The sequence below is a fragment of the Micromonospora sp. DSM 43699 genome (assembly GCF_055517075.1).
In genome coordinates this window covers 1-54,829 of the sequence record NZ_JBTMMT010000049.1, presented here as the reverse complement: position 1 = coordinate 54,829, position 54,829 = coordinate 1, and the positions used below count along the sequence as shown (strand labels likewise).

At 73.1% G+C, this 54,829-nt stretch carries 30 protein-coding genes and 2 pseudogenes; 9 read left to right on the top strand and 23 right to left on the bottom strand.

Annotated features, from left to right (window positions below; translation table 11 throughout):
- Positions 1–16: 16 nt before the first annotated feature.
- On the bottom strand, positions 17–847 hold the full coding sequence (locus tag AC0AIB_RS21950) for an ABC transporter ATP-binding protein (RefSeq protein WP_328339370.1): 831 nt from the start codon (positions 845–847) through the stop codon (positions 17–19).
- Between the two features lie 130 nt (positions 848–977).
- On the opposite strand from AC0AIB_RS21950, the gene AC0AIB_RS21945 reads away from it, so the two are divergent.
- Together AC0AIB_RS21945 and AC0AIB_RS21940 are read left to right on the top strand one after the other, a co-directional pair.
- Positions 978–2,009, top strand: a complete 1,032-nt coding sequence (locus tag AC0AIB_RS21945; RefSeq protein WP_465097385.1) for an ABC transporter ATP-binding protein — start codon at positions 978–980, stop codon at positions 2,007–2,009.
- Positions 2,006–3,019 carry an ABC transporter permease subunit gene (locus AC0AIB_RS21940; protein ID WP_465097384.1) on the top strand — a complete coding sequence of 338 codons (1,014 nt, stop codon included), beginning with the start codon at positions 2,006–2,008 and terminating at the stop codon, positions 3,017–3,019. The genes AC0AIB_RS21945 and AC0AIB_RS21940 overlap by 4 nt, the downstream gene beginning before the upstream one ends.
- Before the next feature lie 120 nt (positions 3,020–3,139).
- Here AC0AIB_RS21940 and AC0AIB_RS21935 read toward each other — a convergent pair whose 3' ends face one another.
- Complete coding sequence (locus AC0AIB_RS21935; RefSeq protein ID WP_328339376.1) at positions 3,140–4,315, bottom strand: ROK family transcriptional regulator; 1,176 nt, start codon at positions 4,313–4,315, stop codon at positions 3,140–3,142.
- A gap of 149 nt (positions 4,316–4,464) precedes the next feature.
- Here AC0AIB_RS21935 and AC0AIB_RS21930 point away from each other — a divergent pair, with 149 nt between their 5' ends.
- On the top strand, positions 4,465–5,973 hold the full coding sequence (locus AC0AIB_RS21930) for a glycoside hydrolase family 3 N-terminal domain-containing protein (protein ID WP_328339378.1): 1,509 nt from the start codon (positions 4,465–4,467) through the stop codon (positions 5,971–5,973).
- 4 nt (positions 5,974–5,977) lie between these two features.
- Here AC0AIB_RS21930 and AC0AIB_RS21925 read toward each other — a convergent pair whose 3' ends face one another.
- Together AC0AIB_RS21925 and AC0AIB_RS21920 are read right to left on the bottom strand one after the other, a co-directional pair.
- Positions 5,978–6,319, bottom strand: coding sequence for an STAS domain-containing protein (locus tag AC0AIB_RS21925; protein ID WP_328339380.1), 342 nt, complete (start codon positions 6,317–6,319; stop codon positions 5,978–5,980).
- Positions 6,320–6,749: 430 nt separating this feature from the next.
- A complete protein-coding gene (locus AC0AIB_RS21920; protein WP_328339381.1) occupies positions 6,750–7,412 on the bottom strand; it encodes a GNAT family N-acetyltransferase in 663 nt (220 codons plus the stop codon).
- A gap of 197 nt (positions 7,413–7,609) precedes the next feature.
- Between AC0AIB_RS21920 and AC0AIB_RS21915 the strand changes: the two genes are divergently transcribed.
- Positions 7,610–7,807: a DNA repair protein gene (locus tag AC0AIB_RS21915; RefSeq protein ID WP_328339383.1), complete on the top strand. Its 198-nt coding sequence runs from the start codon at positions 7,610–7,612 to the stop codon at positions 7,805–7,807.
- A 97-nt stretch (positions 7,808–7,904) separates the two neighbouring features.
- Positions 7,905–8,423 (top strand): hypothetical protein, encoded by a 519-nt coding sequence (locus AC0AIB_RS21910; protein WP_328339385.1) that lies wholly within the window; start codon positions 7,905–7,907, stop codon positions 8,421–8,423.
- Between the two features lie 154 nt (positions 8,424–8,577).
- Here AC0AIB_RS21910 and AC0AIB_RS21905 read toward each other — a convergent pair whose 3' ends face one another.
- The gene (locus AC0AIB_RS21905) at positions 8,578–9,306 is read right to left on the bottom strand and encodes a Clp protease N-terminal domain-containing protein (protein WP_328339387.1); all 729 of its coding nucleotides are present in this window, start codon (positions 9,304–9,306) and stop codon (positions 8,578–8,580) included.
- Positions 9,307–9,582: 276 nt separating this feature from the next.
- Between AC0AIB_RS21905 and AC0AIB_RS21900 the strand changes: the two genes are divergently transcribed.
- Both AC0AIB_RS21900 and AC0AIB_RS21895 read left to right on the top strand, forming a co-directional pair.
- Positions 9,583–10,410 (top strand): DUF72 domain-containing protein, encoded by an 828-nt coding sequence (locus AC0AIB_RS21900; protein WP_465097387.1) that lies wholly within the window; start codon positions 9,583–9,585, stop codon positions 10,408–10,410.
- Positions 10,411–11,205: 795 nt separating this feature from the next.
- A complete protein-coding gene (locus AC0AIB_RS21895; protein ID WP_328339391.1) occupies positions 11,206–12,243 on the top strand; it encodes a glycoside hydrolase family 11 protein in 1,038 nt (345 codons plus the stop codon).
- 83 nt (positions 12,244–12,326) lie between these two features.
- Here AC0AIB_RS21895 and AC0AIB_RS21890 read toward each other — a convergent pair whose 3' ends face one another.
- The 4 genes from AC0AIB_RS21890 to AC0AIB_RS21875 form a co-directional block, all read right to left on the bottom strand.
- Positions 12,327–14,765, bottom strand: a complete 2,439-nt coding sequence (locus AC0AIB_RS21890; RefSeq protein ID WP_465097383.1) for a ricin-type beta-trefoil lectin domain protein — start codon at positions 14,763–14,765, stop codon at positions 12,327–12,329.
- 304 nt (positions 14,766–15,069) lie between these two features.
- Positions 15,070–16,305 carry an RCC1 domain-containing protein gene (locus tag AC0AIB_RS21885; RefSeq protein WP_465097382.1) on the bottom strand — a complete coding sequence of 412 codons (1,236 nt, stop codon included), beginning with the start codon at positions 16,303–16,305 and terminating at the stop codon, positions 15,070–15,072.
- Positions 16,306–16,481: 176 nt separating this feature from the next.
- Complete coding sequence (locus tag AC0AIB_RS21880) at positions 16,482–17,852, bottom strand: ricin-type beta-trefoil lectin domain protein (RefSeq protein ID WP_465097381.1); 1,371 nt, start codon at positions 17,850–17,852, stop codon at positions 16,482–16,484.
- Between the two features lie 572 nt (positions 17,853–18,424).
- Entirely contained in the window at positions 18,425–21,127 is a 2,703-nt protein-coding gene (locus AC0AIB_RS21875; protein WP_328339399.1) for an RICIN domain-containing protein, read from the bottom strand.
- A 528-nt stretch (positions 21,128–21,655) separates the two neighbouring features.
- Between AC0AIB_RS21875 and AC0AIB_RS21870 the strand changes: the two genes are divergently transcribed.
- On the top strand, positions 21,656–21,883 hold the full coding sequence (locus AC0AIB_RS21870; protein ID WP_328339401.1) for a hypothetical protein: 228 nt from the start codon (positions 21,656–21,658) through the stop codon (positions 21,881–21,883).
- A gap of 544 nt (positions 21,884–22,427) precedes the next feature.
- Here the strand turns inward: AC0AIB_RS21870 and erm are convergent.
- From erm to hflX, 4 genes are all read right to left on the bottom strand, one after another.
- Positions 22,428–23,261, bottom strand: a complete 834-nt coding sequence (erm, locus tag AC0AIB_RS21865) for a 23S ribosomal RNA methyltransferase Erm (RefSeq protein WP_465097380.1) — start codon at positions 23,259–23,261, stop codon at positions 22,428–22,430.
- A 240-nt stretch (positions 23,262–23,501) separates the two neighbouring features.
- A complete protein-coding gene (gene desII / locus AC0AIB_RS21860; RefSeq protein ID WP_465097379.1) occupies positions 23,502–24,956 on the bottom strand; it encodes a dTDP-4-amino-4,6-dideoxy-D-glucose ammonia-lyase in 1,455 nt (484 codons plus the stop codon).
- A 34-nt stretch (positions 24,957–24,990) separates the two neighbouring features.
- Positions 24,991–26,217 (bottom strand): dTDP-4-dehydro-6-deoxyglucose aminotransferase, encoded by a 1,227-nt coding sequence (locus AC0AIB_RS21855; RefSeq protein WP_465097378.1) that lies wholly within the window; start codon positions 26,215–26,217, stop codon positions 24,991–24,993.
- 63 nt (positions 26,218–26,280) lie between these two features.
- Positions 26,281–27,657, bottom strand: coding sequence for a GTPase HflX (gene hflX, locus AC0AIB_RS21850; RefSeq protein ID WP_328348903.1), 1,377 nt, complete (start codon positions 27,655–27,657; stop codon positions 26,281–26,283).
- A gap of 476 nt (positions 27,658–28,133) precedes the next feature.
- Between hflX and AC0AIB_RS21845 the strand changes: the two genes are divergently transcribed.
- On the top strand, positions 28,134–29,342 hold the full coding sequence (locus AC0AIB_RS21845) for an IS701 family transposase (RefSeq protein WP_442930841.1): 1,209 nt from the start codon (positions 28,134–28,136) through the stop codon (positions 29,340–29,342).
- On the opposite strand, the gene AC0AIB_RS21840 is transcribed toward AC0AIB_RS21845, so the two are convergent.
- From AC0AIB_RS21840 to AC0AIB_RS21795, 10 genes and pseudogenes are all read right to left on the bottom strand, one after another.
- Positions 29,287–31,293 (bottom strand): helix-turn-helix domain-containing protein, encoded by a 2,007-nt coding sequence (locus tag AC0AIB_RS21840; protein ID WP_465097377.1) that lies wholly within the window; start codon positions 31,291–31,293, stop codon positions 29,287–29,289. The two genes, AC0AIB_RS21845 and AC0AIB_RS21840, sit on opposite strands and share 56 nt — an antisense overlap.
- A gap of 183 nt (positions 31,294–31,476) precedes the next feature.
- Entirely contained in the window at positions 31,477–32,835 is a 1,359-nt protein-coding gene (gene ccrA, locus AC0AIB_RS21835) for a crotonyl-CoA carboxylase/reductase (protein ID WP_328339412.1), read from the bottom strand.
- A 54-nt stretch (positions 32,836–32,889) separates the two neighbouring features.
- Positions 32,890–33,606: a class I SAM-dependent methyltransferase gene (locus AC0AIB_RS21830; RefSeq protein WP_328339413.1), complete on the bottom strand. Its 717-nt coding sequence runs from the start codon at positions 33,604–33,606 to the stop codon at positions 32,890–32,892.
- 5 nt (positions 33,607–33,611) lie between these two features.
- Positions 33,612–34,922 (bottom strand): activator-dependent family glycosyltransferase, encoded by a 1,311-nt coding sequence (locus tag AC0AIB_RS21825; RefSeq protein ID WP_328339415.1) that lies wholly within the window; start codon positions 34,920–34,922, stop codon positions 33,612–33,614.
- Positions 34,910–36,244, bottom strand: coding sequence for a cytochrome P450 family protein (locus tag AC0AIB_RS21820; RefSeq protein ID WP_328339417.1), 1,335 nt, complete (start codon positions 36,242–36,244; stop codon positions 34,910–34,912). Before AC0AIB_RS21820 ends, AC0AIB_RS21825 begins: the two co-directional genes overlap by 13 nt.
- Positions 36,245–36,299: 55 nt before the next feature.
- A complete protein-coding gene (locus AC0AIB_RS21815; protein ID WP_465097376.1) occupies positions 36,300–41,687 on the bottom strand; it encodes an SDR family NAD(P)-dependent oxidoreductase in 5,388 nt (1,795 codons plus the stop codon).
- A 31-nt stretch (positions 41,688–41,718) separates the two neighbouring features.
- Positions 41,719–42,408 carry an acyl carrier protein gene (locus tag AC0AIB_RS21810; protein WP_465097386.1) on the bottom strand — a complete coding sequence of 230 codons (690 nt, stop codon included), beginning with the start codon at positions 42,406–42,408 and terminating at the stop codon, positions 41,719–41,721.
- 72 nt (positions 42,409–42,480) lie between these two features.
- Positions 42,481–42,990 (bottom strand): annotated as a pseudogene (locus AC0AIB_RS21805) (SDR family NAD(P)-dependent oxidoreductase); the annotation flags it as partial.
- A gap of 840 nt (positions 42,991–43,830) precedes the next feature.
- Positions 43,831–46,494: pseudogene (locus AC0AIB_RS21800) on the bottom strand (type I polyketide synthase); the annotation flags it as partial.
- A gap of 5 nt (positions 46,495–46,499) precedes the next feature.
- Positions 46,500–54,800, bottom strand: a complete 8,301-nt coding sequence (locus tag AC0AIB_RS21795; RefSeq protein ID WP_465097375.1) for an SDR family NAD(P)-dependent oxidoreductase — start codon at positions 54,798–54,800, stop codon at positions 46,500–46,502.
- Between the last annotated feature and the right edge of the window lie 29 nt (positions 54,801–54,829).

Sequence of the window (54,829 nt, the reverse complement as noted above, 5' to 3'; positions counted from 1 at the left end):
GGTGGGGGGTGGGGGGTTAGGCGGCGCGGGCGGTCCAGCGGTGGGCGCGGCGTTCGACCGTGAGGGGTAGGCCGAAGGTCTTGCTGAGGTTGTCCCCGGTCAGGGTGTCGGCGAGCAGGCCCTGGGCGACCACCGCGCCGTCGCGCAGCAGCAGCGCGTGGGTGAAGCCGGGCGGGATCTCCTCGACATGGTGGGTGACGAGCACCAGGGCCGGGGCGTCCGGGTCGTACGCCAGCTCGGCGAGCCGGCCGACCAGGTCCTCGCGCCCACCCAGGTCGAGCCCCGCGGCCGGTTCGTCGAGCAGCAGCAGCTCCGGATCGGTCATCAGCGCGCGGGCGATCTGCACCCGCTTGCGTTCCCCCTCGGAGAGGGTGCCGTAGGTCCGGTCCGCCAGGTGGCCGACGCCGAACTGGCCGAGCAGGGCACGGGCGCGGGCCTCGTCGGCCGGGTCGTAGCTCTCCCGCCAGCGGCCGACCACCGACCAGGCGGCGGTGACCACCACGTCGCTGACCCGTTCCTCGGCGGGAACCCGCTCGGCCACCGCCGCGGTGGTCAGGCCGATCCGGGTCCGCAGCTCGGTGATGTCGGTGCGGCCGATCCGCTCGCCGAGCACGTGCGCGACGCCGGTGCTCGGGTGCAGCCGACCGGAGGCGAGGCTGAGCAGGGTGGTCTTGCCGGCGCCGTTGGGGCCGAGCACCACCCACCGTTCGTCCAGCTCGACCTGCCAGTCGACGTCGTGCAGCAGGGCGGTGCCGGAGCGCCGGACGGCGACGCCGGCCAGGCTGACCACCAGATCCGCGTCCACGGTAGAGGGGGCGGCTGCGGCGGGGATCGGGTCACCAGTCACCGCTCCATCCAACCACGCAGCCGGGGCGGCCCCCCAAGGACGGTGGCGCGGCCATAGGGTGGGGCGCCGTGTCGTTGGTCACCACACCGGGAGGACGCCCCATGCCTGTACGAGACGAGAGGCGGTGCGGATGAGCGGGGTCATCGAGATCGCCGGCCTCCGCAAGACGTTCCGTACCCTGCGGCGCGGTAGCCGGGTGGCGGTGGACGGCTTCGACATGATCGTCGAGGCGGGCCAGGTGCACGGTTTCCTCGGCCCGAACGGCTCCGGCAAGACCACCACGCTGCGCGCCCTGCTGGGGCTGGTCAACGCCGACGCCGGGGAGCTGCGGGTGCTCGGCGCACCGGCTCCGGAGCAGTTGGCCCGGGTCGCCGGTCGGGTCGGCGCGATCGTGGAGAGCCCGCAGTTCTTCGGCAACTTCACCGGGCACCGCACGTTGCGGTTGCTGGCGGTGGCCGGTGGCGTGCCGACGTCGAGGGTGGACGAGGTGCTGGACCAGGTCGGCCTCCGGGAGCGGGGCCAGGACCGGGTGAAGGGTTATTCGCTGGGCATGAAGCAGCGGCTGGCGGTCGCGTCGGCGCTGTTGAAGAGCCCGGAGTTGCTGATCCTGGACGAGCCGGCGAACGGGCTGGACCCGGCCGGCATCCGGGAGATGCGGGACCTGATGCGCACGCTCGCCGAGTCCGGGGTGACCGTGCTGGTGTCCAGCCACATCCTGGCCGAGATCCAGCTGATCTGCGACCACGTCACGATCATCTCGCAGGGTCGTCGGGTGGCCGCCGGCCGGGTGGACGACGTGCTGGCCGGACACGACCCGCACGAGTGGCGGGTCCGGGTGGCCGAGCCGGAGCGGGGCGCGGAGCTGTTGCGGGCGGCCGGGCTGACGGTCACCGCGCACTCCGACGGCTCGCTGGTGGTCGGTGCCGCGCCGGAGCCGGAGCTGATCAGCAGCACCCTCGGCGGGCAGGAGTTGTGGGTACGCGAGCTGACCCCGATCCGGCCGGACCTGGAGAGTGTCTTCCTCGAACTCACCGGTGGGGCGGCCCCGCCCCGGCAGACGGACGGCACCGCACCGGACGATGTCCCCCCGGACGGCGTCGGCAGCGCAGGTGAACCGCTTATCGAACTGGACCGGACCGACGGTCGGAGGGTGGACGCGTGAACCTGGTCCGTGCCGAGGTGGAGCGGTTGGCCGCCCGACGCTTCGTCCAGCTGATGGTGCTGCTGCTCGCGGTGGCCTTCGCGGTGACCACCGCGACCACCCTGATCGGTTCGCACCAGCCGACGGCCCGTGAGCTGTCGGTCGCGCAGGAGCAGGCCGCGCAGGCGGTGGCCTCGATGGAGGCGGAACACACCCGCTGCCTGCGGATCAAGGCGGGCGAGATCCCGGTCACCGAGGACTCCGGTTACGTGCCGGCCGACTGCAGCGAGCTGGACCCGGCGCGCATGGAGCAGTTGCCGGTGGCCGCCGACTATCTCTCGTCGGTCTTCGTCTTCTCCCAGCAGGCCCAGGGGTTGCTCTACTTCCTGATCGCGTTCCTGGTGCTGTTCGGCTTCCTGGTGGGCGCGTCGTACATCGGCGCCGACCTGAACTCCGGCGGGGTGGTCAACCTGCTGCTCTGGCGTCCGGGTCGGCTCACCGTGCTCGGCACGAAGCTGGCCACCCTGGTCGGGGTGGTGGCCGTGCTCTCGGTGCTGGCCACGGTGTTCTACCTGGGCACCTTCTGGACGATCGGGCAGACGGCCGGTCTGCCGGGCTCGTTGGACGGGGAGTTCTGGGGCCGGTTGGGGGCCATCTACGGGCGCGGCCTGGTGCTGGTGCTGCTGACCACGGTGGTGGGCTTCGGAATCGCCACGCTGGGTCGGCACACCTCGGCGGCGCTCGGCGCGGTAGCCGCGTACGCGGTGGTCTGGGAACTGGGCTGCCGGGTGGTGTTGGAGATCCTCGACGTGGCCCGGCCGGACCAGTTGATGCTCTCCACCTACCTGGGTGCCTGGTTGACCGGCAAGGTGGAGCTCTGGGACGACAATGGTTGCCCGCCGGGTGGCGGTGCCTGTGACGGCGGCCTCTACACGATCACCTGGGCTCCGGCGCTGCTGGTGCTGCTGGCGCTGACCGGGGCGGTCGCCGGGTCCGCGTTCGCCGCGTTCCGCCGCCGCGACCTGCTCTAGTACGCCCTCGGACTGCTCTGGTACGCCCTCGGGCCGGCGTGCCGCTCACGGCAACATCTTGCCGTGAGCGGCACGCTGGTGAAGTATTCCTTCATGGCGACGGATCGGCGGGGCGGTCGGTCAACCGACCGTCGACCCGAACACCTCGTCCCGGACGGCGTTCAGCGCGGTCCGCAGGGCCCCCCGCAGGATCGGCTCCTCGGGCAGCCCCGTGGGCACCACCCGCGGCCGGACCAGGGTGATCGCGGCCACCTCGTGCTGCACCCGCTCGGCCAGCGCCACGCCGCCGGCCTGCCCCACCTCACCGGCGAGCACCACAAGCGGCGGGTCCAGCACCACGCAGGTGCTGGCCACCCCGAGGGCGAGCCGGCGGGCCAGCTCGTCGAGCAGCGGACCACCCGTGGTGCCCGCGGCGACGGCAGCGCGCACCGCATCGGCCGCGTCGGGCGCGTCGATGCCGTGCTCACGGGCCACCGCCTGGACCGCGTCCGCCCCGGCGAGCTGCTGGAAGGCCGGCTTGGCCCGGCGCGAGACGTCCCGGGGGATCGGCACCCCCGGCACCGGCAGGTAGCCGATCTCACCGGCCGCGCCGCTGCTGCCGTGGTGCAACCGGCCACCCAGCATGATCGCCAGACCGACGCCGGCACCCACCCAGACCAGGACGAAGTCCGCCAGCCCCTGGGCCGCCCCGGACTGCGCCTCGGCGACCGCGGCCAGGTTGACGTCGTTCTCGAATACCACCGGGGTGTGCAGGTCCTCGCGCAGCGCGGCGAGCAGTCCCCGGTGCCAGCGGGGCAGGTTGAAGGCGAAGGTGATGTCCCCGGTGGCCGGGTCCACCAGGCCCGGGGTGCCCAGCACCACCCGCCGTACGCTGTCGAGCTGCGCGCCGGCCCGGCTGGCCGCCTGGACCACCGCCGTGTGCACCACGCCGACCGGGTCGTCGGTGTCCCGGGTGGACTGCTCGACCCGGCTGACCACCGCGCCGGTGATGTCCGCGCAGGCGGCCACCACCCGTTCCGCGCCGACGTCCACTCCGACCACGTACGCGCTGCCCGGCCGCACGGCGTAGAGCTGCGCGTTCGGCCCCCGCCCACCTGCCTGCTCGCCGACCCGGGCGACCAGCCCCCGCTCCTCCAACCGCTCGACCAGCTGTGAGGCGGTGACCTTGGACAGGCCGGTCAGCTCGCCGAGCCGGGCGCGGGTGAGCGGGCCGCGTTCGAGCAGGAGCTCCAGCGCCGCACGGTCGTTGAGCGCCCGCAACAGTCGGGGGGTGCCGGGCAGCCGGGTCGCACTCATGCCACGTCCTCTGGTTTTCGTAAACTCTGCTGACCACATCGCTGGTCAGGGCTGTCCGTAGCGTATCGGCCACCCCGTGCCGGGGAACTCGGACGACCCGGCCGCCCGCGCCGACACTCGTGCCGTCCGACCGCGAAGGGAGAATTCACGTGGGGCGGGATCCCGGACTGCGCCGGTTGGTGCTTGGCACGTTGCTGGCCGCGTACCCGGGGCCGGTGCCGCCGGACTGGGCGGTCGAGTTGGTCGCCGAAGGGCTGGCCGGGCACACCCTCTTCGGCACCAACGTGCGCGACCCGGCCCAGTTGGCGGCGAGCACCGCCGCGCTGCGCGCCGCCCGGCCCGACGTGCTGGTCGCCATCGACGAGGAGGGCGGCGACGTCACCCGGCTGGCGCACGCCACCGGCAGCCCGTACCCGGGCAACGCGGCGCTCGGTGCGGTCGACGACACCGCGTTGACCCGCCGGATCTACGCGGCCATCGGTGCCGAACTGGCCGCCGTCGGGGTAACCGTCGACCTGGCTCCCACGGTCGACGTCAACACCGCCGACGAGAATCCGGTGATCGGCACCCGTGCGTTCGGCGCCGACCCGGCCCGGGTGGCCGCGCACTCGGCCGCCGCCGTGACCGGTCTCCAGTCGGTCGGCGTGGCGGCCTGCGCCAAGCACTTTCCCGGCCACGGCGCCACCGTCGCCGACTCGCACCACGAACTGCCCACCGTGGACGCCGGTCGGGCCCTGCTGCGGGAGCGTGACCTGCCGCCGTTCGCGGCGGTAGTCGACGCGGGCGTGCAGGCGATCATGACTGCGCACATCCGGGTACCGGCGCTGACCGGGGACGGGCCGGCCACCTTCAGCCGGACCGTCCTGGTCGACCTGCTGCGCGGTGAGTACGGCTTCACCGGCACCGTGATCACCGACGCGTTGGAGATGAAGGGTGCGGCCGTCGCCGCCGGCGGGATCGGCCCGGCCGCCGTACGCGCTCTGGCCGCCGGGGCGGACCTGCTCTGCGTGGGCGCGAAGGTCGACGCCGCGCTGGTCGAGCGGGTGGTGGCCGAGATCGTCGGGGCGATCGGGGACGGCCGGTTGGACCGGGCCCGGGTGGAACAGGCCGCCGGCCGGGCCGCCGTGCTCGCCGCCCGGACCCGACCCGCCGCACCGACCGGCCCCGTCCCACCCGGCTCTCTCCCGTCCGGTCCCGGCCCGCTCGGCTCCGACCCACCCGGTGCCGGACCGCTCGGATACGAGGCGGCGCGGCGGGCCGTCCGGGTGGAGGGCGACCTGACCGGGTTCGACCGCCCCCTGGTGGTGCAGGTGCACGCCGCCCACACCGTCGCCGAGGGCCGGGTGCCCTGGGGGCTGGGTCCGCACCTGACCGCCGTCGAGCAGGTCCGGGTGGTCGACACCGGCACCGATCCGGCGGCGGTGCGGGAGCTCGCGGCGGACAGGCCGGTCGTGCTGGTCGGGCGGCACCTCCATCGGCTGCCAGGCGGTCCCGCCCTGGTCGAGGCGCTGGCCGCGACGCACCGCGTGGCGGTGGTGGAGATGGGCTGGCCCGGTCGGTGGCGGCCAGCCGGGGTGCGGGCTTTCGTCATCACCTACGGCGCGAGCCACGCCAACGGCCGGGCGGCAGCCGAGGCACTCGGCCTGACCGGGCCGTGAGGGGTCAACGACGCCAGGGTGCCGGGTCGCCGTGATCGTCGGGGAGGCCGAGTAGCGGACCGACCGCAGTGATCCGCAGCACCCGCGCCACCACCGGTTGCGGCTCGGTCAGCCGCAGGGCGGCACCCCGACCGACCGCCTCCGCCGCTCCGCGCAGCAGCGCGGCCACCGCCGTGGAGTCGAGAAAGGTGACGGCGGCGAGGTCGACGACGATCTCCAACAGGCCGGGCCGGCCGAGTGCCTCGTCGAGAGCGCGTTCCAGCCCGGCGACGGTGGCGGTGTCCAGGTCACCCACCGGCGCCAGCACCACTCGGCCGTGCCCGTCGCTCGGCGTCGGCAGCTGCATGACCCGTCCACTCCTGGTAAGCGGCCAGCGACCGCTCGCGTCGACCCTCGCCGCGACGCCCGACCCTACCGGTGGGTTCTGACAGCGATCCACCAGCACCGCCGCCGGGGCATTCGACCACCCGAAACACATACCGTGAGTCACCAAGCTTCAAGGCCGGATTTCCCTGTCCTTGCAGCTCAAGTCCACTACCAGACAGACATGGCGCGCCGAGGACCCCTTGCCGAGAGGCGCAGAAAGTACGTAGCGTCACCATTGCCGAGAGTCCACCGGCAGCGCCCGGCCAGGGCGGTGCCCGGGGCAGGCTGCGGACCGTGGATCCGGCCCGGGATCCACGGTCCGCGCCCCACTGCGGACCGCGTCGCACCGGACCGACCCGCCCAGGACAACCTCGCTGCGGACCGACCTCCCGACCGCCGGTCACGCCAGGTCAGGGCGGGTACACGCCGTACGACGACCAGCCCCGGTCCGGGAAGCCGGCCGCCTCGGCCACCCGGGCGGAGCCGATGTTCCCGGGGTCGTGCCGGTAGGTCGGGACGGCCCCCTCGTCGAGCACCCGCCGGGCGGCCTGCGCGACGAGCCGTCGGGCCAACCCTCGGCCGCGCGCCGCGGGCACCGTACCGACGGCCAGTTCGTGCCCGTACGCGTCGTGTCGCTTGATGCCGACGCCGGCCAGGTAACCGCCGTCGGCGTCGCGGACCACGAGCACCTCGGTGTCGAACAGGTGCAGCCAGGGCGGGAAAGCCGGATCCGTGGGGGCGGTCCACCCGCCGACGTCGGGCAGCGCCGCCGGTGCGAGGCACCACCGGAACACGTCGTCGTGGACCACCCAGCCAGGTTGTCCGACCGCCGCCGGCAGTGCCTCGTACAGCGCGGACCGTGGTCCCCCGGCCAGCGCCCGGACGGCCTCGACCCGCCGCGTCGGCACGGAGAGCACGGTGCTGCCGGCGACCCGGACCGCGACGGCCGGACGGGGGCGACCGTCCCAGGCCGGGCGCGCCCGGCGCCGGGAGCCGACCACGTGCAGACCGGGCCCGGCCGGCCACTGCCCGAGCCAGGTCACCAGGTGCAGGTACAGCCGCCGGTCCAGCACCGTCCGCCCCTCTCACCCGATGGACACCTCCATGATCCACCGTACGCCGACCCGGCCCGGCCGACGCCCGGTTGCCGAGGGTGGTGCGTGGGTAGAGGAGAACCGGATCGTGAGCTGCCTCACCGGAACCCGGTCCATCGACCGTGCGTCATATCTATTTCCATACATGTACACCTTTCTTTGGGACGGTAATGGTCATGCCCATGCAACCAAATGACCGGCACCAGCAGGACGCACGAATCTGGCGTACGGCGGAAGCCGCCGGCCGCTTCCCGGCCCAACCGCGATACCGGGAGGCCCGGTGCGGTCGCGGCGTCGACACCCGGCTCTCCTGGAACGAGCTGAACGTCCTCCCCGCCGGGTCCTCCTCCCGGCGCGGCCTCACCGCCCACTGACGGATGCCCCCGCCGGGGTGTCCGGCCGGGGCGTTCGCACACCTGTCGGGTAGCGTCCTGTGGTCGATTCCGGCCAGCGACAGGAGAAGCGCAGCGCATGGGCAAGAAGACGATTCACGTCTCCGACTTCAGCGGCACCGTGCTGCGTCCCGACGACGAGGTGGTCAGGGTCGTCGTACTGGAGCATCCCGATCTGGTGGCCGGGCCCGTGCAGCTGGACGCCACGGTGACCGAGGTGGAGAACATCGACGACGCCGCGCTCGACGTGGCGGTGGTGGAGATCCACGACGGGCACGCCGGCGGGGAACCGCGCCGGGTGGTGGTGACCGCCAGCGAGTTCGACGCGATGGCCACCGACACGCCGATGGCCCAGTTGCTGAGGACGGCCGAGCGGGTCCGCCCGCCGAAGGCCCGCAAGAGTGCCGAGAAGATCGACTACGGCACCCTCGACCACGCCGGGAGGCCGCACCGGGGCCGGGTCACCGAGGAGGAGGCCCGACTGGTGCGCGAGCAGCTCGACGAGGTCAACAAGCGCCTCGCCGACGCCGGCATCCGGCAGATCGATCCGGCCGATCCGGAGCATGCGTTGCGCTACGGCTTCCCCGACGCCGACTGAACCGGCCCGGCGTCGGCCGGACGCGCCACGCTGTCGCGCCCGGCCGACGCCGCAGGTGTCGCCCTACCCACAGGCCGGCGTGCACGGTGGACACCCTGTGATGTGCCAGGTGGGGCCGTGCGTCCAGGTGCCGGTGCACCGCCGGCCGGGTGGGTCACTTCCCGCCGGCAGACCCGGCGAGCGCGGTGGCGACCTGGGCCTCGACCCGGTCCTTGGTCAGGCCCAGCCCGGACAGCACGCCCCTGCCGTCCTCCAACTCCAACAGCGCCAGCAGGAGATGTTCGGTGCCGACGTAGTTGTGTCCGAGCCGCAGCGCCTCCCGGAAGGTGAGTTCGAGGGCCTTCTTGCCCTGCGCGTCGTAAGGGATCAGGTCGGGGACCTGGTCGGCCGGCGCGGGCAGCGCCGCCGTGACCGCCTCCCGGACGGCTTCCGGGCTCAACCCCTCGGCGACCAGGGCCTTCGCGGCGAGGCCGTCGGGCTCGACGAGCAGGCCGAGCACCAGGTGTTCCGGCCGGATCTCCGGGTTGCCGGCAGTGCGGGCCTCCTCCTGCGACGCGATCACCACGTTGCGGGCCCGGGGGGTGAAGCGGCTGAAACCGGCGTTGGGGTCCAGGGCCGCCGCGGCGTCGGCCTTCGTGGCGGAGCGCTTCTGGGCGGCCTGCTTGCTCACCCCCATGCTGCTGCCGATCTCCGTCCAGGAGGCGCCGGAGCGCCGGGCCTGGTCGACGAAGTGACCGATCAGGTGGTCGGCGAGGTCGCCGAGGTGGTCGGCGACGAGCACCGCGTCGCTGAGTTGGTCGAGCGCATCGGGACGGGCCTTCTTGATCGCCTGGATCAGCTCGTCGAGACGTACGGGGTGCGGGAGCTTGCCGGGTTCCGTCATGCGTCAACCATAGGTTGACGAGCCTCCATCGTCAACCCAAGGTTGACGTTATGACTCCGCAGTGAGCAGATCCCGAAACTCTCGGTGAACCACCGGACCTCTGCCGCATCACCGGTACGACCGCCGACGGATGCCGGGCGAACGGTGTAGGCCCGCTGCCGCGCCGGACCGCCCGACGCGGACCGACGCCGCTCCGATACCGTGCGGCGGACGGCCGGGCCGGTCGGACGGCGCTGCGGGAGGATCGGGATCATGCGGTTGCACGTGGGCTGCGCGATGTGGACCCACCGGGCGTGGCAGGGTCGGCTGCTGCCGCATCCGCTGCCGGCGCACGAACGGCTTCGGCAATATGCCGGCTGGTGCGACGCGGTCGAGGGGAACACCACGTTCTACGCCACCCCGACCCGGGAGACCGTGACGTCCTGGTCCCGGCAGACCGACCCCGACTTCCGGTTCGTCCTCAAACTGCCGAAGGTCGTCACCCACGAACGCCGGCTCGTCGACGCCGACGAGCCGCTGCGGGTCTACTTCGACGCGATCGAGCCGCTCGGCAGCCGCGCCCACGCCCTGTGGATCCAGGTGCCGGGCTCGTTCGCCCCGGCGGACGTCCCCGTGCTCGCCGACTTCCTGCGCCGGCTGCCCACCACCCACCGGTACGCGGTCGAGGTCCGCCACCCCGCCTTCTTCACCGACCCGCGCGCGACCCGACTGCTGGAAGGGGTGCTCGCCGACGCATCGGCCGAGTGGGTTCCGTTCGACACCACCGCCTTCTTCGCCAACCCGCCGACCAGTGACGCGGAACGGGAGGCGTGGACGAGGAAGCCCCGCCTGCCGTTGCGGACGGCCGCGCTGACCGACCGGCCGATCGTCCGTTACCTCGGCCGCGACGCCGAGCCGGAGACCGTCGAGGGCTGGCAGCGCTGGGTCGAGATCACCGCCGGCTGGCTGCGGGAGGGTCGCTCACCCACCATGTTCGTGCACACCCCGGACAACGCCGACGCGCCACTGCTCGCCCGCCGATTCCACGACGAGGTACGGGCGCAGGTGCCCTCCCTGCCCCCATTGCCGGAACCCATCCCCACCACCCCCCCAACCCTGTTCTGACCCCCTCCCCGGAGCCCTTCAGATCTCATCGGTGATCAAGAGATTTCTGTCAGGCCGGGCTGATCCCCTGACGTAAACCTCTTGATCAACTCAGTGGGGGGTGGGGGGTGGGGGTGGGGGTTCGCCTCGCCGTGCCGGTCATCGGTCGGGCCCAGCAGCGTCAGCGCCTGTGTGCAGTGGTCGAGCGCCGGTCGGTACTGGCCGAGCGGGGCGTGCGCCCAACCGACTGCGTTGCGGGCGCCGGCCTCTCCGACCAGGTGACCGGCGGCCCGGTACAACGCCAGGGCCCGCTGCCCGTGGTGCAGCGCCTCGGCCCCGACCCCGGTGACCCGCCGGCGACCGGGCCGCCCTCGGCCGCCTACTGCGCCCGGTCGCCCACCGACACCCCGTCGCCGGGTAGTAGGCCCGGTCACGGCTCGGTCTCGGAAGTTTCGAACATCGCCCCCCAGCGACCGCCACCCCGGGGGCACGGTGGCAGCCGACCAGCATCGGCAGGTGTCAACGACACCGGCGTCAGCCAGCGGTAACCCGCCGCCAGAAGGATCATTGTTACGATAGAGTTTCGGGAATCTTTCCGAAAGTTGTTGACAGGTCACGGATCGACGCCCTACCGTCGCCATCGACAGCACTCGATGCTGTCGCCACCACCCCACCGCGACCCGTCCCCGGTTCTCTGGACGACTCCGCGTGGTGACACACACCGAACGACCGGCTGCCGTACCTGGCCACCGACAGTCCACCAGGTCGGCACCGCGTCGCTGGCTCCGGCCAGCTGTCACGAGGAGGAACACGTACATGAAGGACACCTCGACCAGGCCGCGAAGGAGCAGCCGGCTCCGGCTGTTCCTCAGCGCCGCGTGCGCCGCGGCGCTCGCCGTCACCGGCACGTTCATCGCCTCGCCGAACGCGTACGCCGAGGCCGACCGGACCCTCACCTCGAACCTCACCGGTACCCACAACGGCTACTTCTTCTCGTTCTGGAAGGACAGCGGCAACGCCAGCATGACGCTGCGCGCCGACGGCCGCTACAGCAGCAGTTGGGACCGGAGCACCAACAACTGGGTAGGCGGCAAGGGCTGGGCCACCGGCACCCGCCGGACGGTGAGCTACTCGGGCAGCTACAACCCGGGTAACAACAACACCTACCTCGCCCTGTACGGCTGGACCCGCAACCCGCTCATCGAGTACTACGTGGTGGAGAACTTCGGCAGCTACAACCCGAGCAGCGGCGCCACCCGGCTGGGCACGGTCACCACCGACGGCGGCACCTACGACATCCTGCGCAGCCTGCGGACCAACGCCCCGTCGATCGACGGCATCCAGACGTTCTACCAGTACTGGAGCGTCCGGCAGCAGAAGCGCAGCAGCGGCACCATCACCACCGCCAACCACTTCGACGCGTGGGCCCGCGCCGGCCTGAACCTCGGCACCAACCACAGCTACCAGATCATGGCCACCGAGGGCTACCAGAGCCAGGGCAGCTCCGACATCACCGTCCGTGAGGGCGGTGGGAGCAACCCCACCCCCACCAGCGGGCCGACCGGCAACCCGACCACCCCGCCCGCCGGCGGCAACTGCACCGCGGTGCTGTCGGCCGCCGAGCAGTGGGGCGACCGGTTCAACCTGAACGTCGCGGTCAGCGGCACCAGCAACTGGGTGGTCAGCCTCGGGCTCAACGGCGGCCAGAGCATCCAGAACAGCTGGAACGCCTCGGTCAGCGGCACGAGCGGCACCGTCACCGCCAGGCCGAACGGCAACGGCAACAACTTCGGCATCACGATCATGGCGAACGGCAACTGGACCTGGCCGACGGTCAGTTGTCGAACGGCCTGATCCCGACCGGTTCCTGACAGCACGGCAGCGGCGGGCGGCCCCGGTGAGACCGGGACCGCCCGCCGTACCGTCGTCGCTGAAGATCAGCCGCGTACCCACTGCTGGTTGCTGCCGCCGTTGCAGGTCCAGAGCTGGACGGCGGAGCCGTTGGCGGTGGACCCGCCGTTGATGTCCAGGCAGAGCCCCGACCCGACCCCGACGATCGTGCCGTCGGCGTTGAGCCGCCACTGCTGGTTGCTGCCACCGGTGCAGCTCCAGATCCGGGCCCGGGTGCCCGACGCGGCGCTCGGCACGTCGAGGCACTTGTTGCCGTAGACGGTGAGCTGGTTGGACGAGTTGAGCGACCACTGCTGGTTGACGCCACCGTTGCAGTCCCAGATCTGCACGGTCGCACCGTCGCTCTGGCTGGCCCCGTTGACGTCCAGGCACCGGTTCGAACCCGCGCCGCGGATCTCACCCGTCGGGGTGCCGGGGTTGCCGACCGCGGTCACCGAGAGGTTGTCGAACTGGGCGGTGACGCCCTGGCCGGTGCCGTAGCCGATCTGGCCGGCGACCCAGGTGGAGTCGGACGCCGTGCCGACGGTGGTGCCGTCGATGGCGGCGGTGAGGGTGCTGCCGTTGAGCGTCAACGCCAGGGTGTGCCACCGCCCGGTGCCCAGGGCCGAGGTGTTACCGCTGGCCAGGGTGCGCCAGTTGCCGCTTGTGTTGTTGCTCCGGATGGACCAGGCGCCACCGTCGGTGACCCGGAAGTAGTACCCGTTGAGGTTCTGCGGACCCTGGTGGTTGTAGGTGTTACCGCGCCCGATGAGCTGCGCGTAGCCGGACTTCTCCAGCAGCACGTCCGAGGAGACCGTGTAGTTGCGCCAGGTCAGATCGCCCAGCAGGGTGAACGGATCGGCGTGGCCGGAGGTCCAGTAGATCGGCGCCTGCTCCGACATCTGCCGTACGCACTGCCCGGTGCGACCACCGGTGCAGCCGGCGATCTCGAACGAGCCCTGCTGGTCCATCAGGTACCGGGCCTCGCGGCCGGTGGCGTAGCTGTCGAAGTCGTCGCCGTACGGCAGCTTGAGGTTGCCCTGCGCCGGGCTGGCCGCCGTGCCCTTGCCCTGCCCGCTGGTGGTGGTGATGCTGTAGACGTAGCCGGGCTGGACGGTGAGCGAGAACCGCCCGCCGTTCGGGGTGATGTCGCTGCCCCGGACGAAGTGGTCGGCGGTGTTGTTCGACCGCACGTTCGTCGACCAGACCCGCACCGTGCCGGTGGACAGCCCACCGGTGACGGTGAAGTCGAGGGTCTGTGCCGCACCGGCGTCCATCGTCTCGACGATGGTGCTGTAGTCGCTGTTGTTCGTGGACTTCAGCGAGACGTAGCTGCCGTTGTTGCGGTTGCCGCCGAGGTAGCCGCTCGACGCGTCGAGGTAGCGCCAACCCGGCGCGGTGAACTGGGTGGTCTGCGCCATCACCCAGGCGTTCTTGCCGATGGAGTACGCCCCGGACCACGGCTGCTGGGCCACCGCGACGCCGGTGGTCGCCCACGGGATGTTGGGGGTGATGGCGGCGATGACGGGCCAGTTGATGTAGCCGGTCATCTTGCCGTCGATGTACCCCCGGTTGATGCCCCGGGCGAGCGCCTGCGCGCCGGCGTTGTAGTCGTCGGAGCCGTTCTCGCTGGCCCACAGCGACTTACCTGTGGACACCGCGTTGTTGGAGCTGGGGCAGCTGGTCTGGGCGCTGCGGTAGCCGCAGACGTAGTGGCTGCCGAAGACCTGCACGGCGTTGGCGAACGCCGGATCCCGCAGCGAGTCGTCGGCGGCGCCCCAGCCGAAGTCGTCCGAGGCGACGATCTTGACGTTGCTGTAGCCGCGGGAGTTGAGGGTCGAGCGCAGGTTCTTGTACCAGGTGGTGTTGTAGCCCTTCTCGTTCCACCCACCGAGGTAGTTGATCGTCAACCCGTGGGTGCCCGCGCAGTCCAGCCAGGCCACCAGGTAGTCGATCGAGTCGTTGGACCAGAAGTTGCCGTTGCCGATCCAGCCGGGCGCTCCCCAGGCCAGACCCGCCAGGGCGATGTTGGGGTTGCGCATGCGGGCCTGCTCCATCAGCCACCACTCGTAGCCCCGGTTGCAGTCGATGCTGCCCCGGGTGTGTTCGTGACTGGGCTCCGCGCCGGAGGTGGAGTTGGTGTCCCCGCCGATCTCCACCTTCATCAGCTGCATCGCCGCGCCGTAGCCCGGCTTGAACAGGTAGTTCAGGATGTCGCTGCGCTGCGGTTCCGGGTAGTCGATCAGCAGCCTGCTGTTGCCGCCGCCGCCACTGACCGCGCCGATCCCGTCCAGCGCCCGCCCACCGGACCCGCCGTTGATCGTGATGGCGGTCGCCGCCTGGGCGGGTGCGGGGAACGCGGTCAGCACGGCCGCCGCCGCGACCACCGCCCCCAGCACCGATGCCGTCAACCGGCGCGGACGCCACCGACTGCGTGCCCCACCGGCGTCGCCGGCGCTGCGCCGATGACTGTCTGCTCTGAACATCTGGCTCGCCTCCCCAGCCGGTCTCCGGCTCGAGGCGGTACGGCACAGGTCGGGCTGCCGTACCCCACGCAGCATGGAAATCGGCGACCATCAATGATAAGACATCACATGTCTAGCACCGCACTGCTCGCCGGTCAACGTCTTACGAAACGCCTTAGCTGCTGCTGATGGTGACCGCCACAGAAAGACGGCCACCGAATCCTGAAAAGATCAGACGAATACGCCGGCAGGCCGCCGGCCCGCGCCGCCACCGACATGGCAACGGCGCGGGCCGACGGCCCCCGGGGACACCTCCCGGTGTGGATCAGCCCGGCAGGACCACCTGGGCCGGGGTGGAGCGGTGGGTGGTGGTGCCGTCACCCAACTGCCCGGACATGTTGTTGCCCCAGCACCACAGGCCACCGTCGGTGCGTACGCCGCAGCTGTGGTAGCTGATGGCCAGGTTGGCCGTCCAGGTGGTCGCGGTGCCGACCCGGACCGGGGCGGACCGGTGGGTGGTGGTGCCGTCACCCAACTGCCCGAACCCGTTGTTGCCCCAGCACCACAGGCTGCCGTCGGTGCGCAGCGCGCACGACGAGTCGACGCTCGCGTCGACCCGGGTCCAGGTGGTGCCGGTGCCGACCTGGAGCGGGTTGGTCTGCACACCGGTGCCGCCGCCCACCTGGCCGTACCCGTTCTCGCCCCAGCACCACAGCGTGCCGTCGGTGCGGACCGCGCAGGTGTGCGCGTGCCCGGCCGTCACCCCGGCCCACGTGGTCGCGGTGCCCACCTGGGCCGGCGTCGCCCGGTAGCCCAGGATGCCGACACCGAGCTGCCCGTCCGTGCTGTCACCCCAGCACCACAGCGTGCCGTTGGTCTGGACAGCGCAGCTGTGCGCGTAACCGGTGGTGATGCTCGCCCAGGTGGTCCCCGTACCCACCTGCACCGGGCTGGTGGCCTTGGAGGGCGAGGTGCCGACGCCCAACTGCGCGTTGCGGTTCAGGCCCCAGCACCACAGCGTGCCGTTGGTCTGGACGGCGCAGGTGTGGTTGGCCCCGGCGCTGACGCCGGCCCAGGTGGTGGCGGTGCCGACCTGCACCGGGGTGCTCCGGCTCGTGGTGGTCCCGTCACCGAGTTGCCCGCTGTAGTTGCCGCCCCAGCACCACAGCGTGCCGTCGGTGCGGATCGCGCAGTTGTGGCTGGTGCCCGCGTCGACCCGGGACCAGGTGGTGGCCGTGCCGACCTGCACCGGGCTGGTCCGGTTGGTGGTGGTCCCGTCGCCGAGCTTGCCGCCGTAGTTGTCCCCCCAGCACCAGAGTGTGCCGTCGGTACGGATCGCACAGGTGTGCAGGTCACCCGCGGCGACCCGGGAGACCGGCGCGGCGGCGAACGCGGCGCTGGACGCACCCCGCTCCGCGGTGCCGACGCCCGCGACGGCCGCACCCGCCGAGAATCCCACGGCGAGCGCGGCGACCCCGAGGGACACCGCCGCCGTGGCGACGGCGGTGCGGGCTGTCCGTCGCCATCGGGCCCACAGCCGGCTGTTCTGCTGTTCGTTCATGTTCTGTTCTCCCCAGACAAACGTCGTTTTTCTGCACGGTGGAGCGGCGTCGCCCCGGCGGGTCGTCGTCGACCCACCGCGTACAGCAGTGACCCTATGCATTGAATTAAATCAATGCGAGATCTCGCCGGGACGCCGCCGCGCCTAGCGCTGTCCTCCGCTGACGTCCGCCGGGTTCAGCTCCGGCTCCATCGCTGGCTGGCCGCGCCGTTGCAGTCCCGGATCTGGGTACGCGTGCCGTTGGCCGTACCGTTGTTGACCACGTCCAGGCACCGGCCCGAGCCGACCCCGGTGATCGTGCCGTCGGCGTTGATGCGCCACTGCTGGTTGGACTGGCCGTTGCAGTCCCAGATGATCACCGAGCTGCCGTTGGCGGTGCTGGCGCCGTTGACGTCCAGGCACTTGTTACCGAAGACCCGCAGTTCCTGGGCGGCCGTCGAGGTCCAGTTCTGGTTGCTCTGACCGTGGCAGTCCCAGATGATCGCCGCCGAGCCGTTGGTCTGCGTACCACCGTTGACGTCCAGGCACCGCCCGGCGGACGTGTTGCGGACGGCGCCCGTGCCGGACGGCGGCGGGGTGGTCGGGTTGCCGGTCGGCGAGGCCGTCGGCGTCGGAGTCGGGTCGGTGCTGCCGAACTGGGTGAAGAACCGCCACACCTCGCCCTTGGTCCAGGTGCGGACGCCGCTGTCGCCGCCCCCGTCCACCGGGCCGGGGGTGTGCCCGCCGTCGAACGCGGCCCACACCACCGGGTAGCCGGAGCGGCAGCCGGAGTAGGTGGTGGTGATGTGGGTCAGGCTGCCGGCCCGCGGCTCGGGCGGGCTCTGCGCCGTACACCCGTTGTTGCGCACGAACGTGTCCCGCAGGGACCGTCCGGCGGAGACGTTGAGCACCGGGTCCCCGATGCCGTGGATGCCCATGTAGGCGATCGGCTGGCCACCGCCGCTGCACCCGCTGAGCTGCCCACCGGAGTAGACCGCGACGGCGCGGAAGACGTTCGCCCGGGAACAGGCGAGCGAGTAGCTCATGCCGCCGCCGTAGCTGAAGCCGAGGGCGAACAGCTGCGTGGTGTCGACACACAGGTCCGCCTCGATCAGCCGGACCATGTCGTCGACGAAGGTGACGTCCTGGCCGCCGGGGTTGGCCCAGCCGTTGCCGTTGCCCTGCGGGGCGACGAAGATCGTGCTGTTGTTCGCCTGCTGGCGCAGCCCGTAGTAGGACCAGGCCGCCCCGTCCGACCCACCCCCGTCGACGTCGTTGGCGGTGCCGCCGTTCCAGTGGAAGCCGAAGATCAACCGGTACTGGTGGTTCCGGTCGTAGTTGTCGGGGATCCGGAGGATGAAGCTGCGGTTCTGCCCGCTGCTCTGGATGGACCGCTGACCGCTGGTCAGCGTGGGTGCCTTGCCGCACCCGGCGGTCGCCGCGGCCGCCGAGACGTCGGCGGCCGCCGCCGTGCTTGTCGGGCCACCGGCCAGGGCCGTCGCGCCCACGGTGACGACGAGGACCGCCGCCGCCGCGAGAGAACCAAGGATGGGTCTACGCCTTGTCATGATGATGGGGGCTCCTGCCACTCGGCATGGACTGAGGTGAGGTACGGGGTGCCACGGCGATCCCGACGCGGGCCCGGCTGCTCCCGTTGACCGCACCCGCCAAGGACGGACACCGGGAACTGCGCGATGCGCCCACGACGCCGGCCGGCTCGTCGCCGCAGATGCCAGCCGCTGGTCTCGCTGCCCAGGCGGGACCGGCTGGTCGTCGAATCGATCGGTGGTCCCACACCCGCATGCGCCCGAACGCCACCAGGTCGACCGCTGGTGCCGGGGCACCGGGCTCGACGTCGAATCGATTCGGCAAGACCCTAGGTCGGAAAGTGAAACATGTCAATGCTGTGTCCGACGGGTTGCGGTCCGGGTACGCCTGCGGCGGATCCGACGGATCGCAGGTCAGGACGCCGACGGACGTCGGCTCCTCCGCAGCGGCCGGGCCCGCGACGCACCCACAAGGGCGGCGACGCACCCGCAAGGGCGGGGACGCACCGGAAGGGGCGACGCCCGCCGACCGCGCCGCCGTTCCCCTGCGGTGGTCCCCGGGGCCGGTCAGCGACGGCCCCGAGGACACCCGATCAGTTGCGCAGACTCCACTGCTGGTTGGTGCCGCCGTTGCACGACCAGAGGATGATCTTCGTGCCGTTGGCGGTGGCCGCGCCGTTGGCATCGATGCAGAGCCCGGACTGGGCGTTGGTCACGGTGCCGTTGGCGTTGAGGTTCCACTGCTGGTTGGTGCCGCCGTGGCAGTCCCAGATGATGACCGTGGTGCCGTTGGTAGTGCCCGCGCCGTTGGCGTCCAGGCACTTGCCCCCGGGCCCGGTCAACTGCTTGCCGGCGGTGTAGCTCCACTGCTGGCCGGTGCCGCCCGAGCAGTCCCACAACTGCACCTGGGTGCCGTTGGTGGTGCTGGCGTTGGGCACCTCGACGCAGCGGCCGGACTGGGCACCCACCAGGCGTCCGCCCTGCGGGCCGCTGCCGGTGCCGCCCTGCTGCCTGACGATCGAGACCGACTCGGCGGACCGGTTGCCCTGCGCGTCCACCACGAAGAGCCGGTACTCACCCTGCGTCGACGGCACCGCGATGGAGGTGGCGGTGCCGGCGGCCCTGGTCATCGTCGGGCCGGCGGTGAAGGTGGTGGTGCCGGCCGGGGCCAACCAGACCGTCCTGGCCGCGTCACCGGTGCTCCGGATCGGGATCGACGCCGTCGCGCTGGTGACGAAGGTGCTGGCCGGCAGGACGTAGTTCGGCAGGGAGAGGTTGCCCGCCGGGATGATGTCCCGGTACGCGTCCTCCAGGCCGGAGTTGGCCGCGATGCCGTACGCCGCCGCCGGCCAGACGTAGTCGGAGGAGACGAGGATGTCCTGGACCGTGCTGTTGGGCAGGTTCTTGTTTGAGACCTTGTTGATCGGGCCGTAGCTCTGCGTGATGCTCAGGTCGTGCTTGCGGCCGAAGTCGTCGGAATTGATCAGCCAGGTGATGTTCTTGTCCACACTCAGGACGTTGTCCCGGAAGGTGATGTAGGCCGAGCCCTCGTCCGGGTGCAGGCCGTACTTGTGACCGGACGGCACACCCTGGAGGTAGTTGTTGGTGATCGTCGTGCCCGGCTGGCTGCCAAGCGTGTAGATGGGTGCGGTGTCACTGAGCCGCTGCACCGTGTCGATGAAGTGGTTGTAGCTGATGGTGTTGTTCCGCGCGGTCGTGGTGGGCCGGTTCGGCGCGATCGAGCCCGACGACCCGTCGAAGTTCCACCAACCCCAGCCGAGCGTGATGCCCGACCACGGTGACTTCTCGATCCGGTTGCGCTGCACCGTCAGGGTGTCCACGAAGTACGCCGAGATGGGGCTGTGCCCGTTGAACAGCACCGCACTGTCGTAGAGGTAGTTGTTCTTGATGTCGATGTTCTTCGGCAGCCCCTCGACCTGCGGCAACCACTTCTCCCGGTTGGTCGATGTCCCGTCGCCGATGTAGACGTGCTGGGGGTGACCGACGGTGATCGCGGAGCCGGCGACGTCGTTGGTGAAGTTGCCTGTCAACTGGGTGCTCTGCACGTCGTTGACCATGTTGACGCCGTCCGCGCCGGTGTGCTGGATCCGGTTGCGCTCCAGCCGGATTCCGTCGGCGTTCTCCACCTGGACCATGCCGGGGGTGACGTCGACATTGCGGTAGTAGTAGTCGTGGAAGTTCTTCTTCGCGTACGCCTGCGCCCCGAGGTTGCCCTGCTGCGCCTGCTTGTAAGACGAGCCGGCGACGTTGAACAGGTTCCAGTCGGAGTGCTGCACGGTGAGCCCGGCGAACGTGAGGTTGCGGGCGTGGTTGCTCGTCGAGGTGCCGGCGATCCGCAGCAGGGTGGTCACGTTGTTCGGCGCGACCACCGACGCGGTCGCCATGTTCTCGGCGCTGGACTTGTAGTAGTAGACCGTCTTGCTGCCCTTGTCGAAGAAGAACTCGCCCGGCGCGTCCAGGAACTCGTAGGCGTTCATCAGTTTGTGGCTGCCGCCCGTCTGGGCGTTGCCGTTGAACGCGCCCTGGGCGATGGCGGCACCCGGCTGCTGGAACAGCGCCACCCGGTTCGCGCCGTCGGAACTCGTGGTCACCTGGCGGACCCCCACGATCGCGGTGGTCCAGGTGGTGGCCGTCTCGATCTCGATGTCGTCGGCGTTGCGGGGGACGGCGGGGAAATCGTTCAGGTTGTACTTCGCGCCGTCACACTGCGACCCCGACTCCCAGGCCCACGCGGCCTGCCCGGCGGTGATGTTGTACGTCCCGTAGCAGCCAGCCGAGCCGATCGTCTTCGACGCCATGAACGCCCGCTTGTCGTTGACATAGAGCGCCCGCAGTTTGTTGGCGCGGTCGAGCGGCGCCTTCCAGATGTTCCCGCTGTGCTGGGTCCACCCGGTGACCGGCACGCCACCGTCGAGCACCGGCGTCTCGTTGGGGTAGGCGGAATACATGACCCGGTAACCGTTGCTACCGGAGTCACCCGCCCCGAATTCGATCGTGCTGGTCACCGGATAACGACCACCACGCAGGTAGACCTGAATGTCACCGGTCATGTTCGCATTGACCGTGCGAACCACGTCCCGCGCGCGTTGCAGCGTCCTGAACGGCGATTGGACCGTGCCCGGGTTGGTGTCGTTGCCGTCCGGCGCGACATAGTAGGTTTCCTGGATTGCGGCCGAGGCCGGCAGTTGACTCCCGAGTACGGCCGGCAGCGCGGCCGCGACGAGCAGCGCGCTGGCCAGCAGCGACCTTCGCGCGGTGGAGAGGGCTGACTTCACGTGCGATTCCTTTCGCATGACGCCGACAGACATGTCCGCTGGACAGTCGTCCTGGCGATGCGACAACGAACCGCCATGCGAACATGGGCCGAGGCGCCGGGAGGCAGGGCGCGATCCCGGCGGGTTCGACAGTTGGCGGGTTCTTTGACGAGAAGCCGTGACAACACAGGCAAGGTCCACGTCGAGCGACAGGCACCGGCCGGCGGCAGTTCCCTGCCACCGGGAACTCCAGCCGTCCGCTCAACCGCTCTTGCCGGTAGTCACAGAATGCTGCCCTGAAGCGTAGGCGTCAGGGCAGCCGGGCGCAACTACCAATTGTCAACCACCTATTCGTAATCGTGACCGTACCGGGTGGTGCGCCCGGACCGACCACGGGCGGCCCGCCTCACCTCCGCCGGACGGGTGGGCGGGACGTGCCGCGCGGGCGGCAGCCCGACGCCTCTGCGGACCCGCCACCGCCGGCACGGCAGCGCCACGGCAGGTCGAATTCGGTCGCGTACGCCGCCGCCCCGGGGGGACGATACGGTGGTGTCCGGAGCACCCGAGGGATTCAGCTATCGCCTCCGTAAGAACGGCGACGTGGAGGTGCTGCACCACGGCCGCCCTGCCGCCGTGCTGCGTGGTGCGGCCGCAACCCGGTTCCTGACCGATGTGGACGACGACGATCCGCAGGAGTTGATGGCCCGCCTCACCGGCAACTACCGGCACGGCAACGAGCGGACGGCCAAACAGCACCCCCGCAACCGACGCCGGTGACGCGGCGGCGCCGCGGCCCGGCCCGTCACGTCCCCGGGCCCGGTGCCCTGGGACCGCACGGGCAGCCTGCGGTGGTGGGCGGCTTGCACGAACGGAGGACGCCGACATCGCCGACGGTTGCGTCGGCCGCGTCGCCCCCTCCGGCGTCGTACGACAGCACCACTTCGCCGACGCCGGATGCCGTCCGCACGCGGTCGCGGCCGACACCGACGGGGGCTGTTGGTCACCCTGTGGGCCTCGGGCCGGCGTCCGTCGAGGAGCTTGACGATACCCACGCTGGCCCGGTCCAGGTCGTCCCGGGGATCACCGTCCGGGCGGTGCGGGAAACCGGGCAGGGCGAACAGGAACACGAACGCGCTGTCCACCCCCTCGGTCTCGACCAGCTCCGCGCGGCACCGGCCCCGCTCGCGCCCGCGTTCGACGCCGCCGAGTGACGCCCCCGCCCTGAGGTCGACCCGCGCGCGGACCTGGCCTGTCCCTGCCGGCCCCCGGCGACGGGGTACGGGGGCCGGCCGGGCAACGACCGGGCCGACCCCCGTACCGCTCAGCGCCGGCGCACCGAGGCGGGGCTTCCCGGCCGACGCGGTGCCGGCCGACGGGAACCGGCCGGGCGGGCGGGCCCCACCAGGCTCCACAGGGACGCCCACTGGTGGGCGGTCAGGTCCTTGGGCAGGTGCTGCGGCCCCACCCGGTTGGCCCGTTGCCAATCCTGCTGATCCTTGCGGGCGATCCGCCCCGTCCGCTGAAGGATCTCCTGCAGCCCGTGCCCCTTACCGGTGAACACCAGCCGGACGAAGTCCTGGTAACCCCGCCGGTCGTCGACCAGCGGGGTGCCCCGACGCACCATCGAGAACAGCCCGCCGTCGACGGAGGGGGCGGGCCGGAAGGCGCGGGCCGGGACCCGGGAGTGCAGGTCGAAGTCGTACCACGGCCACCAGCTCGCGGTCAGCAGCGTCGCGCCACCGATGCCGGCCCGTCGGCGGGCCACCTCCCACTGCACCAGCAGCACCGCCGTGTGCCAGTGGGGCGCGGCGAGGAGGGTCCGCACGATGGGGGTGGTCACGTGGAAGGGGATGTTCCCGACGACCACGTGCGGATACTGGGGGAACCGGAGACTCAGGACGTCCCCGCAGACCACTGTGACGTTGTCGGGTACCTGCCGGCTGAGCCGCTTGGCACGCTTGGCGTCGATCTCCACTGCGGTCAGTTCCCTCCCCTGCCGACTCAGCGGCAGGGTCAGGGCACCGTCGCCGGCACCGATCTCCACGATCGGGCCGTCGGTCCGGGCGACGAGTTCGACGAAATCGTCGATCACCAAGCGGTCGACCAGGAAATTCTGGCCGAATTCGTGTCGCCCGGTGTGCTGGATGTAGGGCATGTGCGTGCTCCGCGAGTATCGTTTCGGAGCCGGTCGACGAGGAATGCCGCACCGGCAGTGACCCGATGGGCGGCGAAGCTCATCAAAAGGAACGATGAACTGCCGCTATGCGCGGCGGAGCCTCATGAAGCACACGACAACCATGACGGGCACTATACCCGACGCCTGAAACAGCGGTGCGGACGCGCCGGGAACCGGCTTTCTTCGGCACTGATCACCCCTCCCACCAGTCGATCTCCGTCAGCGGAGAAAACCCCGCCGGTCCCCCCAGCCATCGGCGACGTCGGTCTCCATCTGGTTCAGCCGCGCGGTGACCGCCTGGTCGAATCCGTCCAGGAAGTATTCGTCGCCGGGCTTCGCGACCACCGTTCCACCGCTGGTCACGAACGTCTCCACCACCTGCGCCAACGTCGTGCCGGGGGACACGGTGCCGATGCGATAGCGGTCCGCACCGGCCAGGCCCGGGAAGGCTGCCTCCCGGTAGAGGTAGACATCGCCAATGAGATCCACCTGCACCGATACCTGAGGGTGGGCGGCCGGGCGCATCGTCTCCGGTCGGATACGCACGAGCTGCACGTCGCTTCCGGTCATGAGACTGTTCAGGGCGTAGCCGTAGTCGATGTACAGGGTCGGCGTCCGCTCCGCCGCCTTCTCCCGGAACCGGTTCAGCTCGGTCTGGAGCTCGGCCCGCTCGTCCGGGGACAGCCTCCCGTCGGGCCGTCCGCTGTAGTCCTCCCGCAGGTTGATGTAGTCGAGCGGGCGGTCCGGCGCCGCCTCGTTGAGCTCGGCGACGAAGTCGACGAGCGCGCTCAGCCGCCCGGCGCGGCCGGGCAGGACGAGGTAGCTGAGGCCGAGCCGTACCGGCTCGTCCCGCTCGGCACGCAACTGCTGGAACCGCACGAGGTTCGCCCGTACCCGGGTGAAGGCCCCCTGCTTGCCGGTGGTCGCCTGGTACTCCTCGTCGGTCAACCCGTACAGCGACGTGCGGATGGCGTGCAGCTCCCACAGACCCCGCTCGCCCTTGAGCTTCTGCTCGGTCAGGGCGAACGAGTTGGTGTAGAGGACGATCCGGAATCCCCGCCCGGCCGCCCGGCTGACCAGTGCGCCGAGCCCGGGGTTGGTGAGTGGCTCCAGACCACCGGAGACGTACATCGCGTCGCGATTGTGCGCCGGGACCTCGTCGATGACGGAGGCGAACATCGCGTTCCCGTCGCCCAGCGCCGAGGCCTGGTAGCGGGCGCCGGTGACCCGCACGCAGAAGTGGCAGCGGAACATGCACGTCGGGCCCGGGTAGAGTCCGACAAGGTGCGGGAACATCGGCCTTCTGTCGAGCACCGCGTCGAACACGCCGGCCCTTTCCAGGCCGAGCACGGTGTTGGTCCAGTAGCGACCGGACGGACCGTTCTCCACGGCGGTTCGCAGCACGGGGATCCGGGCGAACAGGTCCAGCAGCCGCCCGAACCCGAGCCGGTCCAGGCCGATTTCGCGGCGGGCCTGCTCAAGGGGCAGGAAAGGCGTGTTTCCGTAGATGCGTGCCAATGCCACAAGTCCCTGGGCGGTGGCGCCGATCTCTGCGGGCGGCACGATTCCGGTGCCGGCGACGTCGTCGTACAGCGCGTGCACCGCCGCGGTCGGGTCGCTGCCGGGGACAGCGCAGGTCGCCACGGGATTCGATGCGGACATCTCTATGGTCATGGGCCCTCCCACACGTCCGTCCGGTGCCGTTCGGTCAACCGGGTGCCACCACGCTCTGTTCGTCGGGCCCGGCCTGCTGTTGCCACCGAGCGGTCAGTTCGAACCCCCGGGTGACCGCCATCCGCACGATGTTGCACACCCTGCGGATGTCCTCCCGGGAGATGGCGGAACCGGTCGGCAACGCCAGGACGCGCGCGGAGAGCCGCTCCGTGTGCGGCAACTGGACGTCCTGTCGCGACCGGTAGGGCTCCAGTTGGTGACAGGCGGGTGAGAAGTAGCGCTGCGCCACGACGTTCTCGGCCCGGAGCAGATCGAGGAGCAGATCACGGTGCAGGCCGGTGACGTCCGGGTCGATCTCGACGATCACGTACTGGTAGTTGCACTGCTCGTCCGGGGCGAAGTCGATCAGGCTGAGGCCGGGGATCCGGGCCAGCTCACCGCGGTACTGCTCGTAGTTGGCCTGGTTGTGGCGTGCCACCTCGGGGAACGCGTCGAGCGAGGTGAGCCCCATGGCGGCGGACGCCTCGCTCATCTTCGCGTTGGTGCCGCCGGCCGCGCTGGGACTGTGCAGGCCGATACCGAAGTTGGCCAGGGAGCGGACGCGGTGGGCGAGGTCGTCGTCGTCCGTGACGATCGCCCCGCCCTCGAAGGCGTTGACGACCTTCGTCGCATGGAAGCTGAACACCTCCGCATGGCCGAACCGCCCCACCGGTCGGCCCTGCGAAGTGCACCCGATGGCGTGCGCGGCGTCGAAGAACAGGCGCAGGCCCGCGTCGGCGGCGACCTTCTCCAGCGCGTCCACGTCGCAGGGGCGGCCCCACAGGTGGACGCCGAAGATCGCCGACGTACGCGGCGTGATGGCCGCAGCCGCCGCCTCGTGGTCGAGGCATCCGGTGCGCGGATCGATGTCGCAGAACACCGGTTCCAGCCCGAGCCAACGCACCGCGTGCGCGGTCGCGGCGAAGGTGAGCGACGGCATGATCACCTCACCGGTCAGCCCGGTGGCGTGCGCGAGCAGTTGGAGGGCGACGGTGGCGTTGCAGGTCGCCACGCAGTTGCCGACCCCGACCATGTCGGCGACCCGCTCCTCGAACTCCCGTGCCAGCGGACCGTTGTTGGTCAACCAGTCGTTGTCGAGCGCCCAGGACAGCCGGTCGAAGAGCCGGGCCCGGTCGATCCGGTTGGGTCGTCCGACGAGGATCTGCTGGAGGAAACTGGCGTGCCCTCCGAAGAGCGCCAGATCACCGAGGTCTCGCTTCATCGCCTGCCTCCCTCTGCGGGCCACAGCCTCGCCGACTCCGGAGCCGCCCCGGGCGGCGGCTGCTCAGGTCCTGGCGTACGCGCCGAGCTCGGCCGCCAGGTCGGGGGCAACCCGTGCCCGTAGCACGGTGCCGTCGGCCGTGTGCTCCTCGGCCAGCACCTCGCCGTCGGCGTGCACCCGGGCGACGAGGCTGCCCTCGACGTACGGGATGAGGACGTCGACCTGGACCTCCCGGTGCGGCAGCGCGGCCTCCAGCAACTGCCGGAGCGTGTCGATGCCCTGGCCGGTGCGGGCCGAGACGACGACGTGGTGCGGTTCGGCCTCCGCCAACGCGGCCAGGGCGGCCGGACTGGCCGCGTCGGCCTTGTTGATCACGACGAGCTCGGGTACCTCCGCCGCGTCGACGTCCCGGATGACCGCGCGCACCGAGGCGAGCTGCTCCAGCGGCGCGGGGTGGGCACCGTCCACCACGTGCAACAGCAGGTCGGCCTCGGCCACCTCCTCCAGTGTGGAACGGAACGCCTCCACCAGGTGGTGCGGCAGGTGCCTGACGAATCCGACGGTGTCGGTGATCGTGTAGCTCCGCCCGTTCGGGGTGGTGGCCCGGCGTACGGTCGGGTCGAGGGTGGCGAAGAGCGCGTTCTGCACCAACACGCTCGCTCCGGTGAGCCGGTTGAGCAGGGAGGACTTTCCGGCGTTGGTGTAGCCGGCGATCGCGACCGACGGGACGCTGTTACGCCGCCGCTCACGGCGCTTGAGCTCGCGGCCGGACTTCATCTCCACGATCTCCCGCCGGAGCTTGGCCATCCTCTCGTGGATGCGCCGCCGGTCGGTCTCGATCTTGGTCTCGCCGGGCCCCCGGGTGGCCATGCCCCCACCACCGGCCCCTCCGCCCATCTGCCGGGAGAGCGACTGACCCCAGCCACGTAGCCGCGGAAGCATGTACTGCATCTGCGCCAGGGCCACCTGCGCCTTGCCCTCGCGGGACGTGGCGTGCTGGGCGAAGATGTCGAGGATCAATGCGGTGCGGTCCACCACCTTGGCGTCGACGACCTCTTCGAGGCGTACCAGTTGGGCAGGGCTCAGCTCACCGTCGCAGATCACCGTGTCGGCTCCCGCCTCCTGGACGATGTCCCGCAGCTCCCGCGCCTTGCCGGAGCCGATGTACGTCGCCGGGTCGGGCCGGTCGCGGCGCTGGATCACCCCGTCGAGCACCACGGCTCCCGCGGTCTCGGCGAGTGCCGCCAGCTCGGCGAGCGAGCGTTCGGCCTCGTCGGCGGTGCCCGAGGTCCAGACGCCGACCAGGACGACGCGTTCCAGCCGCACCTGCCGGTACTCGACCTCGGTGACGTCGGTCTTCTCGGTCGACAGCCCGACGACCCGTCGCAGGGCGGCCCGGTCGAGCCGTGGACCGTCCGCTTCGGCGTCGGCGTCGTCCATCAGGGCGTCGGCCTTCACCGGGTGCGGGGAACGGTGCGCTGCGGAGGTCATCTGGCGTCCTTCGCGGTTCGGGTGCTCGCCTGGGGTCACGGACCGGTCCGGACCGCAGGATCCGGTTTCGGTCGACACCCGTCAGGCCACCGGGGATGCCCACCACGGAGGAAGGCTTCCGGTCTTCCTAGCAGGCTTCCGGATAGCGGCACCGGAAGCGAGGTTCGTCGGTCACACACTTCGCCGCGGTCGACGCCGCGATGTGTGCGGGCGTCACCGGGTCGGCGGGCGGTGTCCGGTCGCCACGGACGCGTGCGGGCCCGGCCGCGGTGGGCCCGGGATCGCCGCCGTCACCAAGTGTGTCACCGAGGCACCTGGGCAAGGCAGGCGTCGCCGGGCGATGGTGGGACCGGGGGCCGGGCCGGCCGTGGTCAGCACAGTCTGCCGTGGTCGGTATATCGTCCCACCCTCCGGAGAGGGGAGTGATGGTGCCGACGCTCGACGTCCGAGAGGAGGCGACCGCGGGCAGGTCCGATCCGGACACCGTGTCCCGGGTCTGCGCCGCCCTACTGGCCTCGCTGCCCCGCGCCGACCAGCGCCGCAAGGGCGAGCGGTACGTCCGGGGCCTACTCACCGCCTCCGGCCGCAAGACCATGCGCAACCTGGCCGCCAGCACCGACGATCCGGCGGCGGCGCAGAGCATGCACCACTTCATCAGTTGCTCCACCTGGGACTGGGCGGCCGTCCGCGCCGCGCTCGCCGGCCACCTGGACCGGACGCTGTCGCCCCGGGCCTGGGTGGTGCGGTCGATGCTGGTGCCGAAGACCGGTCGGCACTCGATCGGCGTGGAACGCCGGTACGTGCCCGCGCTGGGCGAGACGGTGAACAGCCAGCAGAGCTACGGCCTCTGGCTGGCCTCGGAGACCGTCGCCGCGCCCGTAAACTGGCAGTTGTCCATCGGTAGGGGCTGGCTGCAGGACAACCCCGCCCACGCGAGCGTTCCGGCCGACGAGGACGGCACGACCAGCGACGGCGCGGCGGTGCAGGCGGTGCTGAAGGCCGCGACCTGGGGGATCGGCCCCCGCCCGGTGGTGATGGACGCCCGGCACTCGGCGCTGCCCCCACTGGTCGAGGCGTTGACCACGGCGGGTCTGCCCTTTCTGTTGCGGATCAACGGCGGCTGCACCCTGCTGGCCGCCGGATCCGGCCCGCGCGAGAGCCGGATGGCCGCCGCCTCCGCCGAGCAGCTGCTCAGCCTGACGCGCGCCCAACGCCGCCCGGTGGAGTGGATCGACCCGGCCAGCCCCGGCGCCCGGCGCACCAGTCTGGTCGCACCGCTACGGGTGTACTGGCCGGGCCTGTCCGGTTCCCGCCCACCCGGTCCGTCCACCCCGGCCCCGCCGGGGGCGGCACGTGCCGCCGCGCCCGGACTCCCCCTCACCCTGCTCGGCAAGTGGCAGACGTACGAGCGCGGCGTACGGCAGATGTGGCTGACCAACATGACGGATGCCGGGTACGGCCCACTGCTGCGGCTGAGCAAGCTCACCCGTCGGGTCGAGACCGACTTCTCCTACGTCAGCCTCGACGTCGGCATCCAGGACTTCGAGGGCCGGTCATATCAGGGCTGGCACCGGCACGTCACCCTGGCATCCGTGGCGCACGCCCTGCGGATGCTGGACGGCGGCGCCGGGTAGGACGTACCGGCTGGTCCGGCTCCTGCGCCGGGCCGGGGCCCGGGTGGCCCCGGTCCTGGCGGAGCAGGCCACGGATCCGGTGCAGGCGCAGGGCGAGCTGCGTGTCCAGGGCCCGGTCCGGTTGCTGCCAGTCCCGGCCGAGCAACTGGGAGATGCGGTCCAGCCTGCGGGAGACGGTGTTCGGATGCAGATGCAGCATCTCGGCCGCCCGGATGCGGCTGCCCGCCGAGTCGAAGTAGGTCTGCAGGGTCTCCCTGAGGTTCGTGAGCCGGCGCTCGTCGTAGTTCAGTACCGGTCCGATGACCCGGTCGACGAAACCGGTGACGTCGTGGCCGCCGGCGACCAGCAGCCCGAGGAAGCCCAGATCCCGCGAGCAGGCCGCCCGGCCCTTCGCGTCCAACGCGTACAGGGCGTCGACGCACCGGGCCGCCTCCTGGTAGGTGCGGCTGACCGAGTCGGCGGTGTGCACCGGTCCGGCACCCCCGGCAGTGACCGGCAGGCCGAGAAGCCCACCCAGTTCCCGCGAGACGTCCCGGGCCCGGGTTCCCGGGTCGTCACCGGGCAGCAACAGCACCGCGTGGCCGTCCCGGATGACCTTCATGCCGTTCAGGCCGTGGGCGACGGCGACCGCCCGTTCGAACACCCGGGGCGAGGTCGTGCCCTCGGGACGGGCGACCACCACGACGTAGGGGCGGTCGAACTCGACGGACGTGCGGCGGCGGCGCTTCCCGCTGCGGTCCAGGTCCGGTCGCGGGCCGAGCAGGTCCTCCAGGAGCCTGTCGCCCGGCTGGCCGTGAACCCCGCCGTTCCTGGTCATCAGCAGCGCCACGGTCTGGGCGACCGCCGGTAGGGCCGCCGCCGGCTCGTCGTCGGACGTCTCGTCGGCGTGGAACAGCACACAGCCGAGGTCACCGGCGCGGGTCGCCAGGGGCACCACCCAGGAGCCGGTGGTCAGCCGACCGGGTCGGCCGGTGGCGTGGGCCTTCAGCCGCACCCGGGCCAGTTCCCGCTCGTTCGGGGCAGGGACGTCGCCGGCCGCCGCCAGCACGCCGTTGGCCCGGTCGCGGACGTGCAGGGCGCCGCCCAGTCGTCGCACGGCGCTGCCCACCAGGTCGTCGAGCTCGCCACCGTCGAGGATGAGCTGGACGAGTTCGGGATGGAGGCTGTCGGCGGTGCGGACCGCGTTCAGCTCGGCTCGGGCCCTGGCAGCCTCCTGCTGGGCCTGCTTGAGTTCGGCCCAGGTGTCGTCGAACAGCCTGATCCGCTCCACGGCCGTCGCCGCCAGATCGGCGAGCAGACGCAGCGACGCGACCTCGTCGGGGGCGAAGTGGCGGATCTGCCGGTGGCCGACGTGCAGGTTGCCGAGGTGCCGACCCTCGACGCTCAGGACCACCGACAGCACCGCGTGCAGCCCCTCCGCGCGGACCAGACCGTCGGCGGCCGGGTGTCGTTGGAGGCGCTCGTCGGTGAGGTGGTCCGCCGTCCAGGCGAGTGGCTCGTACGCCGCGGCGGGCACGACCAGCCCGTCGCGCCAGGGCAGCCGGTAGCCGCTGGTCAGCGCGGTGGCCGCCCCGACGGCCGAGGCGACGTAGGATTCGCCGGCCACGTCGTCGGCCAGACTGACGAACGCCACGTCCCCGGCGAGCAGCAACTGGGTCCGCCGCACGACCAGTTGCAGCCCGGCCTCCAGGTTCGTGGCCCCGGCGAGGTCACGGGCGGTGTCGACGAGGGCGGCCAGCTCCGCCTGCCGCTGACACCGCCTCCCGACGACCTCTCGCAGCTCCAACGCCAGCCGCTTGGCGATCATGACCCGGTCGAGCGTGGCCTGGTCCACGCCGTCCCGGTGCGCCTGGTGCACCAGTTCCTCGTACTGCGGCAGGGGTGCCTCCCTGGCCAGGAGTTCGAAGAATCGGAGTTCGTGGTCCCGCAGGGAAATGCTGGTGCCAGTCATGCGTCCAACCACCTCGCACACAACGAATAGCTGATTAGGGGGGCTCGATGGCAGTACAAGACCATCGATATGGTTACAGTAACCGGTAAACCCTGCAACTACTCGGAGTGATATTCGCTTCGCCCGGTAGGTATCCGGTTCGCCCCTGGCCGGTCGCCGGGCCGAGACGTCACGGGCAGCTCGTCAGGCCGGTGTCCGGAAGCGGTTGATCGCGGCGAGATGACGTTCCCGCAGTTCCGGGTTCCGGACCCCGAGCCCCTCGCGGGGCGCGAGCGCGAGCACGCCGACCTTCCCCTGGTGCAGGTTGTGCTGGACGTCGTAGACCGCCTGGCCGACCTCGTCGAGGGGGTAGCAGCGGGACAGCGTCGGGTGGATCTTGCCTTTGATCACCAGCCGGTTGGCCTCCCACGCCTCCCGGTAATTGGCGAAGTGCGTGCCGACGATGCGCTTCAGGGACATCCACAGGTAGCGGTTGTCGTAGACGTGCTCGAAGCCGCTCGTCGAGGCGCAGGTGACCACGGTGCCGCCCTTGCGGGTGACGTAGACCGAGGCCCCGAACGTATCCCTGCCGGGGTGCTCGAAGACGATGTCCACGTCCTCGCCACCGGTCAGCTCCCGGATGCGTCGGCCGAACCGCTTCCACTCCCGGGGGTTCTGGGTCCGCTCGTCGGACCAGAAACGGTAGTCCTCTGCGGCCCGGTCGATGACGGCCTCGGCACCCATCTGACGGCAGACCTCGGCCTTTCCCGGGCTGGAGACCACGCAGACGGGATTGGCTCCGCCAGCCAGCACGAGCTGGGTGGCGAACGCGCCGAGGCCGCCGCTGGCCCCCCAGACGAGGACGTTGTCGCCCTGCTTCATCCGGGCCCCGTTGCCGGAGACCAGCTGACGGTAGGCGGTGGAGTTGACAAGTCCCGGCGCGGCGGCCTCCTCCCAGGTCAGGTGGTCGGGCTTGGGCATCAGCTGGTTCGCCTTGACCAACGCGATCTCGGCGAGGCCGCCGAAGTTGGTCTCGAAGCCCCAGATCCGCTGCTCCGGGTCGAGCATGGTGTCGCCGTGGCCATCGGCGGACTCCAGCTCGACCGAGAGGCAGTGCGCCACGACCTCGTCACCCGGCCGCCAGCGGTTGACACCGGGTCCGACCCGCAGCACCACGCCGGCCAGGTCCGAACCGAGGATGTGGTACGGCAGGTCGTGCCGCCGGGTCAGCTCGGAGAGCCGACCGTAGCGCTCCAGGAACCCGAAGGTGGGCAACGGCTCGAACAGCGCCGACCAGACCGTGTTGTAGTTGACCGAACTGGCCAGGACCGCGACGAGGGCCTCCCCGGGGCCCAGCTCGGGGACCGGCACCTCCTCGGTGTGCAACGACTTGCGCGGGTCCTTCTCCCGGCGGGGAAGGCCCACGAACATCTCCGTCTCGTCCTTGTGCACCGTCACGGCCCGGAAGGAGGCGGGCAGCGGCAGGGCCGCCACCTCCCGCGCGCCGGACTCCTGGGCGAGGATCACGTCGAGTACGTGGTTCAGCTCGGGCGTGTCTGGCATCTGTTCCTCCAGCGGGTCGGTGGTGCGGGTCAGGGGCGCACCGGGAACGGGTCGTCAGGGGTGGACGCCGACGAACAGGCCACGGCCGGACGGGCCGGGCGTCAGGTACTCCGTCGTGAAACCCGCCCGGGCGAAGGCACGTTCGTAGTCGGACCGTTCGAAAAGGGTGATCAGGTGGCTCTCGTCGAAGTGCCGGACTCCCCCGCCGGGGCTGGCCACGAGGTAGTGCACGGTGATCCGGGTCGCGCCGCCCTCGCGTACCGAGTGGGAGACCCGGGAGATGGTGCGGCCGTCGACCTCCACCAGGCTCGCGCCCACGTACCCGGGGGTGAAGGTCTCCGGGAACCACCACGGCTCGACGATCGCCACCCCTCCGGGGGACAGGTGCGCGGCGAACCGGGCCAGGGTCGCGTCCAGCTCGGTCGTGGTGGCCAGGTGCCCCACCGAGCTGAACATGCAGGTGATGACGTCGTAGCGGTGCCCCAGGTCGAACGTCCGCATGTCGCCGAGGTGCAGGGCCGCCCCGGGGTTCCGCTGCTGGGCGATGCTCAGCATGTCCGGGGCCAGCTCGATGCCGCCCACGTCGTCGAAGAGGCCGGCCAGGTGCCGTAGGTGCAGCCCCGTGCCGCACGCCACGTCCAGCAGCGTCCGGGCGTGCGGCCGGCGGGACCGGGCCAACGCCTCCAGCTCCGCCGCCTCCGCCGCGTAGTCCTTGCCCTTGCCCTGGTAGATCAGGTCGTAGACCTCGGCGATGGCGTCCGCGTACATCATGGACATCAGTCCTTTCGGGGGTGGTCGGTGGCGGCGCCGGCCGACCGGCCGGACCGGTCGTCGGCGACGAGGCGTTCCAGGATGCGGACGACCTCGGCCGGCGAAGGCTCGGCGCGCAGCTCGTCGCGCTGGCGGCGGGCCGCGGCGGCGATCGACGGGTCGTCGAGGATGCGGGCGACCGCCGCCCGCAGGGTCGGGGCGTCGAGCTGCTCCGGCGGGATCGAGATCCCCGCGCCGAGCCGCTCGGCCTGCTGTGCCTTGAGCGGGGCGTCCCAGAGCGACGCGATCATGATCTGCGGTACGCCGTAGAGCATGGCCGTCGACCAGGTGCCCGCCCCGCCGTGGTGGATGATCGCGACACAGGTCGGCAGCAGCACGTCCAGCGGCACGAAATCACACACCCGGACGTTGTCCGGCAGGTCGCCCAGGTCCTCGCGCTGGGCGTCGCTGAGCGTCGCGACGACCTCGACGTCCAGGTCACCGAGGGCACCGAGCAGTTCCTGGAAGGAGACCACGTCCCTGCCGTACGTCTCCCGGGCCGACACGCCGAGGGTCAGGCAGACCCGCGGCCGGTCGGCCTTGGCCACCCACTCCGGCACCACGGACGGGCTGTTGTACGGCGTGTACCGCATGGCCACCCGGCGCCCCGGTGCGGGGAGACGGGTGCTCTCGGCGGTGGGATCGATGGTCCACCCGCCGGTGACCAGGGTCTCCACCTCGTCGTCGCCGAGCTGGCAGCCGTACCGGTGCAGGGTGCAGCGCAACCACTCGGCCATCGGGTCCTCGCGCTGCTCGACCGGCCGGCGCGCCAGGCTCTCGGTGAACAGCCGCCGGGCGTTGCCGACCACGTCCGGCCCCCAGAGCAGCCGGGCGTGCGTCGCACCGACGACCCGCGCCGCGACCGGCCCGGAGTAGGTGAAAGGTTCCCAGATCACCAGGTCGGGCTGCCAGGACCGGGCCAGGGCGACCGTGTCGTCCATCGTGGAGTCGCCGTTGAGCGGCGCGAAGCACAGCGCGGTGAGCATGGTCTGCTGCCCGAGCAGGTACTCCGGGGTCAGCACCTCGGGGCGGGTCTCGGTGAAGTCCAGTCCCCGCTGGTAGGGCATCAGGTCGCCGCCGACCTCGGTGAGCAGGTCGATGATCGCCTGGTCGTCGCCGACCGGCACCGCGGTCAGCCCCGACCGCACGATGGTGTCGGTGAGCGAGGGCTGACTGGCCACCCGTACCTCGTGACCGGCCGCGCGCAGCGCCCAGGCCAACGGCACCAGGCTGTAGTAGTGGGTGTTGTGCGCGAAGCACGTGATCAGGACGCGCATCGGATCGCCTCCTCCGGCGCCTGGCGGTCGTCGGACCGGTGGCCGCCGTTCCCGGTGCGGGCGACCGGGAAGCGGGCGTGGCCGAGCAGGACGGGTGAGCGTCGCCACCGCACGCCACCGGACGACTGCCGCAGCGTGGGGAGCGCCTCGGCGAGGGTCCGCAGGGCAGTCGTGACGACGAGCCTGATCAGCGGCCCGGCATTGGCAAGCTGCGGCAGCCCCACCACGTCGCGGTCCGGCGAGCCCGACCCGCCGGGGTCGAACCCGTCCCGGTGCGGGGCGGTCGCCGTCTGCGGTCCCCGGTTCGCCATGGCCACCAGCACGACCAGGTGGCTGTCCGCCGGGAGGAACTGCCCGCCGAGGGTGACGTCCCGCTGCACGACGCGGCTCTCCAGGCGCACCGGCGGAAAACAGCGCAGGGTCTCCTCGACGACGGCGGCGGACCGGTCCGGGTCGCCGCGGAGCAGGGCCCACTGCCCGGGGCGGTCCAGCAGCGCCCGGACCGCGTTGCAGAGCAGGGTGGTCGCCGGTTCGGCCGCGCCGACCGCCAGCGCGAGCGCGGCGGCCGTCCGGTCGTCGGTCGGCAGCGCCACCCCGGAGCCGGCCGGGTACGGGGACGGCGGTTCGGCCCCGACCGGGGACCGGGTAGGCGGCGGGGGCGGCACCTCGCCCAGCAGGTCGGTCAGCTCGGCGGTGGCGGCGACGACGGTGAGGGCGTTCGCCACGGTCTGCGGGCACAGCCGGCTGTCCAGCGTACGGCCGGCGGCGGTGAGCGCCCCCTCGAAGCGGTCCCGCCGCCCGGCGGGCACCTCCAGCAGGTCGGCCAACACCGAGGCGACCAGCCGCCGGGCGAGCACGGCGAGGTCGAACCGCTCCCCGAGCCCGTCGAGCAGGGCGGCTGTGGTCTTCTCGACCCGGGCACGCACCCCCGCGGCGTCGGCGCGCAGGACCGGCCCGCCGAACCCGGCCAGCGCGTCCAGCCGCCGCCGGGCCTCCGGCCCGTGGTCCAGAGCCGTACCGGCCAGTGGCAGGTCCCGCTCGCCGGGCCGCTGCCCGGCGCGGGTCAGCCAGCCGAACCGGTCGTCGGTCAACACCTCCCGGGCCACCGTGGCGTCCCCGGTCACCCAGGTGTCCAACTGCTCGCTGCGGAACAGCGGCTGGGCGGCCACCCGCTGCTCGTACGGGGTCGGGTCGTCGGTCTCCGCGCGCAGGATCAGTGCGTACGGGTCGCCGTGGTTGCCGGCGAACCACTGCGCGGCGCGGGTCAGTTGCAGCCGGCGGGCCCAGGTCGCGGGATCCCCGTCGGGCGGGACTGTGGTCATGCGTTCTCTCCTGCTGTCGTCGGGTTCGCCGGGACGGACGGAACCGGTGTACGGGTCACGGAACGCGGGGCGGACACACCTCGTCGAGCCACTTGTGCACGGTCGCGGCGGTGGCGGGGGCGTGCTCGGTCATCATCGAGAAATGGGTGCCGGGCACCTCGGCGCTGGTGTGCGCGCCGTCGAAGCGCGACCGCCAGTCCTGCCGGGGGTCCGGCCAGGCACCCACCGGCTCACCGGCGTACAGGTGCAGCACGGGTGCCCGGGTCGGCCGGGGCGCCCAGTCCAGGAGCAGCCGGTGGTACGCGCCCATCGCGGTCAGCCGTGTGTCGTCGACCGGGACGACGGAACGCTCGGCGACCCAGGCCAGCATCTCCTCGCGCCATACCCCCATCGCCCCCGGTGCGGCGGGCGTGTAGATGTCCATCAGCACCAGCGCGTCGGGGCCGGCGCCCCGCGCCTCCAGGCGCAACGCCAGCGCGTGCGCCAGGTTCGCCCCGGCCGAGTGGCCGACCAGGACGAAGGGCTTCCCGGCGCGGTGGGCCAGGACGGCGTCGGCCTGGACGTCGAGCAGCACGTCGAGGCCGGCGGGCAGCGGCTCGCCGGGCAGGAAGCCTGGCTGCGGAAGGACTGCGACGTCCCGGAGATCGGCCAACGCGGCGGCGAACGCCGTGAACTCCCGGGGACCGGACGCCGCAGCCGTGCCCGCGCAGCAGATCAGCGGGGGACCACCCGCCCCGGTGCCGAGCGGGACGAGGCCCGGTGGCTCGACCAGTTCGTCGGCAGACCGGAACACCGGCCGGAAGGTGGCGACGGTGCCGAGAACCTCCACCGCCTCGGCGGCGCGCCCCGTGCCGACGGCCCCCCGGTACATCTCGACCAGGGCGCTTGCCGCAGCCGGCACGGGTGGCCCGCCCGGCGCGTCGGCGAGCAGGCCGTGCAGGTGCGCCGCGAGCGCCCCGGGGGTGCCGTGGTCGAACAGGACCGGGGCCGGGAGGCTCAGGCCGGTGGCCTCACCGAGCCGGCGGCGCAGTTGGACGGCGGCGAGCGAGTCGAAGCCGAGGGCGGGAAACTCCGCGTCGGCCGGTACGTCGTCGATCCCGTCGTATCCCAGCACACCGGCGGTCTCGGCGCGGACCAGCGCCAGCAGTCCGGCGCGGTCGGTGGCCACGGTGGCCGGTCGGGGAGCGGGCGGCTGCCCCCGGTGCGCCGGGCCGGCCGGATCGCCGCCCCCGGTCGGCAGCTCGGCGAGCAGCGGGGCGGGACGCGCGGCGGCGAAGCCGGCCGCGAACCGGGCCCACTCCGTGTCGGAGACCGTCACCCCGGTCTCGTCGGCGTCCAGGATCTGCCCGAGGGCGGCGAGGGCCGCCGCCGGGGACATCGCCCGGACGCCCCGACGGCGCAGGTACTCCTCCCCCGCGCCCGCTCCCATGCCGGGCCCGCCCCAGACCCCCCAGGCGACGGAGGTCGCCGGCAGCCCTGCGGCGCGACGGCACTCGGCGAGCGCGTCGAGTGCGGCGTTGGCCGCCGCGTACGCGCACTGCCCGCCGCTGCCCCACACCCCGGCGGCGGAGGCGAAGGTGACGAAGGCGTCCAGGTCGCCGGCGAGTTCGTGCAGGTTCACCGCCCCGGCGACCTTGCCCGCGCAGACCTGCGCGAACAGCTCCGGAGAGGTCTCGCGGAGCGGCGACACCTGGGGCACGCCCGCCGCGTGGAACACGGCGGTGAGCGGCACGGCGGAGGGGATCCCGGCGAGCAGGTCGGCGACGGCCGCCCGGTCGGCGACGTCGCAGGCGGCCACGGTCACCTCGGCACCGAGCGCGACCAGCTCCGCCCGCAGGGCGGCGACCCCGGGGGCGTCCCCGCCCCGGCGGCTGGTCAGCACGAGGTGCCTGGCGCCGTTGCGTGCCAGCCAGCGGGCCGTGTGCGCGCCGAGTGCGCCCGTACCACCGGTCACCAGGACCGTGCCGCGTGGGCGCCAGGCCCGCACGGCCCGAGGCGTGGGCGCGGGCACCAGCCGCCGGGCGTACCCGACCGCACCGCGGACCGCGACCTGGTCCTCCGGGCCGCGGAGCGCGTGCCGCAGCAGGTCCCAGTCCCGGTCGTCCGGGTCGACCGGCAGGTCCACCAGGCCACCCCAGGACCGGGGAAGTTCGAGCGCGGCCACCCGGCCGAAGCCCCACAACTGGGCTCCGGCGACAGAGGGGGACTCGTCGGGCGTCACGGCGACCGCCCCCCGGGTCACGCACCACAGCCGCGCGGAGGTCCCCAGGTCGGTCAGGGTCCGGGCGAGGGCCAGGGTGGCCAGCACCCCGCCGGGCACCGGGGCGGACCGGGGGGACACCCGGTCGTCGAGGCCCAGCAGGCAGAGCACCCCGTCCGGCCCGCCACCTGCGTCGGCGGCCCCGGTCAGCAGGGCGGCGAGGGTGTCCCGGTCCGCGTCGGCGGCGTCGACCGTCAGCCGGGTGACCGTGGCCCCACCCCGACGCAGGGTCCGCTCGGCGGCGTCGGCGAGCGACGCGACGCCGTCGTGGGCGGGGACCACCAGCAACCACGCCCCGGCCACCGTCCCCGGCCCGGCCCCGACCGCCGCTTCGGCTCCGCTCCCCGCCGCCGGCCCGGTCCCGGCCACGGTCGGCAGCAGCCGCCAGGCGATCCGGTACCGCCAGGCGTCGGCGGGGCGGGCCGACGGCGGGCCCGGCGACAGCCAGAAGCGTCGGTGCTGGAAAGCGTACGTCGGCAGCTCGACCCGGCGTGCGCCGGTGCCCGCGAACACCCGGGACCAGTCCAGCTCCACACCTGCGGCATAGGCAACGGCCAGGGCGGCCAGCAGGGTGGCGGGCTCCGGCCGGCCGGGCCGCAGCAACGGCGACAGCAGCACCTCCCCGGTGGGTCCGAGACACTCCTCGGCCAACGCGCACAGCACCCCGTCCGGGCCGAGGCCGACGAAGACGGTGGCCCCCCGGTCGCGGGCGGCCCGCACCCCGTCCCGGAACCGGACGGGCCGGCGGACGTGCCGGACCCAGTACCCGGGGTCGCACAGCTCGTCGGCGGTGGCGAGCCGACCCGTCACGTTCGACACCACCGGGATCGTCGGGGCGTGGTACGTGAGGCCCCGCGCCACCCGTCGGAACGGCTCCAGCATCGCGTCCATCCGCGGGGAGTGGAACGCGTGGCTGACGTTGAGCCGTCTCGTCCGGTGGCCCAGGTCGGCGCACCGGGCAGCCACTGCCAGCACCGCTTCCTCGTCGCCGGACACCACGACCGCGCGTGGGCCGTTGACCGCCGCCACCGCGACCCGGTCCCCGTCGAGCAGCGGCCCGACCTCCTCCTCGGCGGCCCCGATCGCCACCATCGCGCCGCCGGGCGGCAGCTCGCCCATCAGCCGGCCCCGTGCCGCGACCAGCTCGCACGCGTCGTCCACGTCGAGTACGCCGGCCACGTGCGCGGCCGCCAGTTCGCCCACCGAGTGGCCGAGCAGCACGTCGGGTCGGACCCCCCAGCCGTGGACCAGTCGGAACAGCGCCACCTCGACGGCGAAGAGGGCGGCCTGCGCGTAACGGGTGCCGTCGAGCAGCCGCGCGTCGTCCGATCCCGGCTCGGCGAAGAGCACCCGCAGCAGCGGACGGTCGAGGTGCCGGTCCAGCCGGGCGGCGAGCTGCTCCAGGGCGTCGGCGAAGGCGGGAAAGGCCCCGTACAGTTCACCCGCCATCCCGACGTGCTGGCCGCCCTGCCCGGCGAAGAGGAACGCGGTCGCGCGGTCGCGACGCGCGGTGCCCCGGACCACGCCCGCCGCCGGCCCGCCGGCGGCCAGCGCGTCGACGGCGCCGAGCAGGCCGTCGCGGTCGGCGGCCACCAGCACCGCCCGGTGCTCCAGGGCGGCCCTGGTGGTGGCCAGGGAGAACCCCACGTCCAGCGGGTCCACGTCGGGGTGCGCCGCGAGGTGCGTGCGCAACCGGCCCGCCTGGGCGCGCAGCGCCGCGTCGGTGCGGCCGGAGAGCACCCACGGCACCAGCGGCAGGCTCCTCGTGGGGGACTCCGGGTCGACCGGGGCCGGTGGTGGTTGCTCGACGATCACGTGCGCGTTGGTGCCGCTCACCCCGAACGCGGAGATCCCGGCCCGGCGGGGCGCTCCGGGCGTCGACGGCCAGGGCACCGCCCCGGTCGCCACCCGGACGACACCGGCGGACCAGTCGACAAGCGGGGTCGGGACGTCGGCGTGCAGGGTGGGCGGGACCGTACGGGCCCGCATCGCGAGGAGCATCTTGATCAGGCCGCCGACACCGGCCGCCGCCTGGGCGTGCCCGATGTTCGACTTCAGCGAGCCGAGCCAGAGCGGCCGGTCCGGGCTGCGGTCGGCGCCGTAGGTGGCGATCAACGCCTGTGCCTCGATCGGATCGCCGAGCCGGGTGCCCGTGCCGTGCGCCTCGACCGCGTCGATCTGGTCGGCACCGAGCCGGGCGTCGGTCAGCGCCTGCCGGATGACCCGCTGTTGGGCGGGGCCGCTCGGGGCGGTCAGCCCGTTGCTGGCCCCATCCTGGTTGACGGCCGAACCCCGGATCACGCCCCGCACCCAGCGGCCGTCGCGGACCGCGTCGGAGAGCCGTTGCAGGACCAGCACGCCGACGCCCTCCGCCCAACCGGTGCCGTCCGCGCCCGCCCCGAACGCCCGGCAGCGACCGTCCGCCGCGAGCCCCCGCTGCCGGGAGAACTCCACGAACGCCGCCGGGTCCGGCATCACGGCGACCCCACCGGCCAACGCGAGCCCGCACTCGCCCCGGCGCAGCGCCTGCACCGCGAGGTGCACCGCCACCAGGGAGGACGAGCAGGCCGTCTCGACGGTCAGGGCCGGCCCCTCCAACCCGAGCAGGTACGAGATCCGTCCGGACAGGACGGCGTCGGCGCTGCCGGTCAGCCGGAAGCCCGCCGAGCCCTCCGGCACCTGACCGGCGTCGGCCGCGTACCCCTGGTGGGCCGCACCGACGTACACCCCGGTACGGGAACCGCGCAGGCTGTACGGGTCGGTACCGGACCGCTCCACCGCCTCCCAGGACACCTCCAGGAGCAGCCGCTGCTGGGGATCCATCACCATCGCCTCGTGCGGCGAGATCCCGAAGAACGCGGCGTCGAAGTCACCCGCCCCGGCCAGGAACCCGCCCTCGCGGCAGTAGGTGGTGTTCCGCGACTCGGGATCCGGGTCGTACACGGCGTCCACGTCCCACCCGCGGTCGACGGGGAAGTCCCCGATCGCGTCCGTACCCGCCTCGACCAGTCGCCACAGGTCCTCCGGCGAGGACACCCCGCCGGGGTAACGACAGGCCATGCCGACGACGGCGACCGGCTCGTGCAGGGCGGCGAGCAGCTCGTGGTGCTGTCGACGCAGCCGCTCCGTCTCCTTGACCGAGACACGCAGCGCCTCGATCGCCTTGTCGGGGGGCATGACCATGGGCGGGCTCCTTGAGGGGAGGAAGAGCGGGTCAGGAGTCGGCGTTGTCCAGCACCCGGCGCACAAGTTCCTCCGGATCGAGTTCGTCGATGGCATCGCCGAAGGCCGGCTCCGGCCCGTCCGGCACCGCGTCGGCACCCAGCCCGGCCAGCGCCAGCAGGCCGTCCAGCAGGCCGGCGTCACGCAGCCGGGCCAGCGGCAGGTCGGCGAGGGCCCGGCGTACCTCGGCCTCGCCCGGGTCGCCGCCCGTCGACGTGGGGTCGAGCAGCCCGGCCAGGTGCCCGGCGACCGCCGTCGCGGTGGGATGGTCGAAGACGAGGGTGGCCGACAGTGGTACGCCGACCGCCGCCCCGAGCCGCCTGGCCAGGTCGACGGCGGTCAACGAGTCGAATCCGATCTCCCGGAACGCGGCGTCGGGGCCGACGTGCTCGGGCCCCGGGTGACCGAGGACGGCGGCGACCTGCCGGCGTACCAGGTCGAGCAGGCTCCGGCGGCGTTCGTCCGGACTCGCGGCGGCGTGCCAGGCCGACAGGTCGGTGCCCTCGGGCACGGCGTCGGCAGGCGCCGCGCGGGCCTCCAGCAGGTCGCCGAGCAGCGGGCTGGCCCGGAAGGCGGTGAACCCGGCCGTGAACAGCGGCCAGTCCACGTCGGCCACGGCGACGAAGGTCTCGTCCCGGTCCAGGGCGGCCAGGAGGGCGGCCACGCCCCGCTCGGGAGGCATCGGCCGCAGACCCCGGCGGCTCAGGTACTCCCCGGCGTCACCCTCCCCCATACCTCCGGAGCCCCACAGGCCCCAGGCGACGGAGGTGGCGGTCAGCCCGGCGGCGCGCCGCTGTTCGGCAAGCGCATCGAGGGCCGCGTTGGCCGCCCCGTACGCGCTCTGCCCGCTGCTGCCCCAGACGCCCGCGTTGGACGAGTAGAGCACGAACGCGTCCAGGTCGTACCCCCGGGTGAGCTCGTCGAGGTGGCGGGCCCCGGCGACCTTCCCGGCGAACACCTCGGCCACGTCGGCGAGCCCGGTCCCGCCGATGGGCATCGAGTGCGCCACGCCCGCGGTGTGGAAGACCGCGCTCAGCGGTGCGTCGGCGGGCAGTCCGGCGAGCAGCTCCGCCACGGCGGCCCGGTCGGCGACGTCGCAGGCCGCGACGGTCACCTCGGCACCCAGCGCCCGGAGTTCCCCGGCCAGCTCGGCCGCGCCGGGGGCGGCGGCCCCGCGTCGGCTGGTGAGCACGAGGCGCGCGGCCCCGTCGGCGGCCAGCCGGCGGGCCACGTGCGCGCCGAGCGCGCCGGTGCCGCCGGTGACCAGGACGGTGCCCCTGGGCCGGTACCTCCGCTTCGCGGGAAGGGCGGGAGCGCGCCGGAGCCGGCGGCCGTACCCGACCGGGCCGCGCAGCGCGACCTGGTCCTCCTTCCCGGCCAGCACGTCCACGAACGCCTCCCACACCGGGCCGTCCAGGTCGACGGGCAGGTCGACGAGCCCGCCCCAGGTGCGGGGCAGTTCGAGGGCCGCGACCCGGCCGAACCCCCAGACCTGCGCCTGGTGCTGGTCGGCGGTCTCGTCCGGCCCGACGGAGACCGCGCCCCGGGTGACGGCCCACAACCGGACGGCCGGCAGGGCCTCCGCGACGGCCTGGGTCAGCAGCACCGTCGCGGCGACGCCGACGGACACGGCCGGATGGTCGGGGTGCGGGCGACGATCGGTGCCGAGCAGGGACAGCATCCGGGTCGGCCCGTCCGCACCGGCTGCCCCGGTGAGCAGCGCCGCGTACCCGGCCCGGTCGGTGCTGGTCGGCTCGACGGTCACCAGGCGTACCTCGGCACCCCGCGCAGCGAGTGCGCCGTGCACCGCCTCGACCAGCTCCGTCGCCTGCTCCGGGCCGGCGACCAGCAGCCACCGGCCGGTCGGCGCGGCACCTGTGCGTTCCAGCCGCCGCCAGCCCACCCGGTAGCGCCAGCCGTCCCCGGCCGGGCCGGAGTCCGCCTGCGCGGCGGGCTCCAGCCAGTAACGCTGCCGCTGGAACGCATAGGTGGGCAGGTCCACGGCGACGCGCGCGGCCCCGGCCAGCGCCCGGGACCAGTCCACGGCCACCCCCTGGGTGAACGCCTCGGCTGCCGAGGTCAGGAGCCGGTCCAGGCCGCCCGCCCCCCGGCGCAGCGACCCGACGGCCACCACCCGGACGCCGACGTCGTCCCCCAACTGCTGGATCCCGGGTACGAGGACGGCGTGCGCGGCGACCTCCACGAAGGTACGGTGCCCGTCGTCGAGCAGCACCCGCACGGTCTCCTCGAAGCGGACCACGCCCCGCAGGTTGCGGTACCAGTAGCCGGCGTCCAGGCCGGCGGTGTCGATCCGCCCGCCCTGCACCGTCGAGTAGAAGGGCACCTCCGCCGGACGCGCGTCGACCGGGCCCAGGACGGTGAGCAGCTCGTCGCGCAGCCGGTCCACCTGCGTCGAGTGGGAGGCGTAGTCCACCGGCACCCGCCGGACCCGGACGCCCTCGGCCTCGAACGCCTCGACCAGCTCGGTGACCGCGTCGGCGGCACCGGACACGACTGTCGACCGTGGCCCGTTGACGGCCGCGACGTCGAGCCGGCCGTCCCAGGCGGCCAGCCGCCCCGCGACCTCCCCGACGGGCAACTGGACGGACGCCATGCCGCCGAGGCCGGCGAGCACCCGGCCGATGACCTGGGCTCGCAGCGCGACCACCCGGGCGGCGTCCGGCAGGGTCAGCGCACCGCAGACCACCGCGGCGGCGATCTCGCCCTGGGAATGGCCGACCACCGCGTCCGGCTCGACGCCGAGCGACCGCCACAGCTGCGCCAGCGACACCATCACCGCCCACGAGACGGGCTGGAGCACGTCGACGCGGTCCAGCGGCGGGCTGCCGACCGTGCCCCGGACCACCTCGCCGAGCTTCCAGTCGGTGTACGCCGACAGCGCCTGCTCGCACCGGTGCATCGACTCGGCGAACACCGGTGACCGGTCGAGCAGGTCGGCCCCCATGCCGACCCAGTGCGTCCCCTGCCCGGGAAAGACGAAGACGGTACGCCCGGTGGGCGCGGCGACGCCGGTCGTGACCGCCGGTCCGGGTTCGCCACCGGCCAGCAGATCGAGCGCGTCGAGCGCCTGCGCCCGTCCGGTGGCCGTCACCACCGCCCGGTGGTCGAACGTCGAACGTGCGGTGGCCAGGGCGAAGCCGGTGCCGGCGAGGTCGGTCTCCGGCGCGGCAGTCAGCAGGTCACGCAGCCGGCGGGCCTGCCCGGCCAGCGCCGGCTGCGACCTGGCGGACAACACCAGCGGTACGACCGGCGGCGGGTCGCCGACGGGCCGGGTGTCGACGGGCGGGGCCTCGTCCGCAGCGGCGGTGTTCTCGGGGGCCTGCTCCAGCACCACGTGCGCGTTGGTGCCGCTCACCCCGAAGGAGGAGACCCCGGCGCGACGCGGACGGCCCGTCTCCGGCCACGGGGTCCGCCCGCGCAGCAGGGCCACCTGGCCGGCGGACCAGTCGACCTCGGTGGTCGGGGTGTCCACGTGCAGGGTCGGCGGCAGGATCCCGTGCCGCATCGCCAGCACCGCCTTGATGACCCCACCGACCCCGGCCGCCGCCTGGGTGTGACCGATGTTGGACTTCAGCGAACCGAGCCAGAGCGGACGGTCGGCGGGACGGCCGGCGCCGTACACGTTCATCAGGGCCCGGGCCTCGATCGGGTCACCGAGCCGGGTGCCGGTGCCGTGCGCCTCGACCACGTCCACGTCCGCGCCCGTCACCCGGGCGTCGACGAGCGCCTCGCGCAGCACCTTCTCCTGCGCCGGGCCGCTGGGCGCGGTGAGACCGTTGCTCGCCCCGTCCTGGTTGACCGCCGTGCCGGTGACCAGGGCCAGCACCCGTCGCCCGTGGCGGACGGCGTCCGACAGTCGCTCCACGACCAGCATCCCGACCCCCTCGGCCGGCCCGAACCCGTCCGCCGAGTCGGCGAACGCCTTGCACCGGCCGTCCGGGGCCAGCCCCCGCTGCCGCGAGAACTGCACGAACACCGCCGGGCTGGCCAGCACCGTCGCCCCGCCGGCCAGCGCCAGGTCACACTCGCCCTGCCGCAGGGCCCGCACCGCCAGGTGCAGGGCCACCAGCGAGGACGAACAGGCGGTGTCCACCGTCAGCGCGGGTCCCTCCAGGCCCAACGCGTACGAGATCCGCCCCGAGGTGAAGCTGACCACCCCGCCGGTCAGCAGGTGCCCCTCCAGTTCCGCCGGGGGCTGTCCGGCCATGTCGGTGTAGCCGCCGTGCCACGCCCCGACGCACACCCCGGTACGGCTGCCGCGCAGCGAGTCCGGGGGAATTCCGGCCCGTTCCAGCGCCTCCCAGGACGTCTCCAGCAGCAGCCGCTGCTGCGGGTCCATGGCCAGGGCCTCGCGGGGCGAGACGCCGAAGAACGCGGCGTCGAAGTCGCCGACTCCGGCGAGGAACCCGCCCTCGCGGCAGTAGGTGCGGCCCGCCGCCGCCGGGTCCGGGTCGTACAGCGCATCGCCGTCCCAGCCGTGGTCGTCGGGGAACGGGGAGATCGCGTCCGTACCCGAGGCGACCAACTCCCACAGTTCCTCCGGCGAGCCGACCCCTCCGGGGTAGCGGCAGGCCATGCCGACGATCGCGATCGGCTCGTGCGCACGCGCCTCGACCGCGCGGAGTCGGTCGCTGACCCTGGCGAGTTCGGTGGTGGTCAACCTCAGGTACTCGCGGAGCTTCTGCTCGTTCGACATGCCGCCTCGTCCCTCCTGACCGTCGTTCCGTCCACCACGTCCCTCGCCCACCCGGGTCAGGAGGTGCGGAACCGCTCGTCGATGAACGCGAAGATCTCGTCGTCGTCGGCGGACTCCAGTACGTCGGCCGACCCGCCGTCGCTGCCGACCGTGTCGTCGCGGGCCGTACCCCAGCGGGTGGCCAGCGCGGCGATCCGGACGCCGATCTCCCGGCGCACCAGGTCGTCCAGCCCGTCGAGGGCGGCCGTGTCGGTGTCGGCCAGGGCCGCCTCCAGCCGGTCCAACTCGGCCAGCAACGGCAGCTCGGCACGGGCCTGCCCGGGGGCGAGCCCGCCGAGCAGGTGCTCCGCCAACGCGTCCGGGGTGGGGTGGTCGAAGACCAGCGTCGCCGGAAGGCGCAGCCCCGAGGCGGTGGCCAGCCGGTTGCGCAGCTCCACCGCCGTCAGCGAGTCGAAGCCGAGTTCCCGGAAGGCCCGGTCCGCGTCGACGGCCTGCGGGTCGGCGTGTCCGAGGACGACCGCCGCGTGCCCGCGCACGGTCTCCAGCACCAGCTCCCGCTGTTCGGCCACGGTCAGCCCGGCGAGCCGTTCGGCGAGCGTGCGGTCCGCGTCGTCCGGGGTGGCAGTGGCGGCCGTGTCGCCCGATGCCGCCACCGGCACCAGACCGGTGAGGAGCGGGGGGACCTTCCCGGCGGCCCGCAACGCGCCGACGTCCAGCCGGATCGGCACCTGGAGCGCCTCGTCCACCGACTGCGCGGCGTCGAACAGGGCAAGGCCCTGGTCGGTGGTGAGCGGCAGCACGCCGCCACGCGCCATCCGGCGGCGCATCCCCGCCTGGTCGAGGTGCCCGGCCATCCGGCTGCTGTCGGCCCACAGGCCCCAGGCCAGCGACACCGCCTGCCGCCCCTGCGCGCGGCGGTGCTGGGCGAACGCGTCGACGAAGCCGTTGGCCGCCGAGTAGTTTCCCTGCCCCGGGCTGCCGAACAGGGCCGCCGCCGAGGAGAACAGCACGAACGCGGAGAGGTCCCGGTCCAGGGTCAACTCGTGCAGGTTGACCACCGCGTCGGCCTTGGGCCGCAGCACCGCGTCCACCTGCCCGGCGGTCAGCGCGGTGATGGTGGCGTCGTCGAGGACACCGGCGGCGTGCACGACGGCGGTGAGTGGATGCGCGGTCGGAATGCCGTCGAGCAGTCGGCGCAGCGCCACCCGGTCGGCGGCGTCACAGGCGACCACGGTCACCGACGCGCCGGCCGCGGTCAACTCGTCGACCAGCGCGGACGCCCCGTCCGCCGTCGGGCCGCTGCGGCCGGCGAGCACCAGGTGCCGTACGCCGTGCCGGGCGACCAGGTGCCGGGCGACGGCGCCGCCGAGCGTCCCGGTGCCGCCGGTGACCAGGACGGTGCCGTACGCGTCGAACGCGGGCGGCATGGTCAGCACCACCTTGCCTACGTGCCGGGCCCGGCTGATCAGGCGGAACGCGTCCCGGGCCCGCCGGACGTCCCGCACGGTCAGCGGCAACGGGTTGAGCACCCCGGTGGCGAACAGCTCCATCAGCTCGCCGAGCAGCTGCCCGACCAGCTCCGGACCGGCCTCGACGAGGTCGAACGCACGGTATCCGACCCCCGGGTGGTCGGCGGCGATCCGGTCGGGATCACGGACGTCGGCCTTGCCCAGTTCCAGGAAGTGGCCGCCACGCGGCAGCAGCCGCAGGGACTCGTCCACGAAGTCCCCGGCCAGGGAGTTCAGCACCACGTCGACGCCGCGCCCCCCGGTGGCGTCCAGGAACCGCCGGGCGAAGTCGAGGCTGCGGGAGTCGGCGATGTGCGCGTCGTCCAGGCCGAGGCCACGCAGGGCGTCCCACTTTCCCCGGCTGGCCGTGGCGTAGACCTCCACGCCCAGGTGCCGGGCCAGTTGGAGGGTCGCCATGCCGACGCCGCCGGCACCCGCGTGCACCAGCAGCGACTGCCCCGGGCGGAGCCCGGCGAGCCGGGTGAGCGCGTAGTGGGCGGTGAGGAACACGGCCGGCACCGACGCGGCCTGCGCGTACGACCAGCCGCGCGGGATCCGGGCGAGCATCCGGGCGTCGGCGACCACGACCGGCCCCAGACCGCCGGTCCACATGCCCAGCACCCGGTCACCGGGGGTGAGGCCTACCACGTCCGACGCGACCTCGGTGATCACGCCGGCCCCCTCGGCGCCCAGCAGCGGCGTACCCGGGTACATGCCGAGCGCGATGAGGGTGTCCCGGAAGTTCACCCCGGCAGCGCGTACCGCGACCCGGACCTGCCCGGGTGCCAGCGGTGCCTCGGCGTCCGGGGCAGGCACCAGCGCCAGGCCCTCCAGGGTGCCCTGCCCACCGGCGGCGAGCCGCCACGCGGCACCGGCCGGGGGCGTCAGCGGGCCGTCCGGGCGGGATCGGTGCCGGACCAACCGGGGCACGTGCACCGTCCCGGAGCGCACGGCCAGTTGCGGCTCCCCGGCGGCGAGCGCGGCGGGCAGGGCCCAGGCGCTGACCGGGTCGGCGTCCAGGTCGACGAGGACGAACCGGCCCGGCTCCTCGGACTGGGCGGAACGCACCAGCCCCCACAGGGCGGCGGACACCGGGTCCACGTCCTCGGTGCCGTCGCCGACAGCCACCGCCGAGGTGGTGACGAACGCCAGCCTGGCCAGCCCCAGGCGGCCCTCGACCGCGAGCCAGGACCGGGTCAGGTCCAGAGCGCCGAGCACGGTGGCGCGTACCGCATCGGGCCCGATCGGCGCGCCCGACCCGACCGGCACCGCGACCACGTCGGGCACCGCCGCACCCTCTGCCACCGCTGCGACCAGGCCGGCGAGATCGGGGTACGCCGCGCAGAGCCCACCCGCCCGCTCCAGGTCCCCGGCCAGCCCCGGAGCGTCCGCGCCCAAGACCGCCCACCGCTGCACCGCAGCGGGCCCCGGTTCCGGCAGGTCGGTCCAGGCGACGTGGTGCAGCGCGCCGTCCCGGGCACCGGGAACGCCGGACGCGAGCGCCTCCACCGGAACCGCACGCACCACCAGGGAGTCGATCACCACGACGGGGTTTCCCTGTTCGTCGGCGCAGACGATCCGGACCGCCTCGGCACCGGCCGGGCTGATGGTGACCCGCAGCCGGTCGGCACCGACCCCGGACGACGACACGCCCCGCAGGGCGAACGGCATCCGGACCTGCCCGTCCTCGGGGAAGAACGCGCCGAGGCCCATCGCCTGGAACGCCGCGTCGAGCAGCGCCGGGTGGACGCCGAAGCGCGGGGTCCCGGACTGGGGGACGGGCAGGGCCACCTCGGCGTACACAGTGCCGCCGGCCCGCCAGGCGGCCCGGACCCCCCGGAAGGACGGCCCGTACTGGTAGCCGCGGTCGGCGAACCGGTCGTACAGCCCCGCCACCTCGACCGGTTCGGCCCCGTCCGGCGGCCAGTGCCCGCCCGGTTCCCCGCTCCCGACGGTGTCGGCGCCGGCCGGCACGAGGGTGCCCTGCGCGTGCCGGGTCCACGCGGCGTCGGCCTCCGCACCGTCGGCGCGCGAGTGGATGGTGAGCTGCCGCCGCCCCGCCACGTCCGCCGGGCCCACCACGAGCCGCAGTTGCACCGTCGACTCGTCGGCCACCACCAGCGGCGCGTCGAGGGTCAACTCCTCGATCCGGTCGGCCCCGTCACGCCGCCCGGCCCACAGGGCGAGTTCGGCGTACGCGGCCCCGGGCAGGATCGCCGTGCCCAGCAGGGCATGCTCGCCGAGCCACGGGTGGTACCGGACGCCGAGTCGGGCCGGGTACACGTGGCCGCCCTGGTCGGGCAGCTCCACCGCCCCGCCCAGCAGCGGATGGTCGGCACCGCTGAGACCGGCGGACGACACGTCCTGCCGCGCGGCCGGTGCGTGGTACCAGAAGCGCTCGCGCTGGAATGGGTACGTCGGCAGGTCGACCCGGCGCGAGTCGGTCCCGAAGAGCACACCCGCGTCGATCTCGATCCCGTGTGCGTGGGCGAGCCCGAGCGCCATGCCGAACCAGCGGGCGCCGCCCCGGCCGCGCCGCAGTGTCCCGAGTACCGTCGCGGTGACCCCGGCGTCGGCCGCGGTGCCCTGCAACGACACCGACAGCATCGGGTGCGGGCTGGGCTCCAGGAACCCCTGGTGCCCGTCCGCGAGCATCGCCCGGGTCGCCTGCTCGAACTCCACCGGGTCGCGCATGTTGCGGTACCAGTAGGCGGCGTCCATCCGCGCGGTGTCCAGCAGACCGCCGGTGACGGTCGAGTAGAAGGGGATCTGCGAGCTGCGGGGCGACACCGGGGCGAGGGCCGTCATCAGGTGTTCCTTCAGCACCTCCACCTGCGCGGAGTGCCCGGCCGTGTCCACCCCCGGGATCGCCTTGGCGTGCACCCCCTCGGCGGTCAGCTCGTCGACGAGTTCGGCGAGCGCGTCGGGGTAGCCGCTCACCGCAGCCGTACCGGGGCTGTTGACCGCCGCGACGGACAACCGGTCGCCGAACCGCTCCAGGCGGGTGCGGAGCACGTCGACGGGGAGCGACACCGCCACCATCCCCCCCTGCCCGGCCAGCCGCAGCCACGCCTGGCTGCGCAGGGCGACGATCCGCGCCGCGTCGTCCAGCGACAGGCCGCCCGCCACGTGGGCCGCCGCGATCTCACCCTGCGAGTGGCCGACCACGGCCGACGGGTGTACGCCCAGCGCCCGCCAGGCCGCCGCCAGCGACACCATCATCGTGAACAGCACCGGTTGGACCACGTCGACCCGGCTCAGCGCGGGCGCGCCCGGCACCCGGCGCAGCACGTCCAGCACGGACCAGTCGAGGTACGCCCGCAGCGCCTCGTCGCACGCCGACACGCTCGCCCCGAAAGCTGGCGAGCGGTCGAGCAGCCCGTCGGCCATCTCGGCCCACTGCGAACCCTGGCCGGGGAAGACGAACGCGACCCGGTCGCTCGCGCCGGCCCGCCCCCGCAGCAGCACCGGGTGCTCCTCGCCCCGGGCCAGCGCGGCGAGCGCGTCGCTGACCTCCGCGCGGCTCTCTCCGATCACCACGGCCCGATGCGCGAAGCGTGCCCGGGTGGCCGCCAGCGTGTAGCCGACCTCGGCGATGTCCAGGTCGGGCTCCTCGATCAGCCGGGCCCGCAACCGTGCCGCCTGGGCGCAGAGCGCGGCGCTGCCCCGGGCCGACAGGAACAGCGGGACGGTGACCTCGTCCGCCTGGTGGTCGAGCGGTTCCCGCACCACCGGCGGCGCCTGCTCGACGATCACGTGGGCGTTGGTGCCGCTGATGCCGAACGAGGAGACCGCCGCCCGGCGTGGTTCGTCGCCCTGCGGCCACGGCACCGGCTCCGTCAGCAACGACACCGCGCCGGAGGCCCAGTCCACCCGGGGCGTCGGCCGGTCCACGTGCAGCGTGCGCGGCAAGGTGTCGTGCCGCAGCGCCAGGATCACCTTCATCACCCCGGCGATGCCGGCGGCGGCCTGGGTGTGACCGATGTTGGACTTCAGCGAGCCGAGCCACAGTGGCCGGTCCACCGGCCGCTCCCGGCCGTACGTGGCGAGCAGGGCCTGCGCCTCTATGGGGTCGCCGAGGGCGGTGCCGGTGCCGTGCGCCTCGACCGCGTCCACCTGGTCCGGCCGGAGGGCGGCGTCGGCCAGGGCCTGCCGGATGACCCGCTCCTGGGAGGGCCCGTTCGGGGCGGTGAGGCCGTTGCTGGCCCCGTCCTGGTTGACTGCCGACCCCTTGATCACGGCCAGGATCTCGTGCCCGGCGGCCTCCGCGTCGACGAGCCGCTGCACCACCATCATGGCGGCGCCCTCGCTGAGCGCCACCCCGTCGGCGGCGGCGGCGAACGCCTTCGACCGGCCGTCCGGGGACATCGCCCGCTGCCGGGAGAACTCCACGAGCATGTCCGGCGTCGACATCACCGTTGCCCCGCCGACCAGGGCCGACGTGCACTCGCCCCGGCGCAGCGCCTGCACCGCGAGGTGCAACGCCACCAGGGAGGCGGAGCAGGCCGTGTCCACGGTCACCGCCGGGCCCTCCAGGCCGAAGACGTAGGACAGCCGGCCGGACATGACGCTTGCCGAGTTACCGGTGCCGAGGTAGCCGTCGAAGTCGTCCGCGCCGTCCCGCAGCAGCGGTAGGTAGTGCTGGCCGTTGGTCCCCACGAACACGCCGGTCCGGGTGCCACGCAACGCGGTCGGGTCCACCCCGGCCCGTTCCAGGGCCTCCCACGCGGTCTCCAGCAACAGGCGCTGCTGCGGGTCCATGGCCAGCGCCTCGCGGGGCGAGATCCCGAAGAAGGCGGCATCGAAGTCCGGCGCGTCGTGCAGGAAGCCACCCTCGCGGACGTAGGTGCGGCCGGGCGCCTCCGGGTCCGGGTCGTACAGGCCGTCGACGTCCCAGCCCCGGTTCGTGGGGAACGGGGAGATGGCGTCCCGGCCCTTCTCCAGCAGGTCCCACAGGTCGTCGGGGGCATCGACCCCGCCCGGGAACCGACAGGCCATCCCGATCACCGCGATCGGCCCGTCGTCGACCGCCCCCGCCGGAGCGGACGGCGGGGCGACGGCATCCACCGCGTCCTCGCCGGCCTCCGGCCCGAGCAGTTCGACACGCAGGAACGCGGCCAGCGCCCGGGCGCTGGGATGGTCGAATACGACGGACGGCGGCAGGTTCAGCCCGGTGGCCGCGTTCAGCCGGTTGCGCAGGTCGACCGCGGTCACCGAGGTGAAGCCGAGCTCCCGGAACGCCCGGTCCGGATCGGCCGCCTCGGTCCCGTCGTGCCCCAGCAGGACCGAGACGTGCGTACGGACCAGCCGCAGCAGCGTCCGGTGCTGGTCGGTCGCGGGCCTGCCGATGAGCGCGCGGACCAGTTCGGAGCCGGTCGACGCGTCCTCGACCGGGGTGCGCTCCTCCTCCCGGGCCGCCCGCAGCTCGGGCAGCTCGTCGAAGAAGGTGGTCCGCCGGGCCGCCGTGTACGAGGCGACGAACCGCGCCCAGTCCACGTCGGCCACGGCCACCAGGCCCTCGCCGCGCGCCACCGCCCCGTGCAACACGTCCAGCGCGGTTCCCGGCTCCAACGGCGTGAGGCCACCCCGGAGCAGCAGTTCACGGTCGGAGTCGGCGGCTCCGGCATCGAGTTCACGCCCGGCGGAGTCCACCGGCGGGGCGGCCCACGGCGTCCACGCGATCGCCGTGCCGGGCAGGCCACGGGCCCGCCTCTCCTCGACCAGCGCGTCCAGCCGGGCGGTGCCCGCCGCGTAGCCGCCGTGCCCCGCACCGCCCCAGGTGCCGGAGACAGAGGAGAAGACGACGAACGCGTCGAGCTTCAGCTCCGCCTCCGCCGCGAGGGCGTCGAGGTGCAGCGCCGTCGTCGTCTTCGCGGCGACGGCGGCGACGAAGTCCTCCGGGGTGGTCTCGGCGAGGGGGGTGAGCGCCACGGCGGGCGGGGCCACCACGATCGTGGTGGGCCGGTGCGCGCCGAGCAGCCCGGCGAGCACGTCCCTGTCGTTCGGGTCGCAGTCGACCAGGGCCACCCGGTCGGTGTCGCCGGTGAGCCCGGCGGTGGACGCGGCTGCCGGGCCGGCGAGCACCACGCGTGCCGCCCCGTCGTCGAGGAGGCGGCCGACCAGGGGCGCGGCGGCCGGGCCGGTGTCCCCGACGACGAGGACGGTGCCCCGGGCCGGCCAGTCGCCGGGCGTGCCGGCGGCGCGGGAGCGCACGAGGCGTCGTCCGTGGACGCCGGAGACGCGTACGGCGACCTGGTCCTCGCCGCCCGAGCCGCCCACCACGTCGGCGAGCTGCGCGAAGGCGCGCTCACCGGGGGACGCCGGCAGGTCGACCAGCCCGCCCCACCGGTCCGGCAGTTCGAGGGCCGCGACCCGTCCGAGGCCCCACACCTGGGCCTGCCCGGCGTCCGGCGTCTCGCCGGAGGACACCGCGACGGCGCCCCGGGTGACCGTCCAGAGGCGGGTCCGCGTTCCCGCGTCCGCCACCGCCTGGATCAGGGCGAGCGAGGCGGTCAGACCGAGAGGTACGGCCGGGTGGCGCGCGTCCGCGCCCTCGGCGAACGCCAGCAGCGACACCACGCCGGCCGAGGCGGACGCCGCGTCGTCCCCGGAGAGGGCCGGGGCCAGGAGCGTGGCGAGGCTGGCCCGGTCGGCGGCGGCGACGGTCAGCAGCTCGACGGACGCGCCACGCGCGACCAGCCCCCGCCGGACGCCCTCCGCCACCCCGCCACCGGCCAGCGCCTCGGGCACCACCAGGAGCCAGCGGTGGGTGAGGGGTCGGGGGTCGCCCGTCGGCAGCGGCTTCCACACGATCCGATACCGCAACTCCCCCACCGGGTCGGCCACCACGACCGTCGTGGTGGCGGAGCCGGTCGGAG

Excerpts from the sequence above, each read along its gene's own strand:
- AC0AIB_RS21840 (WP_465097377.1), bottom strand. The coding sequence starts at position 31,293 with ATGACTGGCACCAGCATTTCCCTGCGGGACCACGAACTCCGATTCTTC.
- hflX (WP_328348903.1), bottom strand. The coding sequence starts at position 27,657 with ATGGACGACGCCGACGCCGAAGCGGACGGTCCACGGCTCGACCGGGCC.
- AC0AIB_RS21915 (WP_328339383.1), top strand. The coding sequence starts at position 7,610 with ATGCCCATGCAACCAAATGACCGGCACCAGCAGGACGCACGAATCTGG.
- AC0AIB_RS21890 (WP_465097383.1), bottom strand. The coding sequence starts at position 14,765 with ATGTTCAGAGCAGACAGTCATCGGCGCAGCGCCGGCGACGCCGGTGGG.
- erm (WP_465097380.1), bottom strand. The coding sequence starts at position 23,261 with ATGCCCTACATCCAGCACACCGGGCGACACGAATTCGGCCAGAATTTC.
- desII (WP_465097379.1), bottom strand. The coding sequence starts at position 24,956 with ATGACCATAGAGATGTCCGCATCGAATCCCGTGGCGACCTGCGCTGTC.
- ccrA (WP_328339412.1), bottom strand. The coding sequence starts at position 32,835 with ATGCCAGACACGCCCGAGCTGAACCACGTACTCGACGTGATCCTCGCC.
- AC0AIB_RS21885 (WP_465097382.1), bottom strand. The coding sequence starts at position 16,305 with ATGAACGAACAGCAGAACAGCCGGCTGTGGGCCCGATGGCGACGGACA.
- AC0AIB_RS21925 (WP_328339380.1), bottom strand. The coding sequence starts at position 6,319 with ATGCAGCTGCCGACGCCGAGCGACGGGCACGGCCGAGTGGTGCTGGCG.
- AC0AIB_RS21830 (WP_328339413.1), bottom strand. The coding sequence starts at position 33,606 with ATGATGTACGCGGACGCCATCGCCGAGGTCTACGACCTGATCTACCAG.
- AC0AIB_RS21905 (WP_328339387.1), bottom strand. The coding sequence starts at position 9,306 with ATGACGGAACCCGGCAAGCTCCCGCACCCCGTACGTCTCGACGAGCTG.
- AC0AIB_RS21880 (WP_465097381.1), bottom strand. The coding sequence starts at position 17,852 with ATGACAAGGCGTAGACCCATCCTTGGTTCTCTCGCGGCGGCGGCGGTC.
- AC0AIB_RS21900 (WP_465097387.1), top strand. The coding sequence starts at position 9,583 with ATGTGGACCCACCGGGCGTGGCAGGGTCGGCTGCTGCCGCATCCGCTG.
- AC0AIB_RS21895 (WP_328339391.1), top strand. The coding sequence starts at position 11,206 with ATGAAGGACACCTCGACCAGGCCGCGAAGGAGCAGCCGGCTCCGGCTG.
- AC0AIB_RS21820 (WP_328339417.1), bottom strand. The coding sequence starts at position 36,244 with ATGACCACAGTCCCGCCCGACGGGGATCCCGCGACCTGGGCCCGCCGG.
- AC0AIB_RS21845 (WP_442930841.1), top strand. The coding sequence starts at position 28,134 with ATGGTGCCGACGCTCGACGTCCGAGAGGAGGCGACCGCGGGCAGGTCC.
- AC0AIB_RS21945 (WP_465097385.1), top strand. The coding sequence starts at position 978 with ATGAGCGGGGTCATCGAGATCGCCGGCCTCCGCAAGACGTTCCGTACC.
- AC0AIB_RS21855 (WP_465097378.1), bottom strand. The coding sequence starts at position 26,217 with ATGAAGCGAGACCTCGGTGATCTGGCGCTCTTCGGAGGGCACGCCAGT.
- AC0AIB_RS21935 (WP_328339376.1), bottom strand. The coding sequence starts at position 4,315 with ATGAGTGCGACCCGGCTGCCCGGCACCCCCCGACTGTTGCGGGCGCTC.
- AC0AIB_RS21815 (WP_465097376.1), bottom strand. The coding sequence starts at position 41,687 with ATGGTCATGCCCCCCGACAAGGCGATCGAGGCGCTGCGTGTCTCGGTC.
- AC0AIB_RS21810 (WP_465097386.1), bottom strand. The coding sequence starts at position 42,408 with ATGCCTCCCGAGCGGGGCGTGGCCGCCCTCCTGGCCGCCCTGGACCGG.
- AC0AIB_RS21825 (WP_328339415.1), bottom strand. The coding sequence starts at position 34,922 with ATGCGCGTCCTGATCACGTGCTTCGCGCACAACACCCACTACTACAGC.
- AC0AIB_RS21910 (WP_328339385.1), top strand. The coding sequence starts at position 7,905 with ATGGGCAAGAAGACGATTCACGTCTCCGACTTCAGCGGCACCGTGCTG.